This is a genomic window from Psychrobacter cibarius, from assembly GCF_904845955.1.
In the GTDB taxonomy this organism is placed as follows: Bacteria; Pseudomonadota; Gammaproteobacteria; order Pseudomonadales; family Moraxellaceae; genus Psychrobacter; species Psychrobacter cibarius_B.
Window position 1 is genome coordinate 634,388 of sequence record NZ_CAJGYX010000002.1, and the last position, 57,671, is coordinate 692,058.

Genomic DNA, 57,671 nt, shown 5'->3' on the forward strand with positions numbered 1-57,671 from the left:
TTGATAGGTTAATGGTACATAGCGCTGATTGACTCGCGCAGCTTGGGCACGATTACCGACTTGTGTATGTACATAATAAGCAAAATCAAGAACGGTTGCCCCTTTTGGCAGTTCAGTAATGTCACCATCACGGCTAAAGATATAGATGCGTTCGAGCTCGTCAAAATCAACGAGTTGCTCTTCTTCGTCAAACTCCATGCCCTCTATTTCTTCACCAGTTAGTAAAGATGAGCGCGGTTGGTTACGGGTTTCATTATTGATCGATAACAGCTGACGCAGCGAGCTGATTCTTTGATTAAGATAATTGTCTTTTTTATTCTTTAGACCTTCTTTGTAGTTAACATGAGCACACATACCAAGCTCAGCTTCGAAATGCATTTCATGAGTACGAATTTGCACTTCCAGTGACTTGTTTTCAGCAATGACTGCCGTATGTAGTGAGCGATAACCATTGGACTTGGGGTTGGTGATATAGTCATCGAATTGTTCTGGAATATATCGCCACAAGCCATGTACCAATCCAAGCACGTGGTAACAGTCTGACGGGTTGGTGACCAATACTCGCAGCGCGCGAATGTCATAAAGCTGATCAAACGATAAGCCTTTGAGCTTCATTTTTCGGTAGATAGAGTAGATATGCTTGACTCGTCCAGAGACCTCACCTTCGATATTAGCCTCTGCTAGTGCCTCATTGAGCTTATCTTGTACGCGCTGAATATAGGACTCGCGTTCGCTGCGTTTTTCGGAGAGCAGTTTGGCAATCTCTTTATAGCGTTCAGGCGCAAGGTAGCGAAAGGCTAAGTCTTCTAGCTCCCATTTAAGTTGCGCGATGCCCAAGCGATGCGCCAGTGGTGCATAAATAGTCATAACTTCACGCGCCACACGATTCTGTCGCTCTTCATTAGAAAAGGTCAATTCGCGCATGGCGAAAGTACGCTCAGCCAATTTGATAAGCACGACGCGTACATCATTGGTGACGGAAATTAGCATGCTATAAATATTAGATAGCTGGTCGCGCTGATTGTTTACGAAGTGATCTTCTAGACGCTTATTGCTTTCAATAATCTCAGACAGCTTACCCATTGCCAAGGTATCTTTGACTAAAGTTGATATGTCTACGCCGAATTTTTTCTCGATATCAGCGAGGCTTATGATTGATTTTCGCGCACTACGATAGAGCATTGCAGCCACAAGAGCGTCTTCATCTTGGTAGAGATAGGTCAATATGTCTGTCATGCCAATACCAGTGACATAAGCGCCTGAACGCTCAGACTCGCTGGTATTCATATGACTGCGAATAAATTCACAAGCAGCACTCAAGTGAGGTACAGACTCTTGTCCGATACGTTTGGCGACATTGTCTAACCAAGTAGGAACATCAATATTGACTTGATCTAAATCAATCGCTTCGAGTTCTTTATCTGAGAGAGCATTATTTTTATCTAAAAGCGGGTTATCAGAATATTCGTTTTCAAGCTTTGGATCATGACTATGAAAGGCATGTAGTGCTGAGCGATCAAAAGTGGTGTGTAGCTTATGAGTGGACAGCTGGTATTTGATATCGAGGGGGATTTGGGCATAGCTATTGGCAGACTGGTGCGAGCGTTGGCTCGCGACCAGTTGAGCGGCAAGTGCTGCACTATCGGCTTGGGTGGTCTGTCCATCCACCAGCGGTAATCCTTCACGAATTTTTACCATAGCCGACTCCTCTTAGTTATTTTGAATTGATTATAACCTCATCTACTATGCACACACGTTGAAATTACGATTCATAAAGTGTCAGCTATAAACCAATATAACTGCTAAAAAATCTGTTTTTTAGCAGTCATAAAATGCGCGTAAAATATATAAAGCTATGAGTGCAAACGTTCACAAGAATGGAAAAAACCAGCCTAGGAATATTGTTTACTATTATCTCACTTTAAAGAGACAAATCAAGCGAGGCTATGTAATGTCTGCGGTTAATCAGGATAAATAACCATCATTTTTTGCCACCGCTTGACTCAAATTTTGAATCAAGCTCAGTGACCTTTAGCATGGCTATTTAACGCTCTGAACCGCTCACTTAACCGTAAATTGAATTACACCGCTACTTTTTCAAAACGAGCGATGGACTCAACATGACCGGTATGACAGAACATGTCCATCACACCAGCATGAGTCAGACGATAGCCTTGCTCTAATAATGCTTTTGTATCACGGGCGAGGGTTGCAGGGTTGCAAGAGACATAAACGATTCTCTCAGCGTTAAATTTCGGCAAGTACTGCATAATTTCCCAAGCACCAGAACGCGGCGGATCGATCAATAGCGCATCAAAGCCTTGATTCGCCCAAGGTTTATCGGTACAGTCTTGCGTCAAATCTTGGCTATAAAATTCTGTATTATTGATGCCATTACGACGTGCGTTATCGGCTGCACGTGCGGTCATCGCTTCGCTACCTTCAACACCAACCACAGAACCTGTCTCACCAACGAGGCGCGCAAGTGGCAAGCTAAAGTTGCCTAGACCACTGAATAAATCAAGTACGCGTTCACCTGTTTTTAAGTCTAACAAATCGCAGGCAAGCTTGGTCATTTGACGATTAACGGACAGGTTCACTTGGGTAAAATCTGTCGGGATAAACTCGAAAGTCAAATCGTATTCTGGCAATTGGTAATACAAACGACCAAATTGCTGGCTCATGTCATCATCTGTAGTCAATGCAATACGCTGGATACTGTCCGCACCCTTAGACTGCAAATATAGCTGCCAGTTGCGTGCGGCAAAAAACACTTTTAGCTTTTCTATATCAGCGTCTGATAACGGCTCCAAGTTGCGTACGATAAGGGCAACGGGCTGATTGCCATCTGGCAGCTCAGGCATTTCCTCACCCATGGCCAACTCAAGCTGAGCAATCTTATTACGACTCTCTAGCGTACTAATCAGTGTTTTTAAGTTTTCAATCTCAAAACCAATTCTTGGATCTAAAATATGACACTCATTTAATTCTGCCAAAAAGTTACTTGAGCGCTCACGAAAGCCGACAAGCGCGGTTTCTTTTTTGGTGACATAACGCACACCCAATCGTGCTTTGGTACGATAACCAAGACGATCACCAACTATTGGAGCAAGCCAGTTATCAGGCGTGACATTGGCTTGGTGTATCAGCATTTCAGCCAATACAGATTGCTTAAAGTTGATTTGACCGTCTGGCTGCCAGTGTTGCAAATTACAGCCACCACACACCCCAAAATGTGGGCAGGGCGGTACGGCACGTTCAGAATTTGGGTTGGCAGTAATACTGACAGCCTCGCCTTCTTCAAAGCTGGCACGGCTATTGGTTATTTTGACCAAGGCACTTTCACCCGGCAATGCAAAGCTTACAAAGATTTTTTTGCCATGTTTGTCTTCGATATGGCCATCGTCTATACCAAAACCATTACCATAAACGGCAACGCCGCGACCATCATGCGACAAACCATCAATGGTGAAGGGCAGAGGTTCTGCATCCTTTAGACGGCGGCGTGTCTTTGATGAGGGTTTAGATTTTTTCTTATTAGGCGGAATAGTAATCGTTTGGGTCTCGCTCGTTGGTGGCGTAACATCAGAGGTTGTAGACGTTTTTGAATCGGTGGGTTGCATAAACCTGCCTTAATAATAAATGATAAATAACTAAAAAAATGAGGATAAACGCGATGTCTTATAACGCGCCTTCATATAACTTCACTTGTTATGATGTGGGCGCAGATGACCAATCAGCGATGAAGTCTTGATGGCGAGCATGACCATCCGCTTGGGTATATTTTACTAAATAGTCATAGCTCTGCTGCTGCCAAGCGTCAAAATCTTGTGAGGATAATTGTCCAGTTAAACGCAACCAGCGCAAATAGATTAGCCATGTATTCATGACGTCAGACTCGCAATAAATAGACAGCGTTTGCCAGTCGTTAGTGCTGACAAGCTCACCAACCATGCTACCGTCGACAGCTGTTTTACCCGGTAGACCATATAAGCTTGCGACAATATCCATGGCTTCGCGGCGGCTGGCACCATACTGGCTAAATCTGTCCATCAAATCAAGGTGACGCGTGTGGAAGCGATTGACATAATTATCAAAGCGCATGTTTTTGATGCGCTCGCCTTCTTCAAATAACCATGGCGCTGATAAGTCGTATTGCATAGCCCGATATATTAGTACAGGAATATCGAAACCTGAGCCATTCCAACTAATAAGCTGTGGCAGCTTTTCAAGGTCACTAAATGCCCGAAAAAATTTGGCAAGAATATCTTTTTCACTAAATTTATCAGCGGTCAATGAGAACAACGACAACTTGCCATCTTTGATATATAACGCTGAGATACAGACGATACGCTGCAGTGGCAAGCGCATAAAATCATGCCCAGCTTCTTGTATTCGAAGCGCTGTGAGTGCACTCAATGCATCTGCATCATTCAACTCTGCCAATTGCGGATAGATACGGCGCGCCGCATCGGTATCAGCGACAGTTTCGATATCAAAGACCAATATAGGGTCGGATGGTAGAGCTTGTAACATAAGAAATCCTGATTGAATCAACTAAACTGAGCAGCGTTGTCTGTACGTTAATTAATTTATGTGCGGTTATCGACATTGCTGTCGTCAATATTGTCGTCATTAATATTGTATAAACCCGTCGACAAATAACGATCGCCGCGATCACAGACAATAAAGGCGATGACGGCATCAGGGTTTTCTTTAGCGACTTGTACGGCAGCCCATGCTGCAGCACCTGATGAAACGCCCGCGAAAATACCTTCGGTTTTGGCCAGTTTGCGCATATAAACTTCTGCGATACGCTGATCCACATCCATGATTTCATCAATCAAATCTGCGTTAAAGATACCCGGCATGTAAGCTGCAGGCCAGCGGCGAATACCAGCAATCGAAGCTTCTTCATCAGGCTGTAGTCCGATGATTTTGATATCTGGATTTTGTTCTTTGAGGTATTGCGATACACCAGTAATGGTACCAGTGGTGCCCATTGAGCTAATAAAATGAGTGATTTTCCCTGCCGTTTGCGCCCACAGTTCAGGCCCTGTGGTCAGGTAATGGGCTTGACTGTTATCAGGGTTATTAAACTGATCCAATACGATGCCTTTGCCATCTGCTTGCATTTGCAGCGCTAAATCGCGTGCGGCTTCCATGCCTTCATCCACCTCGATTAACGTCGCACCATACGCAATCATGGCATCTTTGCGCTCTTGAGTTGAATTGGTTGGCATCAGTAGCGTTATCGGATAGCCACGCATCGCGGCGACCATGGCTAAAGCGATACCCGTATTGCCACTCGTGGCTTCAATCAGCATGTCGCCCGCTTTGATGTCACCGCGCTGTTCTGCTTGATAAATCATATTAAACGCAGGACGATCTTTAACAGACCCCGCTGGATTGTTACCTTCAAGCTTGGCCAGTAACGCAGCACCATTGGTCAGCTGCTCTTGCTCAGGTAAGCGCTGCAATTTAACCAATGGCGTCTGACCGACGCAATCAGCAAGTTTGGTGACTTGAGTAATGAAATTAGGGTTGGAGATAGCCGTTGCGGACATAAAGTATCCTTGTTAATTTTTAAAATTGATTTTTAATTACCGTTTATTTTTTAATTGTCATTTTGATTTTTGAATAAATATCTTGATATGGCTGCTATTGAGTGAAGTGAGTGATTTGATTGTTAATGACATTTCTGTCGCTTTAACCAAATAGCAATAAATGAAAAGTTGCGTCATTATATCATTTTGTTTTTGGCTACGCTGAAGGCATCAAGAGATTTTGGTAAATGAGTGGTGTTTAAAAAGGGCTGGACAGTTAAAATGCCTTTGCATCATAGCCACTCACCATGATCGATGAAATGCGTTATAGTTATGGCAATATATAGGTACGGCAAGAACAAGAATCACTAAATTTATCATGGGTAGGCAGTTATCATTTTTGAAATGACGATAGCTTTGAAATGAGCACAGCCCCTAAAAAAATTATGATTGGCTAACACCGCTTACCGCCGCTATTGATTCATAGTGCAATTTTCTGTAGAGAGTAAAGCTAGCATGGCATACAAAAAACGTTTTGATACTAGCAGTGCGTATGGTCAGTTGATTATATTGGTGTTTTTACCCATTTGTATCTTGGCAGCGGTGGGCGGTATTTTGGTCTTTTATGAGACCATGCGCGCCAGCAATTCCGAACAAGAAGTATTGGCGGAGGCGGTGCTGATTCGTTATACCCCAGCGATTGCAGAGCTAATCCCTGAGCTGTTAGCGCAAGAGCGCCAGCAAGCAGACGGCGAACCCAATGCGGATGGCGAAGTCAGAGCAAATGATGCCACTCAAACGACAATCACGAAGCTTGAGGAAATTCAAGATAAGCTGGGTCGTATGCAGTCCGAGCAACATGTACAGCGTATTGCGATCATCAATGAAAGCAATCAAGTGCTCGCTGCAGTCGGTTATGGGCTGAACGAAGCATGGCCTGCAATAGACACAAAAAAGAATTTTTTATCACAGCAATCAACGCCTATTGGAACTGCTTATGGCAGTGTATTAGGGGAGTTTGAAGGACAAAAACTGTGGCTGCTCGTCGATATGGACAATGAACCACTCTACATCGCCCGCTACCGTATCGCCATGGCGTTAGTGATTACTGGCTTGTTCACTATTTTGATTTTATTGCTGAGTTTAAATATTTATTCAAAGCGCTGGATAGCACCAATTTATGAGCTACGTTTGCAGTTGCAGCGTACCCATGTCGACAATTTGTATCAGCCTATTCCCGTTGAGTCAGATGGTGAGCTGAACTTATTGCAGCAAGACTTGGTCAAAACTTTGCGCCGCTTGCATCGAAGCTTTCAGGAATTAAAAGACCATGCTGAGCAAACCGAGGATGATTTGCGCCTTGCGTTTGATGAGATGGAAATGCAAAACATCTCTATTCGTAATGCACGTGATGCGGCAATTTCAACCAGCCAAGCAAAATCGGCGTTTTTGGCCAATATTAGCCACGAGCTGCGCACGCCATTAAACAGTATCGATGGCTTTATCAATTTGCTGGCAAGGCATGGCGAATTGAACCCTGAACAAGATTTGTACGTGCAAACCATACGTAAGTCATCAGCACACTTGCTTGCCTTGGTTAACGATGTTTTGGATTTCTCTAAGATTGAAGCGGGCAAGCTGGTACTTGACCGTCATGAGTTTGACCTTTATGACACTATTTATGATGTGGTCGATATGCTTTCGCCGGTATCCGCAGAAAAAGGTCTGCGCATGGCGGTGCTGTTTTATAATGATGTGCCGATGCGCATCAATGGCGACGCCCTACGCCTCAAGCAAGTATTGACCAATATCGTCGGCAATGCTATTAAATTTACCGACAGTGGCGATGTGGTAGTGCGCGTCAGCTTAGATGATCATCGTGATAATTATCTCATGATCAGTGTGCAAGACAGCGGTAAGGGCATCTCTTTAGCCGATCAAAAAATGCTGTTCCAAAGCTTTAGCCAAGGCGACCCTTCAATCACTCGTCAGTATGGCGGCACAGGGTTGGGGCTCGTTATCTCCAAGCAATTAACGCGGCTGATGGGCGGTGATATTGGCTTTCATGATAACGCTCAAGAGAATATTGCCAATCAGGGCGCGACGTTTTGGTTTCGGATGCCAGCACATGTCGATGTGTTAGAAGCCGCTACTGGTCAGACAATTGAGCTACCAGTCTTGGCTCCATTGGCGAGTGAGACCGATGAGTTTAATGTATTGGTATGGATCAATCATACCGCCTCTATCCAAGTGCTCAAAGCCAGCTTGCAATATTTGCCGATTAAATTGACCCAAGCCAACTCCTTACCGGGCGTACTTGAGTCATTAAAAGAGCATGGTAATTATTGGGATTGGGTCATCGTCGATGATGATACCCAAGACGATATGATGGCATTACTCAAACAAATTCGACTGCATTACCAAGGCAAGCTTGCGGTATTTGGCTATCAAGTTGCCGCCGATCAAGCATTATTAAATCGTTATCATGCCAATATTTTGTATGAGCCTTTAGACAAAAGACAGCTCTATGCTATGCTCGACACCCAAAATCGCAGTACCAAAAAAAGCGTGCAAGAACCGCGCTGGACAGGGGTGACGGTACTGGCAGTCGACGATCATCTGCCCAATTTGTTGGTGCTCGATGCATTGCTCAGTGAGATTGGCATCCAAGTCATCACAGCGAGTAGTGGTTTTGACGCCATAGAAATTATCAGTAAACAACAAACCAAAAATATCAAAACCACGAAAAATGATAAGCAAAGTCTGTCGAATAAAACGCAAATCTCTAAAGCTGAAACGCGCGATGAAGTAAACAAGAAATCAAATAGTACGCTTTATGAAGAGGTGAATACCGACGATAAAGTCGCTATTCAGGATAAAGGCCATATTGATCTAATATTTATGGACATCCAAATGCCGCGTATGTCAGGGCATGAAGCCGCAAGACAAATTCGCAATATTGAAAATGATGATAGCCGTATCCCGATTATTGCGTTGACTGCACATGGTTTGGCTGATGAGCGAGACAAACTGATCGCCAGTGGCATCAATGACTATGTAGGTAAACCCATTAGCCAGCCTCAGTTATTACAAGTGCTGCAAAAATGGCTTGGACGCACAACGACAATGCCGCAGTTAACAGCGTTGCCTGATACCAATCTGCACAGTACGGATGTGCACAATACTGATGTGCAGGTCATCGATTTGTCAAAAGAGAACTCACACTCTACCGACTCACAAAATAGGGAGGCTGAAACGTATTCAACGTGGCCATCAGACTCTACAACCATTGCCTATCCTATGGTGAAAGGGGATGAAAATAACCGTCATAGCGGTTCTAATACAATCAATCAAAAAATAACGCGTCCTTTATCATTGAAGAAAATTCGTGATAATTACTTGCGAGATAGCCAACCACGCGAGGATTATAGACGCGAAACACCGCGTGACACCCAGCCACGCTATGAGAACTTGCGCTTACATAAACAAGGACAGTCGCCACTATTAAAGCCATCGGAAACACCGATAAATAGTGCTCATGATGGAGTGGCAATGCCTACAGATTCCCACACATATGCGCAAGGAACAAAGAGTTGGGACAGCAGTCACCACCATTTAAGCCATCACTCTTTGGGGGCTGACGAAAGTGATGGGTTTGCTATTTTAGATTGGCAAGACGCGTTGACCCGCTCAGCGAATAAGCCCGACTTGGCGGCCAAGCTTATCATTATGATGCTTGATACTATTAATGATGAAAAGCAGGCGCTGACGCAAGCGTGGGACGCCCGTGATCGCAGTATGCTAGCGCAAATTGCCCATCGCATCTTAGGCGGCAGTCGTTATACTGGTGTGCCGCAATTACGTCAGGCCAGTCAAGACCTAGAAGATAAGTGCTTGCTGAATGTCCAACACACCACCCCTGCGCAGTTTGCCATGCTTGAGCCATATTATGCCGCATTAATAACAGCGTTAAATAACTTGCAGGCGCTGGATTTATCAGCCTATCCTCAGCTCAATTATCATCGTTTGAGTGAAAATGATATGACGTGGAAAATGATTTAGAAGTGATGGTTTTATGACATTAACGATGAATCGAATCGTTGCAGTCAGTTATTGATGAGGTAGCGTCGTAACAAGGCTGTTAATATTGTTGCCATCAGCTTTAGACGTATCGGCATCATATTTAGATGCCATTTCTATTTTATTCATGAATAAGGATTGTTATGAACGCGATTGCCACTTACCAATATGAAACCTTACAAGTTAGTATGACCGACAATATACTCACGGTAACCTTGAATCGCCCACACAAAAAAAATGCCATGAGCTTTAAAGTGGTGAAAGAATTGATAGCTGTCGCAGAACGCATTGGTAAAGACAAAACGATACGTGCGGTGATTCTAAATGGTGCTGAAGGCACGTTTTGTGCAGGCATCGACTTGGGTGATTTGAATCATCCAAAAAATCAAGCGTTCGCCGTTTGGGAGCTGATAAAGCCATGGCAGAGTTCATTCCAGCGTGTTTGTCTGGTATGGCGCGATGTGCCTGTACCGGTCATTGCCGTACTAGAAGGCTATTGTATTGGTGCAGGTCTTCAGCTAGCGCTGGCTTGCGATGTGCGTATCAGTCATCCAGATTGCAAACTGTCTATTATGGAAGCTAAGTGGGGGCTTGTACCAGACATGGGTTTGACGCAATCGGCGTTTGGCGTGGTACGTGAAGATGTGCTAAAAGAGCTTGCCATGAGTGCGCGTATCGTAACTGCCAGTGAGGGCAAAGCATTGGGTCTTGTCAGCCATTGCAATGAAGCGCCACTTGAGCAGGCGCAAAAGCTCGCTGCCGAATTTGCAGAGCGCTCTCCTGATGCGGTGTTGGCGAGTAAGCGTGTGGTCAATGCTATGTTCCAGCAGCCAGCCACTACTTTATATAAAGAAAAAGTATGGCAGCTTAAAATGATGCTCGGTCGTAATCGCAAGCTTGCTTTAAGAAAAGCCAAGCAAGCCAGTACGGCATTTGGCAAGCGCCAGTTCCGCTAAATATTTTTTACTAATCATGCCGCTACGCTAATGCTCAGACCTATTTTTAAAAATTATTGTGATTGTTTTTAGTTGTGATTGTTTGTTTTATTCATGTCATATCTCTATTGAAATGTGAGGGGATAGTACGATATATCACTATCCACTTGCGCCGCTGTATGCAAATGTGCACTAATGGTAGCAATGACCCTTGTTTTCAGTATTGAGTAAAGACTAAATATTAAAGACAATGGAAGCCTGAATAATACAATAACAATCACTAGAGTGTATTGAACCTTTATAACGATTCAATACACTCTATATAAAATGGTCTGAATATGTCTGCTCCAAAATCCTCTCTACCCAATCGACCCGTTGCTTCTGAGCGCGTACGCTCTGCTGATTTGCCTGTTGCATGGATTATGATGCTTGGACTTATCGTGGCAGTGGGGCCATTGTCTATTGATATGTATCTGCCTGCATTACCATCGATGGCAGATGACTTTGGCGTATCCACAGCCTTTATGGCCAACTCTGTTCCTGCCTATTTTTTAGGCTTGGTATTTGGCCAGCTATTTTATGGTCCATTTAGTGATCGTGTTGGTCGTGTTAAGCCTTTATATATCGGTATGACGCTATATGTCATCGCCTCCATTGTTTGTGCGACTACTAATAACGAGTATGTATTGTTTGTTGGGCGGACGATGCAAGCGCTTGGTGCGTGTGTTGGTGCGGTGGTCACTCGTGCTGCGATTCGCGATCGATTGACTGCTAAGCAAACCGCAAAAGCCTTTTCTATTATGATTTTGGTGATGGGTTTAGCGCCGATATTAGCCCCATCGCTTGGTGCGCTATTTCTACAGTTTTTTAGCTGGCACTCTATTTTTTGGTTTTTGGCTGCTTTTGGCACGTTGAATTTATTACTCACAAAGTTTTTCTTCTTTGAAACGTTGACGGAAGAAAATCGTAATGTACGTCCTGCAAGAGAAGTACTGAGTCAATACTGGGACTTATTAAAAGACCCGACGTTCAATTATCCAGCGATTGGTGGCGGCCTGCTAATGGGGGCGATGTTTGTTTATATCAGTTCAGCCTCTGAGCTGATTATGGATACCTATGGGGTATCCGCAACCCACTTTGCTTGGTTATTTGGTATGAATGCTGCTGGTTTTGTGGGTTTGACTCAGCTGAATCAGTGGCTCACCAATCGCTTTCGTATTTTGAGTATTTTGCGCTTTGGTGCGATGATGCAGGTTATTTCTGCAGGCGTGCTATTTGTAATAGGTCTATTTTTGGGTACTGATGCTTGGCTTCCACTGGTGCTGGCTTGTATTTTCTTCTGTATCGCAGGCTTAGGTCTGACTCAGCCAAATGCTTCTGCTATTGCGCTGGCCTTTCAAAAACGCCGAGCGGGCATGGCAAGTGCGCTACAAGGCTCGCTCATGTTTTCAGTCGGTATCTTTGGTGGATTATTATTAAACCTATTTCCAGTTAATCCCGTACTCAAAATTGGTATTGCGATGTTCGCTTTAATGAGTCTTGGCTGTTTTTTAATTTGGCAGATAGATCGTAATTTAAATCTGGACGATGCGGAGTAAGCCAGAGACTTTATAGTTTTTGCACTAGAATCTTAAAAGGCATTCTTACATTGATTATGTAGGGATGCTTTTTTTTATACTTTTTATTTTATTTTCTGCCTAAAACTGCGCATAAAACAAGACCATATTACAAGTTTTTAGTCATAGAGGTAGACTTATGTACGCCCTTAATATCCTTTATTTGCCATATATAACAAATTGTACGTAATAACTAAACATAATTATTGCAATCATAAAGTTAGGCAAGTATTATCAAACGTAACTTTCTGTAAGTAAGTATTGTGAAGATATTACCTAACCTTGCTAGATTGTCATTAATTAATATGTACAACCACGTGAAGCTTTAAGGGTAAATTATGATGCAGTTATATCGAGTGTTACCAATTATATTGAGTGTTGGCCTGTTTGGCTGCGGTAACTCTTCCACTCAAGAAAATGCCAATTCGACTGGTACGCCAGTAACAGAAAATAAAGATAATTTTGTTAGTAGTTTGCCTGATACGGCACCAACATTAAAGGTCGCTATGACGGGTGATTTACCGCCTTTCTCATTTCAAGATGACTATGGCAATATGCAGGGTACGGACGTTGATTCCATTAGAGCTATCGGCGAGGAGCAAGGCTTTAAGGTCGAGTTTTATAAAGAAACTTGGCAAGATATGTTCGATAGTGTGGAGTCAGGAAAACGTGATTTAGCTATTTCTGGTATCTCTTATAAAGATGATCGCGCGGTAAGATATGGTCTATCAACGCCTTACTTTTTTAACCCAGCTACCATCATGTACTTGGAAGGTAAGTTTGATATCAAAGGCTTAAACGATATAAAGGGTCTAAAAACTGGTACGTTGGCAGGTTCTAAAGAAGAAGATACTCTGAAACAGATGGGTAGCTCGGTTGAGTTGGTTTCAAGATCTACTGCATTTTTGGCTTATCAGGACTTAGTACAAGGTAAGACTGATGTTTTCTTATATGACATGCCAGTGCTGCAGTACATCATAAAAGGTTATCCAGAACATAAAGTGAAGATTGTACCTTATGAAGCGGCAGACGCACCTTCAGCGCAACAAGTCGTATTAATGGCAAAAGAAAATACTCAGTTGATTAATACGGTTAATGAGGGTATTGCTAAATTGAAAGAAAAAGGGACATTTAAGGAAATTGAAGAGCGCTGGTTAGGTGAGGCTGTACCTGCATCTGCTGATAAGAGCAATTCTGATACTAATACTACGCAATTGAACTAAGGAATTCTGAAGATGGCAACCACTCCCAATGTTGACAATAAGCGCTATCAAGGTCTGATCATTTCAATTGCACTATTTTTATCGCTCATCGGTGCCTTGTTACCCTTTACGTTCTATACCTCAAACTTATTAGAAAGAAATACTGCGTTAATTGACCAAACCAACCAAGTCGCTAATAGCGCGCAGGCGGTAATTAAAGATTTATTTGACTTAGATAATAGCTATGGCGAAGATACGAACTCTCCACATATTCAGCGCGTTTTGGAGCGTTTGGAGGAAAATACGGCGTTGATTACCAGCTCTATTGCTGCTATTGAGCAAGGTGCAACGATCACTGACGTTGATGGTAAGACTTATGATCTGCCAAAGATTGACAGTAACGCACAAGTAAACATTACCGCGGCTAATGAGCAGTGGAAAGCGTTAGAGCCTAAGATTCAAGCATATCTCAAAGATGCTGATAATATTATGGTTTCCTCTGAAGATGATCTGACCCAAGCCGTTGAACAAGCCAAGACGTCAAGTCTATTGATTAACGATTCGTTAGACAATTTGACCAAAGATGTTTTCAATAGTGCCGAACGCCAAGCGACGACCATTCGTCTTATTCAGGTACTTGGTGTTGCCGCCATCTTTACCTACTTTCTAATCTTTGTATTCTTCTTTGTACGTCGTTTACGTGAAACCGATGCTGAAGCGTTCGCTGCTCGTCGCGAGACGCAAGAGATTATGGAAACGGTAAATACGGGTCTATTCTTACTTGATAAAGACTTGAATATTGGTCAGCAGCATTCTCGTGCACTGAATGATATTATCGGTGAGGACAGATTGTCAGGAGAGAACTTTACCAACGTTTTACGTGGGCGTATTTCTGATAAAGATCTGAAAACCACACAGCAATTTATTGAGCAGCTTTACAATCCACGCGTTAAAGAAAAATTGGTAGATTCTCTCAATCCACTGCACAAAGTCATGCTACACAACAATGCTGGTGATAAAGCACAGAATAATCGCTTCTTAGACTTCAAGTTCTCACGTGTTTATGACAACAAAGACATTGCCCGTATTTTGGTCAACGTCAACGATGTATCAGATGCCGTATATTTAGAGCAGCGTCTAGAAAAAGAGCGCTCGCAAAATGATATGCAGATTGAGATGCTCACCACTATTCTGAATGTGAATCCAAAAATCATTAATGAGTTTATTGATAATACGCAGATGCACATTGAGAAGATGAACAATATCTTGAAAAATCCTGGTAGCTCACAATACGAGCTTGAGGGCAAACTAAAAGCCATTTACCGCGAAATGCATAGCTTAAAAGGTGAAGCTTCTGCGCTAAAACTGCACAGCTTTACTAAAATTGCCTCAGATGCGGAAGACAAACTGCACGCATTGCAAAACCAAGGTCAATTATCTGGTAACGATTTCTTGCCATTGGCCGTACATTTGGATGACTTATTAAGCCTATCAAATACCATCGCAACCTTGGGCGAGCGTATTAACCGTTCAGCACCAGCGACTGCACCAACTGCAAATGGGTTAGATGATAATAGTGCTCAAAACAGTATGTCAAAAACGGTAGTGACTGACAGTCAGATATCAAATCCTTCAATCAGTAGCATGAATACTGATATTGGTCAGGATATTGACCTAGATAATGACGCAACTGATGATCATCTGTCTTTTTATAAAGCATTTGCAAAAGATATTGCCGCAAGACAAGGTAAGCAAGTAGAGCTAAAGAGTAATACGCTGATGCAAGCGGACATACCAGCGCATCTGGTAAAGCCGATTAAAGAGATTAGCATTCAGCTACTACGTAATGCCGTGGTCCATGGCATTGAAGCGCCAAGTGTTCGTCATTCGATTGGTAAGACTGCGGTTGGGACGATTGATTTAGAACTAAAAGACAACGGCTCAGATTTCATGCTGATGGTGCAAGATGATGGTCAAGGTATTGATTATTATAGCATTCGTGCCAAGTTAAGCAGTGATGGTCGTTTTAGTACAGAAGAAGCCAGTCAGCTCAGTCAAAGCGAGCTGCTCAAACAACTGTTTTCTTCGGGTTTCTCTACCAAAGAACATGCGGATGAAGATGGCGGACGCGGTGTCGGTCTCGATATCATTAAAGCAAAAGTAAAAGATTATGATGGCAAGCTTAACGTAAACAGCGAATTTGGTCAGATGACACGGTTTGTTATTACTTTACCAAAAGCTTAATTAGAAACAGCAGGTATATTGTCAAGGATGACAAGCACTTCATTAAAGGTAATAGATCAGTTATGCATAAGTTAATGATTGTTGATGATTCAAATATTATTAGAAATCGTATTCAACGCGCGTACGATTCAGGGCAGTTTATGCTGGTTGCGACGGCAACCAGTGGTGTCCAAGCCATTGAAAAGTTCAATGTCCATCGTCCTGATGTAATCACTATGGACTTGACCATGCCACAAATGGACGGACTTGAATGCATTGAAAAAATCATTGCGATTGACCCTGAGGTACGAATTTTAGTGGTGTCAGCACTGTCTGATAAAGCCACTGGCATTGAAGCATTGTCGTTGGGTGCCAGCGGATTTTTGTGCAAGCCTTTTTCAGAAGAAGAGCTTGTAGAGTCTTTGTATGAGCTAATGCAAGACTAAACCATTCAACGACTTAAGTAGATGTCATTATGAAAGAACAAAAGCTACAGATTTTTTTAAGTATTATTAGTAACTACTTTAATCAGTTTGGGGGGGAGGAGCTTGTCGCTGACACCCCATATCTGTTAGAGAACAAACAGCCAAAAGTCCATGATTATACGGGTGTGATCGGTATATCGGGTGGACAAAAAGGCGTGGTGTATTTTTCCGCAACCCGTCAGTTATTGTCCGCTATACTAGATAGCATGGGTGAAACGGATAAAAGCGATGAGAATTATATCGATTTGGCTGGCGAAGTGGCCAATACAATCGCTGGTAATGCGCGTAAAGAGTTTGGCTCAGAGTTCCATATTTCTGTGCCGTTTGTATTTAAAGGCTCTCCACAAAGTATTGTGTTGCCGAATGATGAGCGTTCTTTTATCATTCCCATCACTTGGAACTCGCAGATAGGCGAGATTGTGGTCTGTTTGCAGGATTAACGTTGCTGCCACCGCGTCATAAAGATGGATATTAATATATTATGGTTAAAGTAGAAAAATTGGGTGTGTTTCTGAGCTCAATCAATGCATTTTTTGCTCAAATTGATGGCTCGGAAGTGTCCATTGATACCCCTTATTTAAATCATAACAAGAGTGCTGTTGGTTATGATTATAGCGGCGTTATCGAGATATCAGGGCCTCTTGAAGGCTGTGTGTATGTGAGTGCACCAAGCGTGATGTTGCGAGAGGTCGTAAAAGTGATGGGGGAGCCTGACTCATCGATCACGATGATGAAAGATCTGCTCGGTGAGATGGCCAACACTATCTCTGGTAATGCTCGTACTGAGTTTGGCTCAGAGTTTATTATCTCGCCGCCGCATATTGTTGAGAGCGCACCAAGCGTGTCTTATTTGCCAAAAGATCGCCAAAGTTACGTCACGCCATTTACGTGGCGTGGGTATAAAGCGGTCATTGGTATCTGTATCGCTTAATCTACAGCTGCTCATTTATTCAGTATAAAGAACGACGTTGATGCGTCGTTTTTTTTATGCGTCATCATCCACTTAAACAGCATAATAGCGCTAGCAGTCGCTAAGCATTATATGATAAAATACAGCCCAGCTATTTTTTATCACATCGTATTTTTACGTTCAAATGATAGCTCAATTTTTTTAAACCAACCCATCAACCAATGACACACACATCATGGCAAAAAATTGCTGGGTGTTTGGCGACTTGATTAATTTGCAAAAAAGTTAGTGCTGCCCCAATGAGCATTAACCGTTAGCAGATGCGTGTCGCTAGATAGGCAGTTTTTGTGATGTGGAGGCATAACCCAACCAATAGGAATTTCACATGTCTACAAAGAATCCAACCAAAATCGAAATGCGCGACTTACTACAAGCCGGCGCTCACTTTGGTCACCAAACACGTTTTTGGAATCCAAAAATGGGACCATACATCTTTGGTGCCCGTAACAAGATTCACATCATCAACCTTGAGCACACAGTAAAAGCGTTTAACGAAGCATTGACTTACGTTAACGGCTTAGCTGCCAAGAAAAACAAAGTATTGTTCGTAGGTACTAAACGCGCAGCAAGCGGTATCATCGCTGAGCAAGCAGCACGCGCTGGCATGCCATACGTTGACCATCGCTGGTTAGGTGGTATGTTGACTAACTGGAAAACACTTCGCCAGTCAATCAACCGTCTAAAAGAGCTAGAAAAACAAGCAGAAGACGGTACTTTCGCCAAGCTTACTAAGCGTGAAGCGTTAGAGCGTACTCGCGATATGGAAAAACTTGAGCGTTCACTAGGCGGTATTAAAGATATGGGCGGCCTACCTGACGCAATCTTCGTTGTAGACGTAGATCATGAAGCGATTGCTATCAAAGAAGCTAAAAATCTAGGTATCCCAGTTATCGGTATCGTTGATACTAACTCTAGCCCAGATAACGTTGATTACATCATCCCAGCAAACGATGATGCTATCCGTGCTGTGACCTTGTATGTGACTTCTATGGCTGATGCGATTATCGCTGGTAAAGAATACGCACAGACTCAAGCGGGCGGCAAAGCTGAGCAAGAAGCACCTGCTACTGAAGAAGCATCAGTTGAAGCCAAAGCGGAAGAAGCGGCGACTCCAGCAGAATAATTGGCTGACCCAAAAGGTTTAACTTTGTAAGGATAGCTTGATAGTCACACTATCTGCATCCATATAACGTTATTAACAGCGTATAAGCTCACAATAGGCATGATGTAGTTTTACTCGTCATGCCTTATTGTTGATGGAACACTCGTTAATAAGCGAGTATTATCGCTTATAGTTGCCCTCGTGATGCACAATATCTGTCATTACAATGGTGTCTGTTATCACGATCAACCATGAGTGCTTCCATTACTATAAGAGCGATATAGTACCAATAGATAGCAAAGATATATCTCATAGAAATTAAGCACTCCCATACATAATAAAAGGTAACTCTTATGTCAGAAGTAAAAGTATCTGCCAAAATGGTAAAAGAATTGCGTGACCGTACTGGTCTTGGCATGATGGAATGTAAAAAAGCGTTAGAAGAATCAAACGGCGATGTAGAAACTGCCATTGATAACCTACGTAAATCTGGTCAAGCCAAAGCAGCTAAAAAAGCGGGTAACATTGCAGCTGATGGCGCTATCATCATCGCTCAAGGCGACAACAAAGCATTCTTGTTAGAAGTAAACTGCCAAACTGACTTCGTTGCAAAAGACGAAAATTTTACGGCATTTGCAGAAGCAGTAGCGAACATTGCATTAGAAAACAATGTGACTGACGTAGCTGCTATCGCTGAATTGCCATATGGCAATGGTCAGACTATTGAAGAAGCTCGTGTATCTTTGGTACAAAAAATCGGCGAAAACATCCAAGTACGCCGCGTTGAAGTATTAGAAGGTAGCAACCTTGCTTCATACCGTCATGGTCTACGTATTGGTGTTGTGGTATCTTTTGAAGGCGGCAACGCAGAGACTGGCAAAAACCTTGCCATGCATATCGCTGCGTTTAACCCAGTTGCGGTTGATGACGAAAGTGTAGATGCTGATTTATTAGCACGCGAAAAAGACATCATCGAAGCAAAAGCTCGTGAGTCTGGCAAGCCTGATAACATCGTTGAAAAAATGATCGAAGGTGGCCTACGTAAGTACCTAGAAGAAGTGACTTTATTGCGTCAGCCATACGTTATGGACAACGAGAAGAAAGTTGGTGATGTACTAAAAGCTGAAGGCGTAAAAGTACTTGCTTTCAAACGTCTAGAAGTTGGTGAAGGCATCGAGAAAAAGCAAGAAGACTTTGCTGCTGAAGTTGCTGCAACACAAGCACTGGCTAACAAGTAATTTTTAAATTTTGCTAAGAAGAATGGTGAGTGCTAAACTTTTTGGTTTGGTACTCGCCGATCAGCTTTATTATTAATCTTGTATCGAACTCAAAAAAATATGACAAGATAGATTATGAATTACTAGATAAAGCCTCTTAGCACAAAAAAGCCCGTTAATTATATTAATGGGCTTTTTTACGTTTGGATTCAACGGTTCATATAGTCTTCATTTTAGCGTAGCGCATCATATGCTGAGTTGGCATAGCTGGCACTATTGCTATTACTGCTGGTACCATAGCTGACGTTTTGTAAGCCGCTACTGAGACTAGGATTGGCGATTTGATTGCTAGCGTTCATGGTACTGCCTGATAGCCCTGAGTCGTTTTTATACAAGCTATGGTAACGGCTCATGACATTTTTGACATAGTTACGGGTTTCTTTAAAAGGCGGGATGCCGTTATATTTATCAACGTTACCTTCACCCGCATTATAGCCCGCAACCGCAAATTCTACGTTGTTATTAAAACGCTTCATCAGCCATGCAATATATTTAGCAGAGCCTTCGATATTATCTGCAGGATTCCAAGGATTGCTAACTTTGAAGCGTCGCGCAGTCGCAGGCATCAGCTGCATCAAACCTTGTGCGCCAACAGGTGAGCGTGCATTTGGGTTACATGCGGATTCGCTATGCATCATTGCTTTTATAAGCCCAGGATCTACGCCATGACGCTGAGCTGAGGCGCGGATATAACTGTCGTATGAGTTGCGGCTTCCACTACTGCTGGCAGAGCTACTACCGTAATTACTGCTGCTATTGTCACTACTACCGTCATACATTTTAGAATCTTTGTAGTAAGTGACTTTTACCTTTTTGGTGAATTTGTCAAAATTACCACTTGGATTGACGTTAGTGAGTAAGACTTGTCCGCCTTTGTCTTTGTAAATATACATATTACCTGCTTGAGCAGCAACAGATAGAGATAGACTGGATAGGGCGACAGCAGTCAATAAAACAGGAGACAAGCAGCGAGTCACTAAGGTTGTAACATTTATCATAGGGTTATCACTTTTCATCGAGTAATAGCAAATTGCTTTGCCTATAGGCGCGTCGTTCTGCGCATTTAAGCGGTTATCGTGCTGGTAGGATTTTATCGCTGTAAACGATATAGCACCCTAGCAAAAACCACGTCTAACTAGAAACCACTCGCATTGGATACAAAAAATAATAGTTGCTTACTATAACATATAATAACTTTTCGACGCATACGATTATCAGTACAAAGTATAAAAGTCATTTTTAATTTGTAAAAAAATCAACACACTACCGTTTTTGAGTACGTTGATTGAGTATCGGCTTTATTATTTTTAGGCGTATGTAGTACGTGAATATTCTGGTTGTGGCAATGAATGAATCGTGAGAAATAAAAGCTGTTTGGAGCACTGGAAAGTGATTTGAACAGGGTTATATAGAAAGTGCGCTGATAAAAATAGGCACCCAAACGGCGGTGACCAGCCCGTTTACTGCCAGTCCAAATGCCGCATAACGCCCAGCAGTGTGGCTAATTTGCCATGCTTCGACGGTACCAAAAGCATGTGCTGCCAACCCAAGTGCTAAGCCCTTGGCACGGTCATCATCTATACCGCGAAATAAAAAGCGCGCCAAAGTACCGCCGATAAGCCCTGAGACAATAATAATTAAGTTCGCCATGGCTAGTGGTGCTTTAATTAGATCTGCGACACTCAGACCGATGGGTGTGGTTACTGAACGCGTTGCGAAAGCGAGTATGGTGTCGTGACTTAATGAAAATAAATAAGCCAATGACATCGGTAGCAATGCACCAACCACGCTTGCAAGGATAACTATGAGAGTAAGCTTTTTGACTGGCAGACCTTTAAAGTTCATTGCTGCTAATGGTACTGCCAACAGTACGGTGACATATCCCAATAAGTGATCAAATACAGGCTTGGCAACATCGTAATAATCGTTGTAATCCCATTGTAGGATAAACAAAAATAAGAGAACAAGCGCCAACGCCGTAATCACCATCGGCAGCCATGAGAGCTTACGTGCCAGTACACGAGCAGTCACATGGGCGATTAGCGTTAATAATATCGCCGCAAAGGTTGCCACAAACACGTTATCAAAAGTCATTGCATTTCCTTGTTCATACAGCTCATAGCTTTCCTTTGTGCTCTTCAACGGTGGTGCTATCGATGCTAACATCGTGATTGAGCGAACGGTTGGCAAGTATGGCAAGTCCCCAAAGCGGTATGAGTGTGCTAATAATCATCGTCAGCATAACGCCCCACAGCTCATCACCTAAAGCAAATAGCAGTAAACCTGCACCTGCAGACACGGGCAAAAAAGCAAAACCGCTATCCACCAATAAAGTATTACTGGCTTGGGTGAGCCAACTGGGCAGCCCTTTAAGTAATCGCCATGCCATCAAAATAAAGAACATGGCGACCAATCCAACGATGTTGGCAGCCTTTTCTATTCCTGCTAATTGACAGATGATAACGGCTGATTCACGAACCACGATGACCATCGTGAGTGTCAGGACTAAGGCAAGCCATAGCGGCAAATGGGCGGAGTGAGTAGATTTCATGAGAAATACTGGCCGATTTAGAAAGAGATAGGATAGTAGCAACAAAATAGGTAACCGTACTCTAATGAGTGTGTTCTATATATCAATGATATTAATATTGGTTGAACCTATAGTCGATGATTATATAGAGAGTAGGCAAACTAATAAAGCTTATAGCATATCGTCAGTGCGATTATAAATAGCAACAGCGTTAAGCTCGCTTACTATAATGAGTGTATCATTTGCGCCAGGCTACCTTGTGTTCACTTTAAAAGACATAGACTATGGTAGCGCGTTTTCGTGATCGGGTAACCTATAAAATTTAATGCTATGTGCCAAAAAAAAGGATGATATCAATGGATATCATCCTTTTGTCTTTTATAAAGCTATTTTACAGATTTAGTCATTTATATTTTTGAGTCAGGAATTTCCACTTCTACTGCTAATTCCTCTGATTTGGCGGCTTCAGAATTGAGCGCATCAAACTCATCAAACGCTTTTTCTTCTGCTTCGGTCATCGTCGGCTCTTCAATCTCCTCAGGCTTTTCGAAGTCTTCAAGTACTGGCATCAATAACGTGGCTTGTGCTAATGGCAATACATCTAAAGGCTCTAAATTGGCCTGACCCAATAGCTGTCTTAGCGTATCGCTTGGCAAGCGAATTGTTAAGCACTCATGCCCGCTGTCATCGTAGCTCTCTTCCTGAATAACACCCAGCTCATATAAGGCGTTTTTTAACTGACCTGCATGATAAGGCAAGGTCAACTCAAAGGTGGTAAGTGTACCAGTCAATAGCTGCTGGACGGCTAACGACAACTCTTCCATACCTAGATTTTCTCTAGAAGAAACATAGACGCGATTGGGTTGTCCTTCGCTAGCATAACCAATATGTGCAGGCTCATCTGTCAAATCAATTTTGTTGTAGACATTGAGCACTGGTACATCATTGTCAATCTCTGCTAATACGTCTTTAACCGCCTGAATTTGCTCATGCATATCTTCACTAGAAGAATCGATAACGTGTAGCAATAAATCTGCTTCCAAGGTTTCTTCTAATGTCGCATGAAAGGATTCGACCAACTCATGCGGCAAATGACGGACAAAACCTACCGTATCGACTAAAACAACACGACCAACACCCTGCCAGTCTAAACGGCGTAGAGTAGGATCAAGCGTGGCAAATAGTTTATCTGCTGCATAGATATTCTCGTCGACCAAGCGGTTAAATAGCGTAGATTTTCCCGCATTGGTATAACCGACAAGCGAAATCGTCGGCACATCTGATTTTTGGCGGCGGGCTCGACCTTGCGCACGTGTCTGTCTGACTTTCTCGATTCTGCTTTTAAGCTGATTCACGCGCACTTGAAGCAAGCGACGATCGGTCTCAAGCTGGGTTTCGCCGGGTCCACGTAGACCAATACCGCCTTTTTGACGCTCCAAATGCGTCCAACCTCGTACCAAACGCGTCGATAAATGGTTGAGCTGCGCCAGCTCTACTTGTAGCTTACCTTCATAAGTACGGGCACGCTGCGCGAAAATGTCCAATATCAAACCTGTACGATCCAGTACGCGACATTTGACCAAGGCTTCAATATTACGCTCTTGTGATGGCGATAAGCTATGGTTAAATAAGACGATGTCCGCATCATGTTCGCGTACCAATTCTGCTATTTCTTCTGCTTTACCGCTACCAACGAAGTATCTGGCGTCGGGTCTTTGGCGTGAGCCTGTGACTAAAGCCAAACGATCAGCCCCTGCTGAGTCTGCTAACAGCTCAAATTCACCTAGATCATCAGGATCTTGAATTTGACGGATGTCCAAATGTACTATAATGGCGCGCTCGCCACCTTCGTGTCTTTCAAAATAATCCAAAGAGTATCACCTATTTAATAAAGTAAATATATCGCTATTATCCATTCAGTAAACGTCGATATAGCGTTCATATGACCATATATATGGGGTCTCATCACTTAATGTTAAAGCGTTCTAGCACAATTAACGATGGTTTTATGTTACAGCGTAAATGAAAACCATCGGCAAATCAGTGAACGCAGCAGAACTGGTTGAATAAACAGCAACTCAGTGAACAAATCGTCACTGACTGAATAAATTTTGTTATACTCATGGCGCTTGTTTACGATATATAATCATAAGTTTTTAACCACGAGGGACACAGATGAGCCAATCTAAGTCAGGCTTCTCACTCAGACAACAGTTGGGGCGCGGCAAACAAATTGCTGGCATGACCACCACTATCGCTGGTGGATTGCGCGCCGCCCAACGTATTGGCGCATTTAAGCAGCCACCACGCGAAAAATTACCACGCTATATTCAAGCCTTTTGCCGCAAAATGGCAGGCTCTTTTGGCGTCAAGGTTGTGGCAGTCGAGCGGGTAGAGCAGCACCACGGATTATGGGTATCCAATCATGTGTCATGGATGGATATCCCTGTGGTGGGTACATTGAGTCCTGCTTTTTTCTTATCCAAAGCCGAAATCGGTGAATGGCCTGTATTTGGTAAGCTGGCTCATGCAGCAGGCACGGTATTTATTGAGCGTGGTTCCGGTGATGCAGGGTCGGTCGCCGCCCAAATTGCCAATTTTTTGACCAAAGGTTTCTCGGTCATATTCTTTCCTGAGGCGACCACCACCGATGGCAAAAAAATCAAACGTATTCATGGTACTTTGCTACAAGCAGCCATAGATGCTGACGTGCCCGTACGCCCGCTAGTGATTGCTTATGTCAATAAAGACGGTACATTAAGTGAAGAGTTGCCTTACTATGGCAAGCTTACGATGAAAGAGAGCCTAAAAAAGGTACTCGATACTAAAGATGTGACCGCCTATGTATTGCCATTGGAGCCAATAGATCCAAAAGGCATGAGCAAAAGTGAGCTGACTGATTTATTACAGACACGTATGCAAGAAGGTTTGGCGGAACTGCATTCGCGAGTCTTAACGAAAGTCGCTAAAGTATAAAGCGCTGACAGCATAATAATTGCAAATATTCAACAGGCTCCAATAAAAAGGCGCAAATCGCTCAGTTTATAACTGCGATTTGCGCCTTTTTTTGTCGATTATAAATACGACAGCCTCAATGCGCTAAAGTCTGGTTTGCATCAGACCATGGTGTCACATCAAGCTAAAATTAGGGTGAAGGATTAGGATGCTGGGTATGCACCGCTTCAATCGCTTCCAATACTTCTGAGCTTAAGGTTAAATGGATACTATCGATGTTGGATTTTAGCTGCTCGATCGTAGTAGCGCCAATAATGTTACTGGTGACAAATGAGCGTGAGTTAACGAAAGCCAATGCCATCTGTGCCATATCTAAACCTGCATCCGCTGCAATTTTGGCGTATTGAGCAGTGGCTGATAGCGCTTGTTCATTGGTATAGCGCGCAAAGCGATCATACATCGTGAGTCGCGCACCAGTTGGGCGTTTGCCATCGAGATATTTACCAGATAAGACACCAAAGCCAAGCGGTGAATAAGCCAATAGACCTACATTTTCACGGTGCGTAATCTCGGCCATAGCGACTTCATATAAGCGATTTAGCAAACTATAAGGATTTTGCACCGTGATAGGAGAGATCAAACCATTTTTATCCGCCTCCCATAGATAGCGCATCAGTCCCCAAGCGGTATCGTTCGATAGTCCATAAGCGCGAATACGCCCTTTTTTAATCTCATCGTTTAACGCTTGAATGGTCTCTAGAAATGGCGTCAAATCATCTAATGGTTGCGATGCCATCTCTTCGGTATAGCCAAGCTGACTAAAAAATTCGCCTGACGTTCAGGCCAATGGAGCTGATAAATATCAATATAATCGGTCTGCAAACGCTGAAGATTGCCATCGATGGCGCTGCTAATATGTTCGGCATTAAAACGCGTTTGCCCATCACGCAAAAAATCCATCGGCGATATTTTGCTAGCAAGAATGACTTTATCGCGCTGTTTGGTTTTATTAAACCATGTACCCATAAAGCGTTCAGTATCGCCTTGCTTGTCCTTATCCGGCGGCGATGGATACATTTCCGCCGTATCCCAAAAATTCACCCCTTCGCTTAGCGCCATGTCCATTTGTTCATGTGCTTGGGTCTCGGTATTTTGCTGTCCCCATGTCATCGTGCCTAAACAAATCTTAGAAACTTTTTCATTGAGTTGTGGCAACATTTGATATTGCATATGAATGTCCTTTGTAAATGTATTTTTATAGCTGACAGTTTTTCAAGCGATTACATGAGCTTTATACCAGTGACACCAGGCGGGGTAACTTTAAAGATTTTTACTTTAAATAACAGGGATTGCCCGGCAAGGGGATGGTTAAAATCCACTTCGACTTGATCGTCATCGAGTGCACTAATCGTACCCGGCAGCGTGTTTTTGCCTTTGTCTTCGAACTCTACCATCATGCCGATTTCTGGATTATCAGCGATTAACGCAAACTGAGTACGGCTGAAATGTTGGATGTTGTCAGGATTCCAATCGCCAAATGCTTGCTCCGGCTTAAGGTGAGCAGAGCGCGTGTCACCTGCGCGCAGGTTCATTAATACCTGCTCAAAGCCAGGTAACAAACTTTCATCACCGATGGTGAGCGTCACAGGCGCATCACGGCTAAAAGTAGAATCAATCATCGTACCGTTCTCTAGTGATACTTCAAAGTGCAGCTTTACAAGGCTGCCAAAAGTGATACGGGTGTCTTCATTGGGAGTGATAAATTGTGAGTCGGTCATAGTCAACAGCCATTTATTACGGGATTAGGAATTGGTTTGGCAAATAATATAAGAAATGATAAGCCATCTTGGAGAGTATGTAAGCGTAAATAGTGTAACGCAAATAGTGTAATATATTTGGCAATTCTAAGAGTAGGCAGGGGTTTTTATGGTAAATAAACAACAAGGTCACATTAAAAAGTGGCAAGATGACAAAGGCTTTGGTTTTATCGAAACACAGAATGGTGATTCAATATTCTTTCATATCAATGAGTTTAAAGCGCGTCGTCGCCCTGAGGTCGGTGAGCCAGTTGTTTTTACATTTGGGCAGGACAATCAAGGGCGTATGCAAGCAAAAGATGTACAAGAGCTGAGCTTTGTGCAGCAAAAAATGGCGCAAAAAAATCAGAAAATCCGTCAGCGTAATCACAAACGTAGTATGCAAGCAGACTTTGAAGCAGGACAAAAGAAACGTTTGTTCCTTGGTGTGGGCTTTTATGGCGTATTAATCTTATTGGCCGCCATGAACAAGTTCAGCTGGCTGGTTGTGGGTTGGTACGTGGCCTTGGGTCTCATTACTTATATGATGTATGCCAAGGACAAAGCCGCTGCTCAGAATAATGATTGGCGCACACCTGAATCAACCTTGCATCTGCTAAGTGCGCTGGGCGGTTGGGTGGGCGCGATGGTTGCGCAAACGTATCTACGCCACAAGTCGCAAAAGCCTGAATTTCGAGTGGTGTATTATTTGACTGTCGTAATTAATATGGCTGGGTTATTGTTTATATTGGCAGGGGGAGGCTTGACATTTTTGCAAGAATTACTTGATTCTTTGGTATAAAAGCACTTGTTTGTTTATCATAGTGAGCGGTGCAGTTTTAATGTTTAATGCTTAGGTCTAAAATAAACAGCTGATGAAATATCAAAGTTTTATATCTTGAGTGGCTGGTTGCCGTACGCTGGTATTTTGTGCGAGTATGATGAATTGTACGCAATAAGCACGATTTTTCAGAATAAACCTTAAATGGATTTTATTAATAATAAAAGGCGAACGTAAGTGATTACTTTATACAAATACACCCATCCAAGTCGCGCTGAAACGGTCATTTGGGCATTGCAGGAGCTGGGCTTAGAATATGAGACCAAAGAAATAGATGGCAAAAAAGGAGAGCAGCGAAGTCCTGAGTTTTTAGCCGTTAACCCCTTTGGTAAAATCCCTACCATCACACATGAAGGCAAACACTTTACTGAGTCGTTGGCTATTATTGAGTATCTCAATGAGTTACACCCTGACAAACCTTTGACACCAAATACAGCAGATGAGAACTTCGCTGAGAAAAACTATAAACTTCGCCAAGTGATTTCATTTGGCATGATCGAGATTGAGAGTTATCTATGGATACTCACCAAAATCAAAGTATTAGACAATTATGAAAACTGGCCTGAGCGCACCGCTAACAACTGCATGAAGTGTATCCAAAAAGCCCTACCGATTGCTTATGCTTGGGTAGATGAGCAGGAGTATATAGCGGGGGAAAACTTTACGCTGGCAGACATTTATTATCAGCATTTGTTTTCATGGTTAAAGATGCTGGGCGTTGAGTTGCCTGAGCAGGTTCAAGATTATCTTGGAAAACTATCGAAGCGTGAGAAGTTTCCTAAGAGATAATCAATCATGAATGTAAGCTGTTGAGAGTGGCGTATAGGCACAATACTCTATGCTAACTAATAGCCTTTATCAGAAAAAATGATAAATAAAAAAGGTGGGTTACGACTGCGTAAGAGACCATCCCAGATTCTGTGTAACTGCCATTTAGATTAAATGCCTGCTGATACGATCATCAAACATAATCATAAAACGATTCAGAGCAGACGTCCAGTTACGGATTGGCATCGACCACTTTTTGGATGCCTGCTGGGTGGCTAAGTACACCACTTTGAATGCTGCCTGATCAGAGGGGAACACCTTACGCTTATTCACCGCTGTCCGAATCACGCTGTTTAAAGACTCAATAGCATTGGTGGTATAAATGGCTTTTCTGATGTCTTTAGGGTAATTAAAGAACACCGTTAAGCCCTCCCAGTTATTGCGCCAAGACTTGACCACGTGCGGGTACTCTGTGCCCCAAGTCTCATCAAAGTGTTCAAGATTGGCCTCGGCTATCTCAAGCGTATCAGCTCCGTAGATGGCTTTTAAATCAGCCGCTACTTTCTTCTTATCCGTCCATGGCACAAACTTCATTGAATAGCGCAGCATATGCACGATACACAGCTGAACCTGAGCGTTTGGATAAACGGTGTTGATAGCATCAGGGAAGCCCTTTAAACCATCGACACAGGCAATGAGGATATCTTGTACCCCGCGGTTTTGTAGTTCAGTGAGAACGCCTAGCCAGAACTTAGCGCCTTCATTCTCTGAGAGCCACATACCAAGCAGCTCTTTTCTGCCGTCGAGTCCCACGCCTAAGGCCAGATAGATCGCCTTGTTGATGATCTGCTTGTCTTGACGTATCTTCACGACGATGCAGTCCAAATAGACGATAGGATAAACACTGCTCAGCGGCCGGTTCTGCCAAGCGGTGATGTCCTCTAATATGTTATCGGTGACTCTTGAGACAAGAGAGCTTGAGATGTCGACATCGTAGAGCTCTTTAATGCTCTCTACGATCTCGGTGGTGGTTTGACCCTTGGCGTAAAGGAATATGATCTTGTCATCAAGGCCACTAATACGGGTTTGATGCTTGCGCACGAGTGTAGGTTCAAAGTCACCATGACGGTCTCTTGGGGTGGAGATCTCAAGATCGCCTGTGTCACTGCGGACGGTCTTTTTAGTGTGACCGTTACGCTTATTAGGTTTATCCGCCTTTTCATGCTTGGGATAGCCGAGATGGTCTTCCATCTCAGCCTCTAAGGCAGTATCGATAAAGGATTGCATGAGCTGCTTTTGGAAGTCTTTGATGTCATCAAAGCTTTTCATGCTACCAGCCATTTGCTCGGCCAGTTTTTTAATGTCAGATTGAGTAGTCATTGCTTATTCTCCGGTTAGTGGATTATAAGCAGTTACACAGTTTTTAGGAAAGGCTCCTGCGTAACTGAACTGAACCCCAAATGTTGGACGGTTTAGTTTATAACAAGGACTGAGTTCTGTATTGCACAGGACTCAGTCCTTTTAATTTAAGTTGAATACGCTCATGATTATAATAATGCATATACTCATGAATCTGTTTCTCTAACTGCTCAATAGTTTTCGGTTTCTCAATATAAATCGTCTCGCACTTCAGCGTACCGAAGAACCCCTCTATCAGTGCATTATCCAAACAGTTGCCTTTTCTGCTCATACTTTGCTTAATTCCATGCTGTTTAAGCGTCGTGCTAAACGGTTTCATTTGATAATGCCACCCTTGATCTGAATGCAGCATTAATCTTTTACCACGGCACGCCTTTGTCTTATCTAAAGCACTAGCTAGCATCTTACCAACTAAGTCATAAGTGGGTCTCTTTGAGAGCGTATAGCTGATGATCTCATTGTTATAACAATCGAGTATGGGTGATAAATACAGCTTATGATCACCCACCTTAAACTCAGTAATATCGGTGAGCCAGCGTGTGTTCGGTTTATCTGCAGTAAACTGGCGCTTTAAATAGTTCTTTGCAATCTTACCTTGTTGTCCTTTATAAGAGCGGTACTTCTGACGTCTTATCTTGGCGCTAAGCTTCATGTTACGCATCAGCTTAGCGATGAGCTTGTGGTTGTAATGACTACCTAACTGCTTTAGAGCCTCAGTGATTCTGCGATAGCCATACCTGCCTTTGTGCTGATGATACAGCTTAGCAATACGCTGTTTTAATTCAGTGTATTTGTCATCACGCTCAAGTCTTGCTCTATGATAGTAAAAGACACTTTTGGGCATACCAGCGGCTTTAAGTAAGTCAGATAAACAGCAGCGCTCTCTTAGTCCTTCGATGAGCCTTGCTTTTTCAAAGCTTGTTTCTTCTTCTGTTTGAGCAAGGCATCTAGCTTTTTTAGGTAGGCGTTCTCCGCACGTAGATACTCATTCTCACGCTTAAGCTCTGCTAAGCTCTTTTCATCATCTGGCTTGTCTGTGATAAATGGTTTGCTCATGGCGGTTCTACCTTTATGTTTAGATACGAGTCCAGACATACCCTGTAGTCGATAAGCTTTGTGCCAATGACTAATGAGCGCCGGTGAGCTGATGTTAAACTTCAGTGCCACCTCAGATTGACTTAAATCTTCTTTAAGCATGGTGGTTAGTACGTTAAGTTTAAACTCACTGCTGTATTTGGCCTTACTTGTCTTTGGCTTAATGGCATTTATGCCACCGCTTTGGTATTGCTTAACCCATTTGAGTACAAACTCTGGATTGACGTTAAACTTCTTAGCGGTGGCGTGACTACTATGGCCTTGCCGATAGTATGCGATGACTTGCATCTTAAAGTCTAGATCGTAACGCATAAAAATACCCCATAAGTTGTGTCCAACTTATGGGGTTCAGTTCAAACCCACCTTTTTTATTTATAAATCTAACTGTATTAATGCGATTTAAAATTATGACCGCGGCATTTCACGCTTTTTTTCTAAAAACAGCATGTCAATGACAATCAACGCCACACCGATACTAATGCCCATATCCGCAATATTAAAGATAGGGTAATGCCAGACATCAGCGTTGTGTACATGGATGAAGTCGATGACGTGACCATGTAGCAAGCGGTCAATGAGATTGCCAACCGCACCGCCGAGTACTAGCGCTAGGCCTGTCGATAGTAGCTTGGCTTGGCGCGGGGCTTTTATCAGGTAGCCAATTAAAAATAGCGACATTATCAATGCCAGTCCCGAAAAAAACCACTTCTGCCAACCACCGGCATCTGCCAAAAAGCTAAATGCCGCGCCATAGTTGTATGCCAATGTCCAATTCAGAAAAGGCTCAATCACAGGCACTGGCTCATGAAAAGTCAGCTTAGTTTCAGCCAGCCACTTCGTCCATTGATCGATGATTAGCACGACCAACGATAGGAGATACCACGTAAACGCACGACGGCCATTCGCAATCATTTTTGGCGTCTTATTCAGACGACTTTTCGGTGTCGTTGAGCTGCCTGTGGTGGCATGAGCTGGCTCAGGTGATTTATCGACTTCACCATATGGCGGCTTGTTGTCTGATGATTCTGTCGAGTTAGGCGTATGGTTAGGCATAGTGGCGCACCTCACCATCACCGCTGACGTTAGTCACGCAGCGCGCGCATAGTTCTGGATGTGCACTATCCGTACCGATATCATCACGGATATGCCAGCAGCGTACGCACTTGGTGCCAGCTGCGGCGCTCACATTGACCACTAAGTCTGCTGATTCATCCGTGCTGCCGTCAGTTTGCTCATCTGTGCTTGTTTTATCGGCAGGAGCGTCGCTCATTGGTTTCAAAGTTGCGCTACTAGTGATTAGTACAAAGCGCAGCTCTTCACCCAGCTTGGCTAAGCTTTCATGCATTGCACCGTCAGCATATAGATTAACATCGGCAGATAAGTTAGCGTTGATGATTTTTTCACCACGTGCGGTCTCGATATGTTTATTGACCATATCCTTTGCCAACATGATACGTTGCCAGTCATCGTTGCTGATCGCGCTTAGCTCAAATTCTGGAAATTTATACCATTCTTCAGTAAATACATAACTGTCAGCGCCATGCAATACTTCCCACGCTTCTTGTGCCGTGAATGACAAAATCGGCGTAATCCAGCGAATGAGTGCCTGAACGATATGGTAAATCGCCGTTTGCGCAGAGCGACGCGGCTGTCCATCAGTCTGAGTCGTATACTGACGATCTTTGATAATATCTAAATAGAAACTGCCCAAATCTTGCGAACAGAACGCAGTAATATGCTGGGTGACTTGGTGAAAATCCATCGCATCGTAAGCACTAATGATTTGTGCTTGCACGGTTTGCGCGCGCTCAATGATGAATTTATCAAGGCTGACCAGTTCATTGATATCGACGCTGTTGGTCGCTGGATCAAAGTCGTCGGTATTGGCAAGTAAGAAACGCAGGGTATTACGGATACGGCGATACATATCGATTGCACCCTTAAATACCGTTTTACCTGCGCTCATCTCATAACGATAGTCGCTTGAGGCAATCCACAAACGCAGCATGTCCGCGCCTGTTTTATTGATCTCTTCCTGCGGCGTGATGATATTGCCAAGTGATTTACTCATCTTGCGACCGTTTTCATCAACCACAAAACCATGGGTCAATACTTGCTTGAACGGTGGACGTTCATACATGGCTTCTGACGTTAGCAATGACGTCTGGAACCAGCCGCGATGTTGGTCAGAGCCTTCTAGATAGATGTCAGCTGGGTTGGTCAATTCATCACGCTGATCGAGTACCGCAAAATGCGTCGTGCCTGAGTCAAACCAAACGTCCAAGGTGTCAGTCGCTTTGTCATAGTCAGTGGCTTCACTGCCCAAGAAGTCTTCACAGCTGGCATCAAACCACGCTTCCACGCCGCCCGCATCGATTTTTTGTGCAGCGACTTCCATCAACTCAAGCGTGTTTGGATGCAGCTCGCCTGTTTCTTTATGGGTAAAGAAAGTAATCGGCACGCCCCATGTACGCTGACGTGAGATACACCAGTCTGGGCGACCCGTCATCATGGCTTCAATACGGTTTTGTCCCCATGCTGGTGTCCAGCTTACTGCTGGAATATCAGCAAGCGCACGCTCACGCAGACCTTTGGTTTCCATATTAATAAACCACTGCGGCGTTGCGCGGAAAATAATCGGCGACTTATGACGCCAGCAATGTGGATAGCTATGCTCAATCTTGGTATGACTGATTAGATGTCCATTGTCATGCAGTGCGGCGATGATTTTTGGATTGGCTTTGTAGATGTGCTCACCAGCAAATACCGCCGCGCTATCCAAATAGACACCCGTACCGCTTACAGGGTTTTCCACAGGTAAATTATATTTTAAACCAACGATATAATCGTCAAGACCGTGACCGGGTGCCGTGTGCACGAGTCCAGTACCACTATCTGTGGTTACGTGATCGCCTAAGATTAATGGCGCTTGGCGGTCTGCAATCAGTGGATGCTGGGCACGCAAGCCTTCAAGCTCGCGCCCAGATACGGTCGCTAGCACGCCCTGATTGCTAAGTTTAAGTTCAGTTAATGCCGTTTCAACCAAATCCGCGGCTAATAGCAAATTACCTTTTTCAGTCGCCACCACACTATAGTTATGCTCAGGATGTACAGAGATGGCTTGGTTCGCTGGTAATGTCCAAGGGGTCGTCGTCCAAATAACAGCGGCGATATTGCCCGCTATTTCAGCCAACGCTGCAACCTTATCGGTGTCCAAAACATCGAAGCTCACATAGATAGCGTCTGAGACTTTGTCTTGGTATTCAACTTCGGCCTCAGCCAGCGCAGAGCCACAGTCTAAGCACCAGTTGACCGGCTTCATACCGCGAGTCACATGACCATTGTCATAAATTTTGGCAAGGGCGCGTACGATGTTGGCTTCTTGATGGAAGTTCATCGTCAGATAAGGGTTGTCCCAATCACCAAACACGCCCAGACGTTTAAAGTCTGCCTTTTGCAATTCAATCTGGGTACTCGCATACTCGCGGCACAGGCCACGGAATTCAGTGGCGGAGACTTTTTGACCAACCTTGCCAACTTTGGCTTCAACCTTTTGCTCGATAGGCAGACCATGACAGTCCCAACCGGGGACATAAGGCGCATCAAAGCCTGATAGCGTTTTTGACTTCACGATAATGTCTTTGAGTACTTTATTAACCGCGTGACCCAAGTGAATCTGACCGTTGGCGTAGGGAGGGCCATCGTGCAAAATATATTTGGTCGCTCCAGCACGAGCCTGACGAATTTTGCCGTACACGTCATCCGCTTCCCAAGCCGCCAGCCAATCTGGTTCGCGCTTGGCAAGGTTGGCACGCATCGCAAATGGCGTGTCGGCAAGGTTTAGCGTGTCTTTATAATCCTGGCTTGGCGTATCAGTACTTTTATCAGTCATAGAAGGTGTCTTTTTAGAAAATGGATTAAAAATCGATGTAAAGTCAGATGTGACATTTAGGGTAATGCTTAGCTGGCTGCTTAACCGTTGATGATCGCTTTCTCACTTATAATATGTCGTTGTGCATCAACGTCATAAATATGCTCACGTCAATAATAAATGCTATCGAGACGAATGCAACATAAAATATGCTTATGGATAATAAAATACCGTGATAGCAATAAACTAAAAAGAGGCAATGAGATTGGCAGCTATTATATGACAAAAAGTCTAGGGTAAAAAGAGCTGGTCAGTATTGTCCTTATTTTAGCCAAAACCAATCATTTATACGAGTGATGCATCACCTATTGAATCATACGGATGGCAAGTGCCATTGTCTACCGACTGGACTCTAAACAGCAGGCTAAGCGTTAAAAAACTGATGATAACCATAAGCGCAATTTCAGCGACCATAAGGGTTGAATGCCCGTCAAACCTTGAGTCATCTCGCCATTCTTTAATATGACATACGAAGGTGTCACTTGTCCTTGCCAATCAGCGAAGATGCTGCCTTCTTGATCATTTATCGTCGTAAAGCGATAGCTGTTTTCATTAAGGTAGCGATGCAGCTCTTGGTCAGTACCTGATTTAATAGCAATCGTAACGACCGGATAATCATTTGCGGCGGCAAGTCTGTCTATGGTCGGCGAGGTGATACTACAAATGGGACACCACGTGCCCCAAAAATACACCAGCGTTGGTTGTTCATTGCTCAGCGCCGCTAAGTCAACGACTTGCCCTTGATAATCGGTCAGTTGCAATTGCGGGTTGGCTGGCATGATAGGCTGTCGCCACCAATTAATAGCGGTATAAATAACAGCAAATACCAAGCCATATATGAGGATATTTTTAGCGATAGACAACCCCTTTTGCTTGGGTGTTTTCTTTGGCTTTTTAATGGATTTTTCAGTATCAGTATCAGTCGTCATAATGGCTGCTTTTTTGCTATAGGTTTTGTATAAATGGCTTTGATAAGTGGTTGTTGATAGATAAAAATAAACGGCTGAAATGTCAGCCGTATTATTCATAAACTTTATTAAACCGTGTTCAGTGTTGGTATTTTAAAATGACTGATTAAGGTTTTTGCGCACGGTTTTGTAATGGATCACCGAGCAGGACACTACCAGAGTTTTCGAGGCGCTCATCATCGCTTAGCTTACTGGCTGATACTTTAGATTTTCTTTTCCATTTCAAACTATACAAGTCATCACGGCGATCAAGCAGATTATGTACCGAGCCTTCGTTACGGACATGAATAAGCTTGTCTAAGTTCACATCTGAGAAGAATACCATCTCAGTGTTGGCAGTGGTTTCTGCCATAATCGCATCATGCGGGAAAGCAAAATCTGATGGCGAGAAGATAGAGGACTGCGCATATTGAATATCGAGACTTTCAACCTGTGGTAAGTTACCAACCGAACCACAAATCATCACATAGCATTCGTTTTCAATTGCACGTGCTTGGGCGCAGTGGCGCACGCGTAGATAGCCGTTTTGCGTGTCTGTCCAAAAAGGCACGAACAAGATGTCCATGTCATCAAGTGCCATGAGGCGGGCAAGCTCAGGGAATTCAACGTCATAACAGACCAAAATACCAATACGACCGGCATCGGTATCAAACACCTTAACCTCGTCACCGCCTTCGATGACCCAAGCGCTACGCTCATGCGGGGTAATATGGATTTTGCGCTGCTCTTCGACCGTACCATCGCGGCGGCACAAGTAGCTGACATTATATAACGTATCGTCCTCGTCCAAGTACGGCATCGAGCCTGTAATGACGTTGACGTTGTAGCTGACCGCTAAATGCGATATCTCATTTTTAAACCATTCGGTATAACCGGCTAAAAATCGAATAGCGACGTTTTGATCCGTCGATTCACACAGACCCATCAGCGGTGCGTTAAAGAACTCTGGTAAACAAGCAAAGTCAGAATTGTAATCAGCCATAATATCGACAAAGAATTCGACTTGCTGCAGCAGCTCTTCAGGTGACTCGACTTCACGCATTTGCCATTGGATGCCACCAATACGCACCTCAGACTTACGAGTGTTTGGCTTATAGTCCTGCGGCTCGTAATAAATATTTGCCCACTCAAGTAGAGTAGCAAAACCTTTAGATTGTTTATCGTCAGGCAAATAAGCCGTTAAGATACGCTTGACGATAAAGCCATTTGAGAGTTGGAAAGACAATGCAGAATCATGAATTTCACGAGCCGCGACGGCTTCAATATATTCGCCAGGTGTGAGATCTTGATGGTTATGATAGTTCGGGATACGACCACCAGCCAAAATAGCTCGGAAGTTTAACTGGCGACACAGCTCTTTACGGGCATCGTATAATCGACGTCCTAGGCGATAACCACGGTATTCAGGGTCGATCAGCGCATCTAAACCGTAAATAGCATCGCCTTCAGGGTTGTCTCTGATAATCTCTTTATGACCAATCAAGTCGTCGTAGGTGTGCGGGTTAGAAAACGTGGCATAATCAACACGCATAGATAACACGATACCAATCAATTGATCATGATCAAATAAAGCGATCTGACCTTCAGGGAAGGCATCGATTAAGGTGTTAATAGTGTTCTTTGACCATGCACCGCCCAAGTTGACATAGACACGATCCATCAGTGCTTTTAATTGTGGATAGTCTTTTTTCTTGATTTCAGCGATGGTTAGATGAAAGTCGTCTAGTTTTTCTATTTTGCTCATAATGTTCCTGTTTTGGATCTTTATTAATTTTAGTGATATCAAATAGCATGCGTTGCCACAATTCAGTTGGCAATTTTTTGTGTAAAAAAAGTGATAAAAATATTCCAATCATAAAATATTATCGTTACAATCAATTATCACTGTATTTACAATAAGTTATGAAAATGATTTATCTTATGAATTCTGTCAGCTTTGGCGCTACTGACGTGTTTTTTGAACCTCATATCATTTTAAAGTAGCTATAAATTTAAATTGAAGTGTCTGTAAATTAAATTAGCTATGAATTGAAGTAACTATAAAATTTTTCATAATGTTCACAAACAGTCGTTGGGGTTAATACAAGCCAAGTGTTTGGTACAGCTTCTAACCTGAGGATGTCAGTACAGATATTCTGTTAGCTTAACATTATTTTTAAATAGCATATCTTAGGGCGCTTCGTTTTGGTCTATTTGTTTTGCTGGTTATCATAACAAGCTACTCAAGTAATGACAGTTTAACGTGGTAACTATTTGCTACGTTTTTGTGAGTCGCTGTCTTTTTTCATTGGGGCGTCGTTGTGTTTGTTTTGTTTAGCCGTATTTAATCGGTTTTTTAGGATTTTTTTATTATGCCCTCAAGTCACAACAATAGAGTCAGTAGCTGGGATGAGATAGAAGACTCAGCGCTGGTTCAATTGGTGTATGTTAGTAGTTTGACGCTTGTTTCACGTTTAAGCGCCTCTATATTTGATGAAGTAGAATGTCATGCGCGTAACTATAATCAACAGCATGGCATTACAGGTACTCTATGTTATGGTAGTGGTCATTTTTTGCAATGCATCGAGGGTGAGAAAGCGCACGTATTTGCCTTAAAACAACGCATATTTGCGGATAAGCGCCATAAGAATACTGAAATATTGCTGTTGCAGAGGATAGAACATCGCCGTTTTGCGGATTGGCGTATGCGCTTATTATTTTTAGAGCGTTGGTTATGGTCACCAGCGAGCAAAAAGCAAGCCGCACAGTTATCGCCATATTTGCCATTTGCGCCGCATAATTGGTCGCCTGATCGTACCGAGAATTTTTTACAAATCATCAAAACCTTTGATACGCCGCCACATATCAAAGCGGCCGGTATTACCTACAATGCACTGGGCAACATGTTTCGTCATATCGCCGCCCCGCATCAAGCATTTTTAATCGTCCAAGGTGTTTTAAGTGTGTTATTAGTGGTAGCGCTAGTGTTGTTATTTTTATAAATAATCACTTTTATAAGACAAAAAAAGACGCTAAACCATCACGTTTAGCGTCTTTTTCATACTCGCTTATTTATTACTTTAATTATTAAATAAGCACTTACATATCAAAAATCTTGCCACGGTTCATAATATTATTTGGATCAAAGACTTTTTTCACCTCTCGTAAGTACTCAATCTCAGTCTTGCTGCGGCTATACTGTAAATAGGGCTTTTTAGTCATACCGACGCCATGTTCGGCAGATACTGAACCGCCATACTTTTGCACCGTCTCAAACACGTATTTGTTGACGATTTGACACTCTGCAAAGAAATCATCTTTGCTCATGTTTTCAGGCTTTAAGATATTAAGATGCAAGTTGCCATCGCCAATATGACCGAACCAGCAAACCTCAAAGTCAGGGTAGTTGCTGCTAACGATGTGATCAATCTCGGTGATAAACTCAGGGACATAGCTTATCAGTACAGATACATCGTTCTTATAAGGCGTAAATACTGAGATGGTCTCGGAGATGTATTCGCGCAATTTCCACAGCTCTTCAGCCTGTGCCAAGCTCTGGCTCATGACACCATCGACGACCCAGCCTTGTTCCATACAATGCTCAAATATCGCCATGGCCTTATCCATGATCGGCTCGTACGGTGCTTCAAACTCTAATAGCGTATAAAATTTGGTGCGCGACTCAAATGGCTCTTGTACTTGACCGTGTGCCATCAACTTATCAATAGCCACATCATCAAAGAACTCAAAAGCGGTCAAATCAATCTTTGCCTGAAAGGCAGACAGCACATTCATCACATCATTAAAGCTGTCCATACCAAGTACCATGACATTTAAGTCTTGTGGCTGACGCTCAAGCTTGATTTGTGCATGGGTCACAAGCCCAAGTGTGCCTTCGCTACCGATAAATAATTGGCGCAAGTCATAACCCGTCGCATTTTTGACCATACCGCGATTGAGCTGCAAGATATCACCTTTACCAGTGACCACTGTCAGCCCCATGATCCATTGACGAGTCATGCCGTAGCGTATGACTTTGATACCGCCTGCATTGGTGCCAATATTGCCACCTATTTGACTTGAGCCAGCTGAGGCAAAGTCGACAGGATAATAAAGGTCTTTCGATTCTGCGAATTGTTGCAACTGCTGAGTAATGACGCCTGCTTCGACTTCAACTATTCGATCAGCTGGATAAAACTGTCCGATACGGTTCATCTTATCCATACTGACGACAATCTCGCCATTGGCGGCGACAGCACCAGCAGATAGACCAGTACGACCGCCACTTGGCGTTAAGACCACATTGTGCTCATTGGCAAGCAATACGATGGCTTGTACTTGCTCAGTCGTCTTTGGAAAGACGATAGCAGCAGCGGCAGGCGCAAAATGCTTGGTCCAGTCCTTGCCCCAATGTTCTAAACTCTCAGGGTCGGTTTTGATTTGGCTGGCGTCAAACTGATGGGCATCAATGAGCGTGCTTAAAATAGTTTGAACAGCAGCTGTATGGGTTGCAGAGGTGCTTTGGCTAGATAAAGAAGTCATGGTCAAATCTCGGTATAAACGTAAGCGCTATGCCTAAAGGGGATTATTATATCGCTAAATGGATATAAACATAGCCACATAGGTATGTTTATATAGTACGTATTTATATGATTATAAGTGAGCCAGTAAAGCAATGATAGAAAGATGTCATGCTGCGTGCTTATATGGCTGTAAATGGTAAAAAATAGTTTAATAAACGTCGAACAGCGTGATTTACTATAGCATAAAAAGTTTTCAGGCTTGATAACCAATAATTCATCTAATCTGCTAACATCGCCGCCCAATTTTGTGTAAGATATCCAGACTGTTTTCGTTTCACCCACCCTATAGTTAAAGCATTGGTAAGTGGTTACGACGTTAACCTCATTTAATGTACTCAGTGTATGGTTTGCGCTTGGTTACTTTGTACCTACTTTAAACGGCTTCGACTACAGATTATCCCTCAGATAATTTTACAAGACAATTATAGGACAGTTCTCATATGGCGTTATCACTACAAAAAGACAAAATCCGGTTTTTATTGCTTGAAGGTCTACATGACAATGCTTTAAAAGTATTGGAAGGAGCTGGTTATCATAACATCGAGAATATCAGTCACGCATTAGATCAAGATGAGCTGATCGAAAAGATTAAAGACGCTCACTTTATAGGTATCCGTTCGCGTACGCAATTGACACGTGAAGTACTTGAGCACGCGCACAAGCTCATCGGTATTGGCTGTTTTTGTATCGGTACTAACCAAGTAGACTTAGATGCTGCACGTGATTTGGGTATTCCCGTCTTTAACGCGCCCTACTCAAACACCCGCTCGGTGGCTGAATTGGTATTGGCCGAAGCCATCATGCTATATCGCGGAATTCCTGAAAAGAACGCGACCGTACATCGTGGCGGTTGGGGCAAGTCTGCGACCAATTCACATGAAGTACGTGGTAAGACTATCGGTATCGTCGGTTATGGCTCTATCGGTTCGCAACTGTCTGTCTTAGCAGAAAGCTTTGGCATGAAAGTCATTTATCATGATGCTGTGACCAAATTGCCACTAGGTAATGCGGTACAAGTAGGTAGCTTAGAAGAGCTACTATCAACGGCTGACATCGTGACATTGCATGTGCCTGATGTACCAAGCACCCGCTACATGATGAAAGCTGAGCAGTTCGCACATATGAAAGACGGTAGCTACTTTATCAATGCCGCTCGTGGTACTTGCGTAGAGATTGATGATTTAGCCGCTGTGCTTGAATCTGGTAAAATTTTGGGCGCAGCGATTGACGTATTCCCGAAAGAGCCAAAATCAGCTGATGAAGAGTTTGAATCACCACTGCGTAAATTTGATAACGTCATCTTGACGCCGCACATTGGTGGCTCAACTCAAGAAGCACAAGCCAATATCGGACTTGAAGTCGCTGATAAGTTTGTTAGATACTCTGACCAAGGTGACACAGCGACAGCCGTGAACTTCCCAGAAGTTTCTATTCCATTCAAAGAAAACTCACATCGTCTATTACATATCCATAGAAACGTGCCAGGCGTGCTGTCTCAGATCAACCGTCTGTTTGCAGAAGCAGGAATTAATATCCTAGCACAGAGCCTAATGACAGAAGGCGATGTCGGTTATTTGGTCATGGATGTTGATTATAATGATTCAACTGCCGCGCTAGATCAGTTAAAAGACGTAGAAGAGACGATTCGCGTGCGTATTTTGTTTTAAATAATATTTGCATGTAAGCATAATTTTTAGCGTAACAGTAGCAGACCATCATTCAGATAGTCTGCTATTTTTTTGTCTTAAATCAAGCAATTGCAATGTTCAATCATTGCATTGATGCTTTTTATTTATGAGTAGCACGAATTATAGCGAATGTAAGTTTTACATTCACTAGACCTCTTGCAAAAGTCAGATATTAAGCTCAAGATTTACCAGTCCTGCGAACAGCTTCATTCTTAAATCATAACGTTGACGTCGATTACGGTAGCGTTCAGCCACAATTTTGAATAGCTTAATCAGCCCTATTTTATGCTCAACCAGAATACGACATTTTGCCAAATATTGATTGGCCTGTTTGCAAAGCGCTAGCAACTCACCGCCTTTTGGTTTCTTAAAGGGGATAAAGGTCTGATCGTGTAGCTTGGCTATACCTTGATAACCGCTGTCTGCTAGATAGCTGGTGTTTTTAGGCAGCCAATCAGGACAAGTTTGTTTATAAAGACTAAAGTCATGTACTGAACCGTTGCAGGTTTGCACATCCAATATCAGTCCTGTTTGCCAATGTACGATGACTTGCGCTTTTAAGGTATGTTGTTTCTTTTTTCCACTGTAGTACTGTTTTTGGTTTTTTTGGCCGTTCAATGGGCGTTTCGGTGGCATCAATGATGACTGCTGACCAATTGATATCCTCAGGCTTACCGTGTGGCAGTTTTCGTGGCAAATCAAATCTGCCTGAGTGGATAAGGATGTCTTCTACTCTTCTGACAATGCGACTGGCAGAGGACTCATGAACGTTGAAGTCCACACCAATATGATAAAGGGTTCGGTATTCACGCCAATAGGTCAGTGCGAGTAAAATCTGCGCCTCTAAGCTAAGTTCACTTGGACGACCTGATTTGGTCTTGGAAGCTTCATGCTCTTGCATGGCTTCTAGCATTTTCTCAAAAGTGGCTTTGTGGATGCCAGTATAACGTTTAAAACCTGCATCGCTCTGTTCAAGTAGTTTGGCTATATTTGGCATATCTTTTAAATATTTAGGGTCCAGTTATAGTCTTTGAGTCTTGAAACTACTTTTGCAAGAGGTCTACTATACTCATTTTTATATAAGTTAACATTATCTTAATTATACGGTCTTATTAACAATCTAAACTACACCAGTACATTAAGCCTATAATGATGAATATATTTTTAATGAACAACATGATTGATTATGTTTTTGAGGTAAATCACGGTTATTTTCTACGGACAGGCATACTTAAAAATGGTAAATAGCTTGCTGAAGAAGATAATTCATTTAACACATACAATTGACTGAATAGGATGATTCATGAAAAAAAACTTACTCAAGGCAGCTGCATTTGGTAGCGTATTAGCTATGACTGCAACGGCTAGCCATGCTGCTGGTGATCAAGATAAATATCAATTATCTAGTCATATTTTAGACATTAGTACAGGCAAACCAGCACCAAACGTCAATGTAAAACTGATGATGCAAGAGAAAACTGGTAGCTGGAAGTTGCTTAATGCGCAAAAGACTGATAATAATGGTCGTATCGGCAACTTCTTACCGAATCAAGACGGTGTTGAGCATGACGGTACTTATAAGTTGATTTTTGAGACGACTCCTTATTTCCGAAATCAAGGTCTAGAGTCTTTCTATCCATATGTTGAAGTCAATTTCAATATCGAAGGCGATAACCATTACCATGTGCCAATCACTTTGTCTCCATACGGCTATAGCACTTACCGCGGTAGCTAAGCCATATTACGTACTAAGTAAGTCATAAGTTAGTACTAATAAAGCAAAAAGGACGCCCCAATCAAATATTTGATTGGGGCGTCCTTTTTGCTTTTATCAAGCTTAAATTTATTCAGCGTTAGCTCTATTGGCTTCCTCTGCTTGACGACGTGCTTCAATTTTAGCGGCTTTGCGTTTCTCAATCACATCAATCACATCGCTACCAATATGCGCTTCGCCACGTTTCTTTGCCAGCTGCATTTGATGCTCGCGCTCACGAAAACGGGATTTTTGCTCGTCAGTCGCTTTATCAATGCAGTGTGGGCAAGACTCGCCTTTGATATAAGCAAGGCTTTGCATGTCATCGACGGTAATGGGCATACGGCAGGCGAAGCATTGCTCATAGCTGCCTTTTTCTAAGTTATGATTGACCGACACGCGGTTATCAAAAACGAAGCAATCGCCTTGCCACATAGAGTCGCTGGCTGGAATTTCTTCTAGATATTTTAAGATGCCGCCCTCTAAATGATACACCTCTTCAAAGCCTTGCTCACGCATATAAGCAGTAGACTTCTCACAGCGTATACCACCGGTACAGAACATCGCGACTTTTTTATGTTTGGCTGGATCCATCTCTTTCGCGACGTATTCTGGGAACTCGCGGAACGTTTCGGTATTTGGATTGACGGCATTTTGGAACGTACCGATTTTAACTTCATAATCATTACGGGTGTCGATAAGAATGACGTCAGGGTCTGAGATTAACGCATTCCATTCGCTTGGTTTTACATAGCGTCCAACTGATTGCAATGGGTCGATATTTTCAACGCCCATGGTAACGATTTCTTTTTTGAGCTTCACTTTGGTACGATAAAAAGGCTGAGCATCGGTATAAGATTCTTTAAAGGTAAAGCTGCCAATCGCTTCGATACTGCGCAGATACTCAAGGACGTTATCAATACCTTGGCGTGTGCCAGAAATCGTACCATTAATGCCTTCATTAGCAATCAATAACGTGCCTTTGACATCACTATCGAGCATATTATTTAAAATTGGCTCGCGGTATTGCTCAAAGTCAGCAAAACGCGTGAACTTATATAGAGCGGCAACGACGATGTTATTGGTGACGCTATCGTAGGCTGGGGCTGATTTGTTGTCGGTGACAGTGCTGTTTTGGATATTGCTAGCTGTATTATGGTCTTGAATGGTACTCATATTTTTCTCCTGCTGGCTAGGTCGCAAACCTAGTGCGTTGGGTTAGGTATGTAGATTAAATATAACACTAGCATGATTGTGGGATTAGCTAATGCGGAGGTAGTGTAGCAAATTTTGCAGAGTTTTTGAACATAACTTATACCCATAATGTTCGCAATATGAAGATATAGTGTACGAAAAACCTCTCATGGATTGAAATCTCTACAGTTAAAACAAAAAAGAGGTAATTGTAGTCATCACAGTTTTTTCACAAAAGTAGCTTGTACTCGCTTCGAAATAAGAATGTAGGGTATCCATATAAGACAAGCGACAAGCGTTCGAACCAGCTCTTTAGTCGTATCAGGATCGAAAATAGGATCATTAGGGAAAATAATTTTAACCGCCATCGCATCGATAATGATGAATACGAGAGTAAACAGTAGAATGCAGATATAGAACTTTGGAAAGATAGCCTTCTTCAAGAAGAATAAGAATCCAACAAATATCCATGTGAGCACTAATGCAGCATTAATAGTCATTTCTGCTAATATGATTGGCGCCCACATAGGATGATACGCTTCGGTTCCTGATGAGGTCAATATCTCCCAAGAACCATCTTTGAATATTTCAGAATAAAGTGGAAAAATAAGAAAGATGATTCGTAAAGGTGAAGCTACTATCCCAAGAGCGACCAACCACAGCCAACCGCCTATCCCTTCTAACGGTTCTTCGCCTATCCCTTTTAAGTGTTCTGCCACCAAATTCTCCTTTAATCATTGATTTAAAATTAAGCTGTAACTAGTAAACGTTGTCTCATGATAAGTCAACCTAAGCTGATATTATAGATAATAAAAAACCCAGCAGTTACGCTGGGTCTTTATTGTCTCAAATTTTATTAACTGGTTTACTTACTCTGGAACCAAGTATCCGCTTTGCTGCGGGCGCTAGCGATATCTGAGCTTGATAAGTTCAATGCCAACTGACCGATTTTACCGCGTGCTTTATTACGTACTTTTTCATCAAGCATGCCATCACGGGCAGCCAAATCGTACCATTTATAAGCATCGACGAGATTTTTTTGCTTTTCATCGAGCAATGCAAGCGTATAGCTGGCACGGTTATCGCCGCGCATTGCGGCTTTTTCTAACCAAACTTTCGCTTGTTGCAAATTAGGCTGCACACCTTCACCGCGCAAGTACATGATGGCAAGATTCAACTGAGCAGGGGCAACGCCTTGCTGAGCCGCTTTGGTATACCACTGAATAGCTTGTTGGGTATTCTTTGCAATACCTTCGCCTTTCTGTAAGCGCTTGGCTAAATAAAACTGAGCGTGATCGTTACCTTGAGCAGCGCGGTTAGACAGTTCACTAACTGGCATTAGCTCAAAACGTGACGTATCAAGTGGCACGTTTGATATTAACTCAGCGTTTGCTAGACCTGCACAAGAAAATAAGGCAGTAAACAACGCAGCTTTTAATAATTTCATAGCAGCTCCAAAATTAGGCAGTTAATAAGCAAAAAAAGTTGCACCGCTAAAAGGGTTTAGACGGCGATAACAATTAGGTGAAATCTTGCGATACCAACTTACCTAATCATTAGCAATATAATTAATCGATGTAGTGTGGCAAATGCCTTTAATCGAACCGATAAACGGTCAGAATCAGGGTGCGATTGACACTATTTTGCTAGCTTAACACCCAAACTTACGAAACTCAAATACTAATTACATGATTTAATGCTTATTCATACCTCATTGTCCTCAATAAAATCATAGAGTTACTTAAGCGTAAGAACAAATTAAACAGTCATTAAGGTTAAAATTTGTATTTATGAGCCGTGCTACCGCTTTCAACCAATGCTAGGGCGTGTCTTCAATTCAATCGATTATCCTCTAAATGGGCAGAAAATGGTTAAATTTTGCCAAACATCGTCAAATAGCTTAGCAATATCTCGATATTATTTGCGCTACTATCCTTATTTGACAGCAATTTATCTCATTTTTATCACCATTTTTAAAATGAAGATACGCCCCAAGTAGATAAATCTATTATTCAGGTTTTTGTTTGGTGACACGATAGATAGCGACGTCTGCCAATAGGTTGGGTGCTTGGCGTATCAATGCTTTTATAAGTGGCGTATGACCTTTTTCAGAATCGCTGACGGCAAAGCGGTTGACGATATGAATATCATGCTGTGCACAAAGCTGCTCAAAATCCTTAAACGTACACAGATGAATGTTTGGGGTGTTATACCACTCATAAGGCAGTGCTTCTGAAACGGGCATCATACCTTTTAGACCAAGGTGAAGACGGTTTTGCCAATGCGCAAAGTTAGGGAAGGTGATGACGGCTTCGCGGGCAACACGTAGCATATCAAGCAAAAGCACATCAGGTGATTTGACCGCTTGCAGCGCCCGTGCCATGACGACGGTGTCGAAACTGTTATCAGCGAAACGTGCTAGACCATCATTCAGGTCTTGCTCGATGATAGATAAGCCTTTGGCGATACCATCGTTGATTTTTTCTTCGTCAATCTCAAGTCCGTAGCCAGTGACGCCGCGATTTTGTTGTAAATGCGCGAGTAGCTCACCATTGCCGCAGCCCAAGTCCAGTACATGTGAGTGCGGCGCAATCCAGCGCTCAGCCAATTGATGATCCATTCTCATGAGCGTGCTCCTGATTTTTGCTGGCTGCTTTGATTTGTGCTTTGTGCTGGTTGTTTTGATTTGCTGTCGGTGATAAATGGCGCAGTCAAAAATCCTCGGACGGCACCCATGTAACGGGGAATATCAAATAAGAAAGAATCATGACCATGCGGCGCATCGACATTGATATAGTTGACGGGTTTGCCAGTCGCCATCAGTGCATCGACAATCTCTTGTGAGCGCTCCGGTGCAAAGCGCCAATCGGTGGTAAATGAGACCACTAGGTATTGGCATTGCGTATGGGCAAAGGCGGCTTTGAGCGCAGAAAGCTCTAGCTGACGATTCTGTTCACTCTCATCTATCGTTGCCACCGTATCTTCTAACGCAGGTTGCGTGCTTTGTTTACTAGATTCGACTGATGTGGCAATCGAGTCCTTAAGCTGCGCTGCTGATTCTGTCGAATCTGTTGCCATGGCTGATGGATAGTCACGTGTTGGATCAAAATAATCTAAGGCTTTTGTCATGAGCAAATAAGTATTGGCATCGAAATTTTCGCTAAAGCGCTCACCTTGATAGCGTAAATAGCTCTCCACTTGGAACTCAACATCGTAGCCATACATAAATTTGCCAGACTTTAAATCACGACCAAATTTCGCCTTCATCGCGTCATCGGTTAAGTAAGTGATATGCCCAACCATTCGAGCCAATATTAGCCCGCGACGAGGGTAGGTGCCTGCTTGTAAATAGCGTCCCTCTTTGAAGTCAGGGTCAGACAATATAGACTGACGCGCCACTTCATTAAAGGCGATATTCTGTGCAGAGAGCTTTGGCGTGCTGGCAATGACCACGCAGCGTTTTAATCGATTAGGATAATCAACTGACCATTGCAGCGCCTGCATACCACCCATTGAGCCACCAACAATGGCATGCCAAACGTCAATACCGAGGCGATCTGAGAGCATCGCTTGGGTTTTTACCCAGTCCTTAATAGTGACGAGCGGAAAGTCAGGACCATAAACTTGCGGTTCACTGGCTGGATTGTTTTTGTTTAAACTGTCTTTGTCTAAACTGTTTTTGTTTACATTATTCTGGTCTGAATCGATACTGTCAGGATTAATGGTCGTTGGACCGGTAGAGCCGAAACAGCTGCCGATGTTGTTGACACATACGACATAAAACCGATTGGTGTCGATCGCTTTATTAGGGCCAATCATATTGTCCCACCAACCGGCTTTTTTATCATCATCGCTATGAAAACCGGCGGCGTGATGACTGCCTGATAGCGCATGGCAAATAAGTACCGCGTTTGATTTGTCGCTATTTAGCGTGCCATAAGTTTCGATGATTAAATCAAACGATGGCAAAGTACGATTACATTCTAACGTCAATGGCTCAGCGAAATGAAAAATCTGAGGCGTGACAATGCCGACTGAACCGACTGAATCCATGGGATTAAATAAGCTGGCCGAATGAAGTGTATCTGTCGGGGACTGGTCACTGGTATTATTAGGGCGTGCGTTCAAAGCTACCTCGCAAGACAACAATTATCAATAAAATAAAAAGGGCAAACTGTCGATAGGCAGTGTTGCTAATACTGCTTTGCCGACACTGTTTTCTAAATGTTTTTCTTACAATGTGCTTGCCTATTGTATGGTGATGCGCGTAGGAGTACAACCGTCGAGCGAGTCTTTTGAGCATAGTCTTTTAAGCACAGTTTTTAGGGACGATGGGTGGTAGGCAGAGAAGGGTTAAGGTGAATCAATGATTGATGACTATCCATAAATGGCAATAAATAGCAGCTAAGTATCAAATTGTATAAGTGTGCTTTTACCATGCGTTATTAATGGATAAAATGCTACACTAATAAAGCATTTAATCAATCATGACTTAATAATCTTTTATCGCATATTCTTCTTTAATTAACCTAATAATAAAATAGTGCTGCTATGAAACCTGAACTGCCTCCCCGTATTGCCGTCCTATTAGTGAACCTAGGTACGCCAGATGAGCCAACAGCGCCTGCCGTACGTCGTTACTTAAAACAGTTTTTGTCTGACCCCCGAGTAATCGAGATTCCAAAATTCTTGTGGGCGATTATTCTCAATTTATTTGTATTGCCAAGCCGCCCTAAACGTGTGGCAAAAGCCTATGCCAGTATTTGGGAAGGCGACTCACCGATTCGTAAGATACTAAAGAGCCAAGTGGAGCTATTGGAACCACGGCTTGCAAATAGTGCCGCGCCATTTCGGGTTTCTGTCCATCCGGCGATGAGCTATGGCAACCCTGGTTTGCCAGATGTGATGGATACCTTGCGCGGTGAAGGCGTTGATCACTTTGTTATCTTGCCATTATTTCCACAGTATTCCGCTTCCTCTGGTGGTGCTGTTTATGATGCACTGACAAAGTGGACGCTCAAGCAGCGCAATTTGCCGAACTATACTATTGTCAAAGATTACTTTGCGCATCCGCTGTACATTCAAGCATTGGCTGATTCGATTCGCCGCTTTCAAGCAGAGCATGGCAAGCCTGACAAGCTGATGTTTAGCTTCCACGGTATCCCGCAGCCTTATGCTGATAAAGGTGATCCGTATCCTAAGCGTTGTAAATGTACCGCTGCACAAGTGGCTCACGCGCTTGGTCTAAAGGATGACGAATGGATTATCAGTTTTCAATCACGCTTTGGCAAGCAAGAATGGGTCAAGCCCTATACCGACGTGGTATTAGAAGAGTGGGGCAAGTCAGGTGTGCGCTCGGTACAAGTCATTAGTCCGGCTTTTTCTGCTGATTGTCTGGAAACGCTAGAAGAGCTGGCCATCGAAAATCGTGAAAACTTTCTCCACGCGGGTGGACAAGAATATCACTATATTCCTGCATTGAACTTGGATGAGGCGCACATTGATTTGCTCGAAGCTCTCAGTGCGCCATTGGTCAAAGGCTGGGCGGGAACGCTAGATGGTTGGGCTTGATTGACTATATTTGTAAATCATAAAAAATACCGGACATCATGTTCGGTATTTTTTTCTCTAAAGAATTTCAATGCAATTAAATAAAATGGAATAAAGTTGGGATTTTTTGTGACTGATATGTAAGACTATGCCAAATAAACTTTTGTTTTATTGTCATTGTTAATTTTACGTTTGCTTAACTTTATTTTTAAGGATAAACATGTCCAACCCTAGTAGTCCATACGCCAATGTGTCATTACAAAAATCAGATGGTCAGCCACCCGTTTTGCCGCCAACCGATGAGTATGGCAGTGCATTACCGCAGTTGCTAACCAGTCCACGTAAGTGTGATGCAGCGGCTGGCATGAGCTGGATTATCAAAGCCTTTGGATTGTTTAAAAATCAGCCGTTATTATGGTTTGGTATCAGTGTGACATTCTTAGTAATTGTTGGTATTGCGTCTTCAGTGCCTCTACTTAACGTCCTTATCATACCCACTATATTTATGTTTATTGCGGGTATTATCAAAGGAGCAGCTGCGCAATCACAAGGAACTGAGCTACGCTTTGATCACTTGTTTTCAGCGTTTAAAAGTCATTGGCAGCCACTACTTATCCTTGGCTTACTATATTTAGTCGGTATCATTATTGCTCTGATTCCGCTATTTATCGCTATGGGCAGTATGATGTTTTCTATGATGTCAGGTGACATGGGCAATAATTATGGGGCGATGAATGACATCTCCTTAGGCGGTATTTTCTTCGGTTACCTGTTGACTATGCTGCTCATGATACCGCTCTATATGGCACTTTGGTTTGCCCCAGCGCTGATTGTTTTGCACAATCTTGAGCCTATCGCTGCCATGAAAAAAAGCTTTGAAGCAGGTAAGGTAAACATCATTCCTATCTTAGTTTATGGCTTAGTTTGTTCGTTGTTATTGCCTATTTTAATCATCTTAACGTTGGGACTGGGTGCATTTTTAGTGCTGCCTGTTATGTTGCTCACTTACTACACCAGTTACCGAGACGTTTGGACAGATCAGCCATTGTCAGCGCTATAGTTGGTTGCTTACCAGACCCTGATATCAGAAGTAATGTAAGCACAATGAAAAAGCACGCCCGTTATATCGAGCGTGCTTTTTTATTGTTTGAAAGCTTTTTTATCATGAAAGAGCGTGGTTAAAAATCGTCATCATTACTACGTTCCGCCGCGTCTCTATCAGCGATATCGATAATATCTGGATAATCGCTGTCATCCAAATTATCGTCCACTAATACTTCATCGATTCGCGATTCGTCTATATTTTGATGATGGATAGGGGTTAGCCCTTGAATTGCATCACTTCCGGCTTGCGAGTTGTCGAATCCTGCGCTATTGTCAATGACATCATCATTATCAATGGTATGCAACATAGGGTCAGCCAAATCAATTTCTTGGCTGTTATTATTGATGTCCGTATCACCTTCAATGTGATCCATGGCTTCTGGTAATGGGCTTTTTGAATGGTCCATTATGGTTTCCTTATTATTGATAGTTATTATTAATGGATGTGGCTGATTTTATTTATTAAGATTTATTTATTAAAAGCATTGTGACTTTGTTAAAAACATTGTGACGTGTTATGACGCTTGCTAATAGTAGTAAGGTGTCACAGGATGTTCAAAAAATGTAAGACAGTTAAATTTAAGACAAGTACAAGATAGACATAAAAATAGGAAATATACGATGGTATCAAGTAGTAGGTTGTTCGTCACAATATCCTTAATCAGTGCCACAATAGGTTTGACGGCTTGTGAAGGTGTACCTTTTTCTGGTAGCAGCGCCCATAGCAGCTTGGATAATACTGATTTAAAACAGCCGTTAATTATCGATGCCAAACTGCCAAAAGCCACGACAACCATAGACTGCGCACAATTAACGCCCAAGCAAATAGTTAAGGTAAAAGGTCACAGCGTACTCAGTGCAAGCTGTGATTTGACAGCCAAGTCGATACGCTTTGAGTTGAGTGATTCGTACAGCTCCCTTGACTGTCAGGGCGCTCTGCTCAGTACCAGTACTGATGATGCATCAACGGCCAGCGCAATTATGATTAAGCCCAAAACAGATAGCGCTATCGAAGATATTACCGTTGCCAATTGTCATGTGGATGGCTATGGTCATGCGCTACATATTCGCCAATATAGCCAGCCCAATCAGCGTTACGCGCGCGGCTTGATAGACCCTGCTGCCAATCATGCGCTTGCACCAAGCGATATTCGTGTGATTAATGTGAGTAGTCAAAACAGTACCAATAGTGGCATATACGTCGGCGATCATGTGCATGGAGTGAGCTTTGATAAAATACGTATTCAAAACGCAGGCACCGTTGGGTTATATCTGGAATTTGGTAGCCGCGATAATGTGATTCAAAATTCGGTGTTTGTCGGTAATGGTTTCCGTACCTTTAAGCCCAATCGTGAGGCCATTGCCGTGGATTCGTCGAGCAATAACCGTATCGAAAACAATCAATTTATCCATAATGGGGCAGGCAGTATTTTGCTGTATCGCAATTGCTTTGAGCATGCAGATGACAGTACGCTGGGTAATCACTTTAAGCGTACCGAATCGAGCCGAGACAATATAATTCGTGGCAATACTTTTAACGACGAGCCAGTCGGGGTTTGGGTGGCGTCAAGACAGTCGCGCAATCTAAAAGGTTTTGAATGCGGTGCTTATTTGCTGAAGCAAACGCCATTTGCCAGCTATCATTTAGACAGCGCTAAGGACAATCAGATCATCGATAATCGATTTGAGCAAGTCGAGCAGGGCATTATCGTGGAGGACGATGGCACGCTAATAGCTGGTAATCAATTCGCTGCTGATGTGAACTTACCGATTAGCGTTGGTTCTGAAATTCGGGAAGACAGCGCAGCAGGGGCGATAAAAGAAACGGTTATTAGCAAAAATATTTTCATTGATAAGACTGCTGAGCAAGCCATAAAAATTAGTGAGGCAAGCAAAACGGCTACTCATATTGAGCAGCCGTAAGTGTGGTTGTATATTAAATAAGCGTTATCGGTAAACAACAGTATAACGAATAGGTGATGTTGCTATTAAGCACCAACCTTGGTATTGACCCAGCGGATTACAGAATCTGGCGTGACTTGCGAGACTGCTTGAAAGATTTTTGCTGGCATGCCCACAGAGTAATGCGTACTTTTGAGTTTACGATTGGGACTGGTCGTCAATTTAAACAATGTTTTGGCGACATCGTTGACCGTTAGATGGATGCCCAAGCGATCCATACTGGTCACTTCGATGTCAGCAGTCATGTCAGATTTGACCCACAGCGGCATCACATCGATCACCTTGATACCCAATTTTTCGTACTCAATATTAAGGCCTTCTGTGAGACCTCGCACAAAAAACTTACTGGCCGCATAAGTCGCAACTTCGGGTTGACCATAGATAGCAGAAGCAGAGGACACATTGATAATTTTGCCGTCTTTGCTATCAGCTAGATAAGGTGCCAGTTTATGACAGCCAATCAAAACACCTTTACAGTTGACGTCAATTAAAGCCAATTGCTCATCTAGATTGGTCGTTGGCAATGCGCCACTGACCAGCACCCCAGCATTATTAATGAGTGCATCAATACCACCGAAATGTTCAATCATTTGCTTGATCGCATTGTCCCACGAATCAGGCTGGGTGACATCCAGCTGACCTGTAATAATACGCTGTTGTTTGACGGCTTTCTTAAAAGATTTGTCTTTAATGGCGCTTTCAAGTGTGGCAGTATTGGTCGCAAATAACCCAATATGATGACCTTTTTCCGCCAGCCTTTTGGCGGTGGCCAAGCCGATACCACGTGATGCGCCTGTAATCAATATATTCATAATAAGTGACTTAATCGTTATTAATCATGAGTAAATCGAGGTCGTATATTAGGATGCTTATCCCTCGGACTTATTATTATAGTCATTCCACTATAATAATATTACTGCGTTAGCCTCGCTTGAAGTATTAAATATACATCTACACTCGGTTGCTTTGTACTGTTTTTAAATTGAACCGACTATAGTATAACAAATTCGTCTAAATGTATTTTGCTAGAGAGTATAACTATTGATGTAGAGCGCATGGTAATTAATATAATGAGCAGTTATCACTGTTAGCAGAGACACTCTGCGTTAGTGTGAAGCCGTTTGACAATGCAGCTCGCTCGTCTCTTCTGCTTGACAGTCGTACTCGTTTAAGTTTAAGCGCCACAAATAAATCAAGGCAATGCCATAAATAGCAGTCTCTGACAGCTCTTCTGTGATGACGCCAAAAGCTTCGGGAATCATAATGGCGTTTTCGCCCATATATTCTAATAATGCCAAGGCGGCGACGCTAAAATACAAAGAAACGGGTACTTTTTTTAATATTGACCAAAGATAACGCCATGAATAAGCCAATAAACCAACGATCAGCACATAAACGATGGTCAGGACGAGGTCTTCCCACCAGTCATAAGAATGGCTGAACAACATAAAGTCAGTGGGAACCAATAAGTCTGGTAGATAATTTAACTCACGGCGTATCACAGCAAAGAATACCAGCACCGCTGCCAACCAAAAAGCTCGAATCTGTTTAAACGTATTTGTGGCAGAGCTCTGTCGTAAATACTGCACGCAACGTAGCAGACAGGCGAATAAAATAATAATGCCAGGGATTTCGATGATGCCATCTGAACTCAAAATAAAAACCTCCTGATTTTTTAAAATAAAAAAAGTGAGCACAAAGGCTCACTTTAGACCGAAATTTATTTAATTACAGGTAACGTAATAGACCGCTATTATAACGCCAATGTCAGCGCTATAACGTTATTTAATATAACTAATGAGTCATATGTCATTGTTAATACAAGCAAACAAATGCTCTTTGTTGTGCACATTGCTATCGGCTATTTATACCTATGATGATACAACCAATTCAATAGATAGTAGGGTTAAAATAAGGCTTCCATCCGTAATAATGCTGACGGGTAATGGTCCTTATCCGCTGTTTTATCATTGTAATAATTTAGCTCTGTTTGTACATAAAGCCACTCTCGCCAGACAGGTTGGCGGTAGCTTATAGCAGGGCCATAGCTGTTTAATGTTGATTTATCATGGTCAAAGTAACCGCCAGTAGAGACACCATAGGCCAACTGTTTTTCATTGCCCAAATAGTGCACTTGTCTGAGGTCGTTGCTCCAGACTGTGCTTTCTTCATTGTCTTGATTGCGATAACGGATGGCGGTGCGATTATTGATGAACCGCCCAGCATTTGTGCCATATTGCAGATTTAGCCCGCCTTTTGCATAGTGCTCACTATCGAGTCCATAACGATAGTAACTATCACTAGTGACAGTCCATTTTTTATTGTCATACCAGTCTTTATCGGCGCTCACTTTTACGTATAAGTCATCGAGCGAGCGAACCCCGACATCGATATCTGTTTTGACCCCTAACTGCTGCTCAACCTCATGACTAAAACGTGACCAACGTAGGGCGATAGAACCATTGTCTTCCCGCGTTTTTCTTCTGTTGACGAGTCCATCTTGGTTACTGGTACTTGCTTGGTAAGTATCGCCCGTCACATTCTGTTTTAAGAAGGTATCTTCATCCAAATCCTCATCACCGATAATCAGACTTAATCTTTTTTCTAACACTGGCAATCGTAAGCGGCCGCGAATCCTAGGTTCAACGCTCACGTCACTGCCTGATTGTGGATCGTTGACCCAGCGGGTATCTAGTACAACTCGTAAACTGGCTTTGGCGGGTTTTTTGGGATCCGGTTCGCCGAACCAACCGTCCATTTTGTGTGCCCATTCATGCAGTTGCTCTTGGACCTCTTCACGGCGTTCGTCCGTCCAATTTTGTGCTCCTTGTACTGATGGAGCAGACTGCTCGGCAGTTGTTTCGGTAGGTTGAGATCGATAACCAAATTGATTGAGGTTTTCATCTCGATTAGAGTTAGCATCATGATATAACGAAGCCGTGTCAGATTTTAGCGGTTCGACTTTCGGCTCTGTGGTAGACGTAGTATCCGCCCATGCTTGCGTGCATAAACTTAAGCTGGCAAGTGTGTAAAGGGTAATGGTGTTGAGATTTGCTGGTTTAATCATGGAGAGCTTCAATTACTTTGGGTAGCTAAAAAGGACAAACAAAAGTATTATGCCATAGGTCGTTAAGCACATACATATAGAGGCGCTATTATATGAAAGTTTTAATCATTGTAAGCTTGTTTCTGATGGTCTTGCCTTCAGCACATGCTGAAATATCTCTTGATGCTAGGCAAGCTGTTGAAAAAATTATGAGTGTTTATTACAGTTCAAGCTATGATAAGTTGCGTGGTTGTACCTTATATGATGAGGGCTCAGAAACCTATTGCCTCGCTCCTAAGCATTATGAATTTAAAAACATCGAGGGAGTAGATACTTTATACGTATTGGTTTCTGGTGATACGGTGGAAGATGGTGCACGAGTGACACCAGGACTTGGCGGTTTATTTATACTTTATAAATTAGGCAATTCTTGGGTCGTCTCTGCAAGCAGTCCTTATATAAAAAATGGCGGAGCGGGTAGAAGTCAGCTGATAGATTTTGATTTAAGAGAAGTGGGTGCTGATAGGTACGGTTGGGTAGGTAAGTTTTGTGGCTCCGGTGCAGGTGGTCAAACCAATTGTTCTTGGAGTATGTACGCTGCTATGACAAGTGGTAAAGTCGAAGAAGTGGCAAGATTGGATTTAGATTATTCGTATGAGCTTATGAGTAAACCGTCATATGGTGAAGCTGAAAGTGATGTTAGTATCAATACAGGTGGGGTTATGACTCAAGGCTTTTATCCCTTAAAAGTCACTGTCAATTACGAACACGGTCTTTATGATAACAACTACGAGCCAATACCCTCTAGTCTGGATAAAGGTACAGATAGCTTTATTGTAGAGTTCAACGAGCAGACACAGATGTTTAACTTGCCAGATGATAAAAGTTAAGATGAAAAATTCTTATTATCTTTAGCGGTTACTGTATTTATCTTTGTCTATCGAGTATCACTTCAGGCATCGTGTCAAGATAGCTGCTAACAGCTAAGCGATCACCATTTGAATCAAAATAATAAAAATTATTGCCTTTCAAAAACTTAAAAGTATCTATGTAATAATTATCAATGAAAATAG

Annotated in this window: 48 protein-coding genes and 2 pseudogenes (2 of these 50 running past the window's edge); 20 read left to right on the top strand and 30 right to left on the bottom strand. The window is 42.9% G+C overall.

The window, feature by feature from the left end; genetic code table 11:
• The 4 genes from JMV76_RS06150 to cysM all read right to left on the bottom strand — a co-directional run.
• Positions 1 to 1,698: the 5' portion of a RelA/SpoT family protein gene (locus tag JMV76_RS06150; RefSeq protein WP_201501986.1), read on the bottom strand. 855 nt of this gene lie to the left of the window's left edge; only the first 1,698 of its 2,553 coding nucleotides appear in the window; the start codon lies at positions 1,696 to 1,698; its stop codon lies beyond the left edge, outside the window.
• A gap of 383 nt (positions 1,699 to 2,081) precedes the next feature.
• Positions 2,082 to 3,623: a 23S rRNA (uracil(1939)-C(5))-methyltransferase RlmD gene (rlmD, locus tag JMV76_RS06155; RefSeq protein ID WP_201501987.1), complete on the bottom strand. Its 1,542-nt coding sequence runs from the start codon at positions 3,621 to 3,623 to the stop codon at positions 2,082 to 2,084.
• Between the two features lie 88 nt (positions 3,624 to 3,711).
• Entirely contained in the window at positions 3,712 to 4,536 is an 825-nt protein-coding gene (locus tag JMV76_RS06160) for a 3'-5' exonuclease (protein WP_201501988.1), read from the bottom strand.
• Between the two features lie 56 nt (positions 4,537 to 4,592).
• The gene (gene cysM, locus JMV76_RS06165; protein WP_201501989.1) at positions 4,593 to 5,567 is read right to left on the bottom strand and encodes a cysteine synthase CysM; all 975 of its coding nucleotides are present in this window, start codon (positions 5,565 to 5,567) and stop codon (positions 4,593 to 4,595) included.
• Between the two features lie 495 nt (positions 5,568 to 6,062).
• Here cysM and JMV76_RS06170 point away from each other — a divergent pair, with 495 nt between their 5' ends.
• The 10 genes from JMV76_RS06170 to tsf all read left to right on the top strand — a co-directional run bounded on the left by JMV76_RS06170 (position 6,063) and on the right by tsf (position 19,397).
• Positions 6,063 to 9,608: an ATP-binding protein gene (locus JMV76_RS06170; RefSeq protein WP_201501990.1), complete on the top strand. Its 3,546-nt coding sequence runs from the start codon at positions 6,063 to 6,065 to the stop codon at positions 9,606 to 9,608.
• 161 nt (positions 9,609 to 9,769) lie between these two features.
• Positions 9,770 to 10,582 carry a crotonase/enoyl-CoA hydratase family protein gene (locus tag JMV76_RS06175; RefSeq protein ID WP_201501991.1) on the top strand — a complete coding sequence of 271 codons (813 nt, stop codon included), beginning with the start codon at positions 9,770 to 9,772 and terminating at the stop codon, positions 10,580 to 10,582.
• 317 nt (positions 10,583 to 10,899) lie between these two features.
• Positions 10,900 to 12,159 carry a multidrug effflux MFS transporter gene (locus tag JMV76_RS06180; protein ID WP_109591006.1) on the top strand — a complete coding sequence of 420 codons (1,260 nt, stop codon included), beginning with the start codon at positions 10,900 to 10,902 and terminating at the stop codon, positions 12,157 to 12,159.
• Between the two features lie 356 nt (positions 12,160 to 12,515).
• Positions 12,516 to 13,400 carry a transporter substrate-binding domain-containing protein gene (locus JMV76_RS06185; protein ID WP_201501992.1) on the top strand — a complete coding sequence of 295 codons (885 nt, stop codon included), beginning with the start codon at positions 12,516 to 12,518 and terminating at the stop codon, positions 13,398 to 13,400.
• 12 nt (positions 13,401 to 13,412) lie between these two features.
• Positions 13,413 to 15,623, top strand: coding sequence for an ATP-binding protein (locus JMV76_RS06190; protein WP_201501993.1), 2,211 nt, complete (start codon positions 13,413 to 13,415; stop codon positions 15,621 to 15,623).
• 62 nt (positions 15,624 to 15,685) lie between these two features.
• Positions 15,686 to 16,048, top strand: coding sequence for a response regulator (locus JMV76_RS06195; protein ID WP_045443633.1), 363 nt, complete (start codon positions 15,686 to 15,688; stop codon positions 16,046 to 16,048).
• Between the two features lie 29 nt (positions 16,049 to 16,077).
• On the top strand, positions 16,078 to 16,527 hold the full coding sequence (locus tag JMV76_RS06200) for a chemotaxis protein CheX (RefSeq protein WP_045443636.1): 450 nt from the start codon (positions 16,078 to 16,080) through the stop codon (positions 16,525 to 16,527).
• Positions 16,528 to 16,568: 41 nt separating this feature from the next.
• Complete coding sequence (locus JMV76_RS06205) at positions 16,569 to 17,018, top strand: chemotaxis protein CheX (RefSeq protein WP_201501994.1); 450 nt, start codon at positions 16,569 to 16,571, stop codon at positions 17,016 to 17,018.
• A gap of 364 nt (positions 17,019 to 17,382) precedes the next feature.
• Positions 17,383 to 18,180, top strand: a complete 798-nt coding sequence (gene rpsB, locus JMV76_RS06210; RefSeq protein WP_201501995.1) for a 30S ribosomal protein S2 — start codon at positions 17,383 to 17,385, stop codon at positions 18,178 to 18,180.
• Positions 18,181 to 18,512: 332 nt separating this feature from the next.
• Entirely contained in the window at positions 18,513 to 19,397 is an 885-nt protein-coding gene (gene tsf, locus JMV76_RS06215) for a translation elongation factor Ts (RefSeq protein ID WP_201501996.1), read from the top strand.
• Positions 19,398 to 19,609: 212 nt separating this feature from the next.
• Here tsf and JMV76_RS06220 read toward each other — a convergent pair whose 3' ends face one another.
• The 4 genes from JMV76_RS06220 to hflX form a co-directional block, all read right to left on the bottom strand.
• Positions 19,610 to 20,434: a lytic transglycosylase domain-containing protein gene (locus JMV76_RS06220; RefSeq protein ID WP_201501997.1), complete on the bottom strand. Its 825-nt coding sequence runs from the start codon at positions 20,432 to 20,434 to the stop codon at positions 19,610 to 19,612.
• A gap of 406 nt (positions 20,435 to 20,840) precedes the next feature.
• A complete protein-coding gene (locus JMV76_RS06225; protein WP_055125716.1) occupies positions 20,841 to 21,530 on the bottom strand; it encodes an LrgB family protein in 690 nt (229 codons plus the stop codon).
• A 22-nt stretch (positions 21,531 to 21,552) separates the two neighbouring features.
• Positions 21,553 to 21,987 carry a CidA/LrgA family protein gene (locus tag JMV76_RS06230; protein WP_201501998.1) on the bottom strand — a complete coding sequence of 145 codons (435 nt, stop codon included), beginning with the start codon at positions 21,985 to 21,987 and terminating at the stop codon, positions 21,553 to 21,555.
• A gap of 386 nt (positions 21,988 to 22,373) precedes the next feature.
• Positions 22,374 to 23,837: a ribosome rescue GTPase HflX gene (hflX, locus tag JMV76_RS06235; protein ID WP_201501999.1), complete on the bottom strand. Its 1,464-nt coding sequence runs from the start codon at positions 23,835 to 23,837 to the stop codon at positions 22,374 to 22,376.
• A gap of 304 nt (positions 23,838 to 24,141) precedes the next feature.
• On the opposite strand from hflX, the gene JMV76_RS06240 reads away from it, so the two are divergent.
• The gene (locus JMV76_RS06240; RefSeq protein ID WP_201502000.1) at positions 24,142 to 24,942 is read left to right on the top strand and encodes a lysophospholipid acyltransferase family protein; all 801 of its coding nucleotides are present in this window, start codon (positions 24,142 to 24,144) and stop codon (positions 24,940 to 24,942) included.
• A 169-nt stretch (positions 24,943 to 25,111) separates the two neighbouring features.
• Here the strand turns inward: JMV76_RS06240 and JMV76_RS06245 are convergent.
• Together JMV76_RS06245 and JMV76_RS06250 are read right to left on the bottom strand one after the other, a co-directional pair.
• A pseudogene (locus JMV76_RS06245) lies at positions 25,112 to 26,151 on the bottom strand (aldo/keto reductase).
• Between the two features lie 50 nt (positions 26,152 to 26,201).
• Positions 26,202 to 26,699 carry an FKBP-type peptidyl-prolyl cis-trans isomerase gene (locus JMV76_RS06250; protein WP_201502001.1) on the bottom strand — a complete coding sequence of 166 codons (498 nt, stop codon included), beginning with the start codon at positions 26,697 to 26,699 and terminating at the stop codon, positions 26,202 to 26,204.
• Between the two features lie 148 nt (positions 26,700 to 26,847).
• Here JMV76_RS06250 and JMV76_RS06255 point away from each other — a divergent pair, with 148 nt between their 5' ends.
• A complete protein-coding gene (locus JMV76_RS06255; RefSeq protein ID WP_201502002.1) occupies positions 26,848 to 27,519 on the top strand; it encodes a DUF1294 domain-containing protein in 672 nt (223 codons plus the stop codon).
• Positions 27,520 to 27,735: 216 nt separating this feature from the next.
• Positions 27,736 to 28,347: a glutathione S-transferase family protein gene (locus JMV76_RS06260; protein WP_201502003.1), complete on the top strand. Its 612-nt coding sequence runs from the start codon at positions 27,736 to 27,738 to the stop codon at positions 28,345 to 28,347.
• A 144-nt stretch (positions 28,348 to 28,491) separates the two neighbouring features.
• Here JMV76_RS06260 and JMV76_RS06265 read toward each other — a convergent pair whose 3' ends face one another.
• The 7 genes from JMV76_RS06265 to JMV76_RS06295 all read right to left on the bottom strand — a co-directional run bounded on the left by JMV76_RS06265 (position 28,492) and on the right by JMV76_RS06295 (position 37,483).
• On the bottom strand, positions 28,492 to 29,706 hold the full coding sequence (locus JMV76_RS06265) for an IS256 family transposase (protein WP_201501528.1): 1,215 nt from the start codon (positions 29,704 to 29,706) through the stop codon (positions 28,492 to 28,494).
• 97 nt (positions 29,707 to 29,803) lie between these two features.
• The gene (locus JMV76_RS06270) at positions 29,804 to 30,643 is read right to left on the bottom strand and encodes an IS3 family transposase (protein WP_201502079.1); all 840 of its coding nucleotides are present in this window, start codon (positions 30,641 to 30,643) and stop codon (positions 29,804 to 29,806) included.
• Positions 30,631 to 31,152, bottom strand: a complete 522-nt coding sequence (locus tag JMV76_RS06275) for a helix-turn-helix domain-containing protein (RefSeq protein WP_201502004.1) — start codon at positions 31,150 to 31,152, stop codon at positions 30,631 to 30,633. The genes JMV76_RS06270 and JMV76_RS06275 overlap by 13 nt, the downstream gene beginning before the upstream one ends.
• Before the next feature lie 93 nt (positions 31,153 to 31,245).
• A complete protein-coding gene (gene lspA, locus JMV76_RS06280) occupies positions 31,246 to 31,893 on the bottom strand; it encodes a signal peptidase II (protein ID WP_083475780.1) in 648 nt (215 codons plus the stop codon).
• The gene (gene ileS / locus JMV76_RS06285; RefSeq protein ID WP_201502005.1) at positions 31,886 to 34,732 is read right to left on the bottom strand and encodes an isoleucine--tRNA ligase; all 2,847 of its coding nucleotides are present in this window, start codon (positions 34,730 to 34,732) and stop codon (positions 31,886 to 31,888) included. Before ileS ends, lspA begins: the two co-directional genes overlap by 8 nt.
• Positions 34,733 to 35,142: 410 nt before the next feature.
• Positions 35,143 to 35,700, bottom strand: a complete 558-nt coding sequence (locus JMV76_RS06290; RefSeq protein WP_201502087.1) for a protein disulfide oxidoreductase — start codon at positions 35,698 to 35,700, stop codon at positions 35,143 to 35,145.
• Positions 35,701 to 35,845: 145 nt separating this feature from the next.
• Positions 35,846 to 37,483, bottom strand: coding sequence for a carbon-nitrogen hydrolase family protein (locus JMV76_RS06295; RefSeq protein ID WP_045453728.1), 1,638 nt, complete (start codon positions 37,481 to 37,483; stop codon positions 35,846 to 35,848).
• A 607-nt stretch (positions 37,484 to 38,090) separates the two neighbouring features.
• Here JMV76_RS06295 and JMV76_RS06300 point away from each other — a divergent pair.
• Entirely contained in the window at positions 38,091 to 38,720 is a 630-nt protein-coding gene (locus JMV76_RS06300; RefSeq protein ID WP_201502006.1) for a BLUF domain-containing protein, read from the top strand.
• Between the two features lie 97 nt (positions 38,721 to 38,817).
• On the opposite strand, the gene JMV76_RS06305 is transcribed toward JMV76_RS06300, so the two are convergent.
• A complete protein-coding gene (locus JMV76_RS06305) occupies positions 38,818 to 40,260 on the bottom strand; it encodes an FAD-binding oxidoreductase (RefSeq protein WP_201502007.1) in 1,443 nt (480 codons plus the stop codon).
• 481 nt (positions 40,261 to 40,741) lie between these two features.
• Between JMV76_RS06305 and serA the strand changes: the two genes are divergently transcribed.
• Positions 40,742 to 41,968 carry a phosphoglycerate dehydrogenase gene (gene serA, locus JMV76_RS06310; protein WP_045453737.1) on the top strand — a complete coding sequence of 409 codons (1,227 nt, stop codon included), beginning with the start codon at positions 40,742 to 40,744 and terminating at the stop codon, positions 41,966 to 41,968.
• A gap of 186 nt (positions 41,969 to 42,154) precedes the next feature.
• On the opposite strand, the gene JMV76_RS06315 is transcribed toward serA, so the two are convergent.
• Both JMV76_RS06315 and JMV76_RS15165 read right to left on the bottom strand, forming a co-directional pair.
• Positions 42,155 to 42,625, bottom strand: coding sequence for a transposase family protein (locus tag JMV76_RS06315; RefSeq protein WP_227690170.1), 471 nt, complete (start codon positions 42,623 to 42,625; stop codon positions 42,155 to 42,157).
• A 79-nt stretch (positions 42,626 to 42,704) separates the two neighbouring features.
• Positions 42,705 to 42,986: pseudogene (locus JMV76_RS15165) on the bottom strand (helix-turn-helix domain-containing protein); the annotation flags it as partial.
• A 306-nt stretch (positions 42,987 to 43,292) separates the two neighbouring features.
• Here JMV76_RS15165 and uraH point away from each other — a divergent pair.
• Positions 43,293 to 43,724, top strand: a complete 432-nt coding sequence (gene uraH, locus JMV76_RS06325) for a hydroxyisourate hydrolase (RefSeq protein WP_201502008.1) — start codon at positions 43,293 to 43,295, stop codon at positions 43,722 to 43,724.
• Between the two features lie 108 nt (positions 43,725 to 43,832).
• Here the strand turns inward: uraH and trhO are convergent, their stop codons facing one another.
• The 5 genes from trhO to metX all read right to left on the bottom strand — a co-directional run bounded on the left by trhO (position 43,833) and on the right by metX (position 48,989).
• Entirely contained in the window at positions 43,833 to 44,918 is a 1,086-nt protein-coding gene (trhO, locus tag JMV76_RS06330; RefSeq protein ID WP_227690141.1) for an oxygen-dependent tRNA uridine(34) hydroxylase TrhO, read from the bottom strand.
• 236 nt (positions 44,919 to 45,154) lie between these two features.
• Complete coding sequence (locus JMV76_RS06335; protein ID WP_201502009.1) at positions 45,155 to 45,655, bottom strand: DUF2569 domain-containing protein; 501 nt, start codon at positions 45,653 to 45,655, stop codon at positions 45,155 to 45,157.
• Between the two features lie 146 nt (positions 45,656 to 45,801).
• Positions 45,802 to 46,383: a tetratricopeptide repeat protein gene (locus JMV76_RS06340; protein WP_045443681.1), complete on the bottom strand. Its 582-nt coding sequence runs from the start codon at positions 46,381 to 46,383 to the stop codon at positions 45,802 to 45,804.
• Positions 46,384 to 46,944: 561 nt separating this feature from the next.
• The gene (gene metW, locus JMV76_RS06345; RefSeq protein ID WP_201502010.1) at positions 46,945 to 47,562 is read right to left on the bottom strand and encodes a methionine biosynthesis protein MetW; all 618 of its coding nucleotides are present in this window, start codon (positions 47,560 to 47,562) and stop codon (positions 46,945 to 46,947) included.
• Positions 47,559 to 48,989, bottom strand: coding sequence for a homoserine O-acetyltransferase MetX (gene metX / locus JMV76_RS06350; protein WP_201502089.1), 1,431 nt, complete (start codon positions 48,987 to 48,989; stop codon positions 47,559 to 47,561). The genes metW and metX overlap by 4 nt, the downstream gene beginning before the upstream one ends.
• 498 nt (positions 48,990 to 49,487) lie before the next feature.
• On the opposite strand from metX, the gene hemH reads away from it, so the two are divergent.
• Both hemH and JMV76_RS06360 read left to right on the top strand, forming a co-directional pair.
• The gene (gene hemH, locus JMV76_RS06355; protein ID WP_201502011.1) at positions 49,488 to 50,507 is read left to right on the top strand and encodes a ferrochelatase; all 1,020 of its coding nucleotides are present in this window, start codon (positions 49,488 to 49,490) and stop codon (positions 50,505 to 50,507) included.
• A gap of 199 nt (positions 50,508 to 50,706) precedes the next feature.
• Complete coding sequence (locus JMV76_RS06360; protein ID WP_201502012.1) at positions 50,707 to 51,546, top strand: BPSS1780 family membrane protein; 840 nt, start codon at positions 50,707 to 50,709, stop codon at positions 51,544 to 51,546.
• A gap of 118 nt (positions 51,547 to 51,664) precedes the next feature.
• Here JMV76_RS06360 and JMV76_RS06365 read toward each other — a convergent pair whose 3' ends face one another.
• Positions 51,665 to 51,997, bottom strand: coding sequence for a hypothetical protein (locus JMV76_RS06365; protein WP_201502013.1), 333 nt, complete (start codon positions 51,995 to 51,997; stop codon positions 51,665 to 51,667).
• Positions 51,998 to 52,211: 214 nt separating this feature from the next.
• Here JMV76_RS06365 and JMV76_RS06370 point away from each other — a divergent pair, with 214 nt between their 5' ends.
• Positions 52,212 to 53,513, top strand: a complete 1,302-nt coding sequence (locus JMV76_RS06370; RefSeq protein ID WP_201502014.1) for a right-handed parallel beta-helix repeat-containing protein — start codon at positions 52,212 to 52,214, stop codon at positions 53,511 to 53,513.
• Positions 53,514 to 53,578: 65 nt separating this feature from the next.
• Here JMV76_RS06370 and JMV76_RS06375 read toward each other — a convergent pair whose 3' ends face one another.
• The 3 genes from JMV76_RS06375 to JMV76_RS06385 form a co-directional block, all read right to left on the bottom strand.
• Positions 53,579 to 54,364, bottom strand: coding sequence for an SDR family NAD(P)-dependent oxidoreductase (locus JMV76_RS06375; RefSeq protein WP_201502015.1), 786 nt, complete (start codon positions 54,362 to 54,364; stop codon positions 53,579 to 53,581).
• Between the two features lie 294 nt (positions 54,365 to 54,658).
• Positions 54,659 to 55,207 carry a hypothetical protein gene (locus tag JMV76_RS06380; protein ID WP_227690144.1) on the bottom strand — a complete coding sequence of 183 codons (549 nt, stop codon included), beginning with the start codon at positions 55,205 to 55,207 and terminating at the stop codon, positions 54,659 to 54,661.
• A 251-nt stretch (positions 55,208 to 55,458) separates the two neighbouring features.
• Positions 55,459 to 56,619 carry a hypothetical protein gene (locus JMV76_RS06385; protein ID WP_201502017.1) on the bottom strand — a complete coding sequence of 387 codons (1,161 nt, stop codon included), beginning with the start codon at positions 56,617 to 56,619 and terminating at the stop codon, positions 55,459 to 55,461.
• A gap of 92 nt (positions 56,620 to 56,711) precedes the next feature.
• Here JMV76_RS06385 and JMV76_RS06390 point away from each other — a divergent pair, with 92 nt between their 5' ends.
• Entirely contained in the window at positions 56,712 to 57,488 is a 777-nt protein-coding gene (locus JMV76_RS06390) for a hypothetical protein (protein ID WP_201502018.1), read from the top strand.
• 37 nt (positions 57,489 to 57,525) lie between these two features.
• Here the strand turns inward: JMV76_RS06390 and JMV76_RS06395 are convergent, their stop codons facing one another.
• Positions 57,526 to 57,671, bottom strand: partial view of a WG repeat-containing protein gene (locus tag JMV76_RS06395; protein ID WP_201502019.1) — the end only. 646 nt of this gene lie beyond the right edge of the window; 146 of the gene's 792 nt are visible here — the last part of the coding sequence; its start codon lies off the right edge, out of view; its stop codon occupies positions 57,526 to 57,528.

What these genes read in the sequence shown, in the direction of transcription:
- rlmD (WP_201501987.1), bottom strand. Translation starts at nt 3,623, where the DNA reads ATGCAACCCACCGATTCAAAAACGTCTACAACCTCTGATGTTACGCCA.
- JMV76_RS06160 (WP_201501988.1), bottom strand. Translation starts at nt 4,536, where the DNA reads ATGTTACAAGCTCTACCATCCGACCCTATATTGGTCTTTGATATCGAA.
- cysM (WP_201501989.1), bottom strand. Translation starts at nt 5,567, where the DNA reads ATGTCCGCAACGGCTATCTCCAACCCTAATTTCATTACTCAAGTCACC.
- JMV76_RS06170 (WP_201501990.1), top strand. Translation starts at nt 6,063, where the DNA reads ATGGCATACAAAAAACGTTTTGATACTAGCAGTGCGTATGGTCAGTTG.
- JMV76_RS06175 (WP_201501991.1), top strand. Translation starts at nt 9,770, where the DNA reads ATGAACGCGATTGCCACTTACCAATATGAAACCTTACAAGTTAGTATG.
- JMV76_RS06180 (WP_109591006.1), top strand. Translation starts at nt 10,900, where the DNA reads ATGTCTGCTCCAAAATCCTCTCTACCCAATCGACCCGTTGCTTCTGAG.
- JMV76_RS06185 (WP_201501992.1), top strand. Translation starts at nt 12,516, where the DNA reads ATGATGCAGTTATATCGAGTGTTACCAATTATATTGAGTGTTGGCCTG.
- JMV76_RS06190 (WP_201501993.1), top strand. Translation starts at nt 13,413, where the DNA reads ATGGCAACCACTCCCAATGTTGACAATAAGCGCTATCAAGGTCTGATC.
- JMV76_RS06195 (WP_045443633.1), top strand. Translation starts at nt 15,686, where the DNA reads ATGCATAAGTTAATGATTGTTGATGATTCAAATATTATTAGAAATCGT.
- JMV76_RS06200 (WP_045443636.1), top strand. Translation starts at nt 16,078, where the DNA reads ATGAAAGAACAAAAGCTACAGATTTTTTTAAGTATTATTAGTAACTAC.
- JMV76_RS06205 (WP_201501994.1), top strand. Translation starts at nt 16,569, where the DNA reads ATGGTTAAAGTAGAAAAATTGGGTGTGTTTCTGAGCTCAATCAATGCA.
- rpsB (WP_201501995.1), top strand. Translation starts at nt 17,383, where the DNA reads ATGTCTACAAAGAATCCAACCAAAATCGAAATGCGCGACTTACTACAA.
- tsf (WP_201501996.1), top strand. Translation starts at nt 18,513, where the DNA reads ATGTCAGAAGTAAAAGTATCTGCCAAAATGGTAAAAGAATTGCGTGAC.
- JMV76_RS06220 (WP_201501997.1), bottom strand. Translation starts at nt 20,434, where the DNA reads ATGATAAATGTTACAACCTTAGTGACTCGCTGCTTGTCTCCTGTTTTA.
- JMV76_RS06225 (WP_055125716.1), bottom strand. Translation starts at nt 21,530, where the DNA reads ATGACTTTTGATAACGTGTTTGTGGCAACCTTTGCGGCGATATTATTA.
- JMV76_RS06230 (WP_201501998.1), bottom strand. Translation starts at nt 21,987, where the DNA reads ATGAAATCTACTCACTCCGCCCATTTGCCGCTATGGCTTGCCTTAGTC.
- JMV76_RS06240 (WP_201502000.1), top strand. Translation starts at nt 24,142, where the DNA reads ATGAGCCAATCTAAGTCAGGCTTCTCACTCAGACAACAGTTGGGGCGC.
- JMV76_RS06250 (WP_201502001.1), bottom strand. Translation starts at nt 26,699, where the DNA reads ATGACCGACTCACAATTTATCACTCCCAATGAAGACACCCGTATCACT.
- JMV76_RS06255 (WP_201502002.1), top strand. Translation starts at nt 26,848, where the DNA reads ATGGTAAATAAACAACAAGGTCACATTAAAAAGTGGCAAGATGACAAA.
- JMV76_RS06265 (WP_201501528.1), bottom strand. Translation starts at nt 29,706, where the DNA reads ATGACTACTCAATCTGACATTAAAAAACTGGCCGAGCAAATGGCTGGT.
- JMV76_RS06275 (WP_201502004.1), bottom strand. Translation starts at nt 31,152, where the DNA reads ATGCGTTACGATCTAGACTTTAAGATGCAAGTCATCGCATACTATCGG.
- lspA (WP_083475780.1), bottom strand. Translation starts at nt 31,893, where the DNA reads ATGCCTAACCATACGCCTAACTCGACAGAATCATCAGACAACAAGCCG.
- ileS (WP_201502005.1), bottom strand. Translation starts at nt 34,732, where the DNA reads ATGACTGATAAAAGTACTGATACGCCAAGCCAGGATTATAAAGACACG.
- JMV76_RS06290 (WP_201502087.1), bottom strand. Translation starts at nt 35,700, where the DNA reads ATGACGACTGATACTGATACTGAAAAATCCATTAAAAAGCCAAAGAAA.
- JMV76_RS06295 (WP_045453728.1), bottom strand. Translation starts at nt 37,483, where the DNA reads ATGAGCAAAATAGAAAAACTAGACGACTTTCATCTAACCATCGCTGAA.
- JMV76_RS06300 (WP_201502006.1), top strand. Translation starts at nt 38,091, where the DNA reads ATGCCCTCAAGTCACAACAATAGAGTCAGTAGCTGGGATGAGATAGAA.
- JMV76_RS06305 (WP_201502007.1), bottom strand. Translation starts at nt 40,260, where the DNA reads ATGACTTCTTTATCTAGCCAAAGCACCTCTGCAACCCATACAGCTGCT.
- serA (WP_045453737.1), top strand. Translation starts at nt 40,742, where the DNA reads ATGGCGTTATCACTACAAAAAGACAAAATCCGGTTTTTATTGCTTGAA.
- JMV76_RS06315 (WP_227690170.1), bottom strand. Translation starts at nt 42,625, where the DNA reads ATGCCACCGAAACGCCCATTGAACGGCCAAAAAAACCAAAAACAGTAC.
- uraH (WP_201502008.1), top strand. Translation starts at nt 43,293, where the DNA reads ATGAAAAAAAACTTACTCAAGGCAGCTGCATTTGGTAGCGTATTAGCT.
- trhO (WP_227690141.1), bottom strand. Translation starts at nt 44,918, where the DNA reads ATGAGTACCATTCAAGACCATAATACAGCTAGCAATATCCAAAACAGC.
- JMV76_RS06340 (WP_045443681.1), bottom strand. Translation starts at nt 46,383, where the DNA reads ATGAAATTATTAAAAGCTGCGTTGTTTACTGCCTTATTTTCTTGTGCA.
- metW (WP_201502010.1), bottom strand. Translation starts at nt 47,562, where the DNA reads ATGAGAATGGATCATCAATTGGCTGAGCGCTGGATTGCGCCGCACTCA.
- metX (WP_201502089.1), bottom strand. Translation starts at nt 48,989, where the DNA reads ATGGATTCAGTCGGTTCAGTCGGCATTGTCACGCCTCAGATTTTTCAT.
- hemH (WP_201502011.1), top strand. Translation starts at nt 49,488, where the DNA reads ATGAAACCTGAACTGCCTCCCCGTATTGCCGTCCTATTAGTGAACCTA.
- JMV76_RS06360 (WP_201502012.1), top strand. Translation starts at nt 50,707, where the DNA reads ATGTCCAACCCTAGTAGTCCATACGCCAATGTGTCATTACAAAAATCA.
- JMV76_RS06365 (WP_201502013.1), bottom strand. Translation starts at nt 51,997, where the DNA reads ATGGACCATTCAAAAAGCCCATTACCAGAAGCCATGGATCACATTGAA.
- JMV76_RS06370 (WP_201502014.1), top strand. Translation starts at nt 52,212, where the DNA reads ATGGTATCAAGTAGTAGGTTGTTCGTCACAATATCCTTAATCAGTGCC.
- JMV76_RS06375 (WP_201502015.1), bottom strand. Translation starts at nt 54,364, where the DNA reads ATGAATATATTGATTACAGGCGCATCACGTGGTATCGGCTTGGCCACC.
- JMV76_RS06385 (WP_201502017.1), bottom strand. Translation starts at nt 56,619, where the DNA reads ATGATTAAACCAGCAAATCTCAACACCATTACCCTTTACACACTTGCC.
- JMV76_RS06390 (WP_201502018.1), top strand. Translation starts at nt 56,712, where the DNA reads ATGAAAGTTTTAATCATTGTAAGCTTGTTTCTGATGGTCTTGCCTTCA.